The 57,671-nt window shown below is 74.2% G+C and carries 19 protein-coding genes and 1 pseudogene (2 of these 20 running past the window's edge); 13 read left to right on the top strand and 7 right to left on the bottom strand.

Annotated elements, in window-relative coordinates; genetic code table 11:
• From ACFVHO_RS06395 to ACFVHO_RS06380, 4 genes and pseudogenes are all read left to right on the top strand, one after another.
• Positions 1-14,902, top strand: partial view of an SDR family NAD(P)-dependent oxidoreductase gene (locus ACFVHO_RS06395; protein WP_385710821.1) — the 3' portion only. It extends 5,861 nt beyond the left edge of the window; the window shows 14,902 of its 20,763 coding nt (coding positions 5,862-20,763); its start codon lies beyond the left edge, outside the window; the stop codon is at positions 14,900-14,902.
• A pseudogene (locus ACFVHO_RS06390) lies at positions 14,899-25,440 on the top strand (type I polyketide synthase); the annotation flags it as partial. The gene ACFVHO_RS06395 and the pseudogene ACFVHO_RS06390, both read left to right, overlap by 4 nt.
• Positions 25,441-25,524: 84 nt before the next feature.
• Positions 25,525-26,292 (top strand): alpha/beta fold hydrolase, encoded by a 768-nt coding sequence (locus ACFVHO_RS06385; RefSeq protein WP_385710859.1) that lies wholly within the window; start codon positions 25,525-25,527, stop codon positions 26,290-26,292.
• A gap of 63 nt (positions 26,293-26,355) precedes the next feature.
• Positions 26,356-27,114 (top strand): thioesterase II family protein, encoded by a 759-nt coding sequence (locus ACFVHO_RS06380; protein WP_385710820.1) that lies wholly within the window; start codon positions 26,356-26,358, stop codon positions 27,112-27,114.
• An 81-nt stretch (positions 27,115-27,195) separates the two neighbouring features.
• Here the strand turns inward: ACFVHO_RS06380 and ACFVHO_RS06375 are convergent, their stop codons facing one another.
• Entirely contained in the window at positions 27,196-29,025 is a 1,830-nt protein-coding gene (locus tag ACFVHO_RS06375) for a coagulation factor 5/8 type domain-containing protein (RefSeq protein WP_385710818.1), read from the bottom strand.
• 497 nt (positions 29,026-29,522) lie between these two features.
• On the opposite strand from ACFVHO_RS06375, the gene ACFVHO_RS06370 reads away from it, so the two are divergent.
• Both ACFVHO_RS06370 and ACFVHO_RS06365 read left to right on the top strand, forming a co-directional pair.
• Positions 29,523-30,260: a S1 family peptidase gene (locus tag ACFVHO_RS06370; protein ID WP_385710816.1), complete on the top strand. Its 738-nt coding sequence runs from the start codon at positions 29,523-29,525 to the stop codon at positions 30,258-30,260.
• Between the two features lie 303 nt (positions 30,261-30,563).
• On the top strand, positions 30,564-32,804 hold the full coding sequence (locus ACFVHO_RS06365; RefSeq protein ID WP_385710814.1) for a trehalase family glycosidase: 2,241 nt from the start codon (positions 30,564-30,566) through the stop codon (positions 32,802-32,804).
• 31 nt (positions 32,805-32,835) lie between these two features.
• Here the strand turns inward: ACFVHO_RS06365 and ACFVHO_RS06360 are convergent, their stop codons facing one another.
• Together ACFVHO_RS06360 and ACFVHO_RS06355 are read right to left on the bottom strand one after the other, a co-directional pair.
• The gene (locus tag ACFVHO_RS06360) at positions 32,836-33,609 is read right to left on the bottom strand and encodes a nucleotidyltransferase domain-containing protein (protein ID WP_385710813.1); all 774 of its coding nucleotides are present in this window, start codon (positions 33,607-33,609) and stop codon (positions 32,836-32,838) included.
• Entirely contained in the window at positions 33,606-34,361 is a 756-nt protein-coding gene (locus ACFVHO_RS06355; protein ID WP_385710812.1) for a nucleotidyltransferase domain-containing protein, read from the bottom strand. Before ACFVHO_RS06355 ends, ACFVHO_RS06360 begins: the two co-directional genes overlap by 4 nt.
• A gap of 971 nt (positions 34,362-35,332) precedes the next feature.
• Here ACFVHO_RS06355 and ACFVHO_RS06350 point away from each other — a divergent pair.
• A complete protein-coding gene (locus ACFVHO_RS06350) occupies positions 35,333-35,974 on the top strand; it encodes a dihydrofolate reductase family protein (RefSeq protein WP_385710810.1) in 642 nt (213 codons plus the stop codon).
• Positions 35,975-36,121: 147 nt separating this feature from the next.
• On the opposite strand, the gene ACFVHO_RS06345 is transcribed toward ACFVHO_RS06350, so the two are convergent.
• Positions 36,122-37,192 (bottom strand): alkene reductase, encoded by a 1,071-nt coding sequence (locus tag ACFVHO_RS06345; protein WP_385710808.1) that lies wholly within the window; start codon positions 37,190-37,192, stop codon positions 36,122-36,124.
• Between the two features lie 179 nt (positions 37,193-37,371).
• On the opposite strand from ACFVHO_RS06345, the gene ACFVHO_RS06340 reads away from it, so the two are divergent.
• The gene (locus ACFVHO_RS06340) at positions 37,372-37,740 is read left to right on the top strand and encodes a MerR family transcriptional regulator (RefSeq protein ID WP_385710806.1); all 369 of its coding nucleotides are present in this window, start codon (positions 37,372-37,374) and stop codon (positions 37,738-37,740) included.
• A 68-nt stretch (positions 37,741-37,808) separates the two neighbouring features.
• On the opposite strand, the gene ACFVHO_RS06335 is transcribed toward ACFVHO_RS06340, so the two are convergent.
• Complete coding sequence (locus tag ACFVHO_RS06335; RefSeq protein WP_385710804.1) at positions 37,809-39,056, bottom strand: SLC13 family permease; 1,248 nt, start codon at positions 39,054-39,056, stop codon at positions 37,809-37,811.
• A gap of 68 nt (positions 39,057-39,124) precedes the next feature.
• A complete protein-coding gene (locus ACFVHO_RS06330; RefSeq protein ID WP_385710802.1) occupies positions 39,125-40,498 on the bottom strand; it encodes a cryptochrome/photolyase family protein in 1,374 nt (457 codons plus the stop codon).
• Between the two features lie 162 nt (positions 40,499-40,660).
• Between ACFVHO_RS06330 and ACFVHO_RS06325 the strand changes: the two genes are divergently transcribed.
• From ACFVHO_RS06325 to ACFVHO_RS06305, 5 genes are all read left to right on the top strand, one after another.
• Complete coding sequence (locus tag ACFVHO_RS06325) at positions 40,661-41,341, top strand: adenosylcobinamide amidohydrolase (protein ID WP_385710857.1); 681 nt, start codon at positions 40,661-40,663, stop codon at positions 41,339-41,341.
• A 156-nt stretch (positions 41,342-41,497) separates the two neighbouring features.
• On the top strand, positions 41,498-41,887 hold the full coding sequence (locus tag ACFVHO_RS06320; RefSeq protein ID WP_385710801.1) for a hypothetical protein: 390 nt from the start codon (positions 41,498-41,500) through the stop codon (positions 41,885-41,887).
• A gap of 174 nt (positions 41,888-42,061) precedes the next feature.
• The gene (locus tag ACFVHO_RS06315; RefSeq protein WP_385710855.1) at positions 42,062-43,387 is read left to right on the top strand and encodes a cytochrome P450; all 1,326 of its coding nucleotides are present in this window, start codon (positions 42,062-42,064) and stop codon (positions 43,385-43,387) included.
• A gap of 76 nt (positions 43,388-43,463) precedes the next feature.
• Positions 43,464-44,423 carry a helix-turn-helix domain-containing protein gene (locus ACFVHO_RS06310; protein WP_385710799.1) on the top strand — a complete coding sequence of 320 codons (960 nt, stop codon included), beginning with the start codon at positions 43,464-43,466 and terminating at the stop codon, positions 44,421-44,423.
• Complete coding sequence (locus tag ACFVHO_RS06305; RefSeq protein ID WP_385710797.1) at positions 44,420-45,472, top strand: methyltransferase; 1,053 nt, start codon at positions 44,420-44,422, stop codon at positions 45,470-45,472. Before ACFVHO_RS06310 ends, ACFVHO_RS06305 begins: the two co-directional genes overlap by 4 nt.
• A gap of 117 nt (positions 45,473-45,589) precedes the next feature.
• Here the strand turns inward: ACFVHO_RS06305 and ACFVHO_RS06300 are convergent, their stop codons facing one another.
• Positions 45,590-57,671, bottom strand: partial view of an SDR family NAD(P)-dependent oxidoreductase gene (locus ACFVHO_RS06300; protein ID WP_385710796.1) — the 3' portion only. The gene runs 884 nt beyond the window's last position; only the last 12,082 of its 12,966 coding nucleotides appear in the window; the start codon falls outside the window, past its right edge — the gene reads right to left on this strand; its stop codon occupies positions 45,590-45,592.

The following is a 57,671-nucleotide window of genomic DNA, read 5'->3' as shown; positions in this document are numbered from 1 at the left end:
GACGGCCCTGGTCGGCGGTGTCACCGTGATGTCGACACCCGGCGTGTTCATCGACTTCAGCCGTCAGCGCGGCCTCGCGGACGACGGCCGCTGCAAGGCGTTCTCCGACAGTGCCGACGGCACCGGCTGGGGCGAGGGTGCCGGCATGCTGCTCGTGGAGCGCCTGTCGGACGCCCAGCGCAACGGACGTCAGATCCTGGCCGTGGTGCGCGGCTCCGCCATCAACCAGGACGGCGCGTCCAACGGCCTCACCGCCCCGAACGGCCCCTCGCAGCAGCGCGTGATCCGCCAGGCGCTCGCGAGCGCCGGACTCGCCCCGTCCGACGTGGACGCCGTCGAGGCACACGGCACCGGTACGACGCTCGGCGACCCGATCGAGGCGCAGGCCCTGCTCGCCACCTACGGGCGGGACCGTGACGGTGACCCGCTGTGGCTCGGCTCGGTGAAGTCGAACATCGGTCACACCCAGGCCGCCGCCGGTGTGGCGGGCGTGATCAAGATGGTGATGGCGCTGCGGCAGGGCGTCCTGCCGCAGACCCTGCACGTCACCGACCCCTCGTCGCACGTGGACTGGTCCGCGGGCGCGGTGGAACTCCTGACCGAGTCACGGCCGTGGCCGCAGACCGGCAGGCCGTGGCGGGCAGGCGTCTCGTCGTTCGGCGTGAGCGGCACCAACGCCCACACGATCATCGAGCAGGCCCCGGCGGTCGAGCCGGAGAACACGTCCGAGGAGGCGCCGGAGCCGGTGCGCGACGGCCTCGTGCCGTGGACGCTGTCGGCCCAGAGCCCGGAGGCGCTCCGGGAACAGGCCGCCCGCCTCAGGTCCTTTGTCACCGACGACGCCGAGCTGACCGTCACGGACGTGGGCCACGCGCTGGTGTCGTCCCGGGCAGTGCTTGAGCACCGTGCGGTGGTCGTCGCCGGTGACCGGGACGAGTTCCTGACCGCGCTGGCGGCGGTGGCCGACGGCCAGGTGACCGGAGCGGCGGTCACGGGAGTTGCGGGTGAGCCTGGGCAGGTTGGTTTCCTGTTCTCGGGTCAGGGTTCGCAGCGTCTGGGGATGGGGCGTGAACTGGCCGCCCGTTTCCCGGTGTTCGCGGAGGCGCTGGAGGCCGTGCTTGCGGAGTTCGACCCGTCGGTGCGGGAGGTGCTGTTCGGTGAGGATGCCGAGGCGCTGAACGAGACCGGGGTGACGCAGCCCGCGCTGTTCGCGGTCGAGGTGGCGCTGTTCCGGCTTCTTGAGTCGTGGGGTGTGCGGGCGGATGTGCTGGCCGGGCACTCGATCGGTGAGCTAGCTGCCGCGCATGTGGCCGGTGTCTGGTCGCTGGCGGACGCCGCCAAGGTGGTGTCGGCGCGTGGTGCGTTGATGCAGGCGCTGCCGTCCGGTGGTGCGATGGTCGCGATCCAGGCGTCCGAGGCTGAGGTCACTTCTGAGGGCTTGCCGGAGACGGTGGGTATCGCGGCGGTTAACGGTCCTAACTCCGTAGTGATTTCCGGTGTGGCCGGTGACGTCGAGGCTGTTGCGGAGCGGTGGCGTGAGGCGGGCCGGAAGGCGACCCGGCTGAAGGTCAGCCACGCGTTCCACTCCCCGCTCATGGACCCGATGCTCGACGACTTCCGCCGGGTCCTGGAGGGCGTGTCGTACGAGACGCCCCAAATCCCCATCGTGTCGACGCTGACCGGCACGAAGGCGACCGCCGAGGAGCTGGCCTCCCCGGACTACTGGGTGCGCCATGTGCGCGAGTCGGTGCGGTTCGCGGACGCCGTGAGCACGCTCGTGGACACGGGTGTGGCGACGTTCGTCGAGGTCGGACCTGGCGGCGCGCTGTCGGCGCTCGGGCAGGATTCCGCCCCGGACGCGGCCTTCGTACCGGTGCTGCGCGGCGACCGCCCGGAGGACGCCGCGGCCACGACAGCCGCCGGCCACCTGCACGTGTGCGGCGTGCAGGTGGACTGGCGGCCCTTCTTCGACGGCCATGGCCCGCGCCGCGTGGACCTGCCGACGTACGCCTTCCAGCACGAGCGCTACTGGCCCCACGTGATGCCCGCCATGGGTGATGTGACGGCGGCCGGGCTCGGCGCGGCCGACCACCCGTTGCTGGGTGCGACGGTCGTCCTCGGCGGCACCGACGGCGCGCTGCTCACCGGCCGTCTTTCGGTGCGGACCCACCCGTGGCTGGCCGACCACGCCGTGCTCGGCTCGATCCTGCTGCCCGGAACGGCGTTCCTGGAGCTGGCGGTCCGCGCGGGTGATCAGGTCGGCTGCGACGTGGTCGAGGAACTGACGCTGGAGGCGCCCCTCGTGGTGCCCGAGAACGGCGTGGTGCGGGTGCAGGTGTGGGTCGGCGCCGAGGACGAGTCCGGCAGGCGCGAGCTGACCCTCCACTCCGCCGAGGGCGACATCGACGACGGCCGGCCGTGGACCCGGCACGCCATCGGTGTGCTCCGCGCGGGCGGCCGAACCCGCGGCGGCGCCTCTCTGGCCGAGTGGCCGCCGACCGGGGCCGAGACCGTCGACCTCGACGGCTTCTACGACCACATGGTCGAGGGCGGCTTCGGCTATGGGCCGGTGTTCCAGGGCCTGAAGGCCGTCTGGCGCAACGGCAGTGAGGTGTACGCCGAGGTCGCGCTGCCCGAGGGCGTGAAGGCCGACGGCTTCGGGCTGCACCCGGCGCTCCTTGACGCGGCCCTGCACGCCATCAGTCTGTCCGGGGATGCCGACGGGGTCGGCCGGTTGCCGTTCGCGTGGTCGGGTGTGCGGCTGCACGCCTCCGGCGCGGAGCTGCTGCGGGTGCGGCTGACGTCCTCCGGCCCAGACCGGGTGGCGCTGGCGATCGCGGACGGGGCGGGCGCCCCGGTGGCCACGGTCGACTCGCTGGTGATCCGGCCCGTCTCGCAGGAACAGCTGGCCGGTGACGAGCTCAGCGACGCGCTGTTCGGCGTGGACTGGGCGCCCGTGTCGCCGGTTGAGGGAGACCTCCCGACGACGGAGTGGACCGACTCGCTGCCGCCGTCGGCGGAACTGCCCGACTACGTGGTCCTGCCGTGCCCGGAACCGTCCGGGTCCGACCCGGTGGCCTCGGCGCACGAGGCGGCGCACTGGGCCCTCGACGCGGTCCAGACATGGCTGACGGACGAGAGCTTCGACGCGGCCCGCCTGGTCGTCGTGACCAAGGGCGCGCTCGCCACCACGGCCGACGAGGACGTGCAGAACCTCGCGCACGCCGCCGTGTGGGGCCTGGTGCGCGCGGCCCAGTCGGAGAACCCCGACCGGATCGTGCTCGTCGACCTCGACGACGAGGCGGCCTCTCTCGACGCGCTGCCCGCCGCGCTGGCCACCGGCGAGCCCCAACTCGCCGTGCGCGCAGGTGCGATCAGCGTGCCGCGCCTGGCCAGGGCCGAGCGGTCCGCCGTGGCCGACCCCGGCTTCGGCGAGGGCGCGGTGCTGGTCACCGGCGCCACCGGCACGCTGGGCGGTCTGGTCGCCCGGCACCTGGTCGCGGAGCGAGGCGTACGCAACCTGCTCCTCGTGAGCCGTCGTGGCATCGCGGCCGAGGGCGCCGAGGAACTGCGCGCCGAACTCACGGCGCAGGGCGCCGAGGTGACGTACGCGGCCTGCGACGTCGCCGACCGCGACGCGCTGGCCGAGCTGCTCGCCGAGCACCCGGTGACCGCCGTCGTGCACACGGCGGGTGTCCTCGACGACGCCACGATCGGTTCCCTCACCCCGGACCGCATCGACACCGTGTTCCGGCCCAAGGTCGACGCGGCCTGGCACCTGCACGAGCTGACCCGCGACCTCGACCTGACGGCGTTCGTGCTGTTCTCGTCCGCCTCCGGTGTGTTCGGTGGCCCCGGACAGGGCAACTACGCGGCCGCGAACACCTTCCTGGACGCGCTCGCCCAGCACCGCCGCTCCGCGGGCCTGCCCGCCACATCCCTCGCGTGGGGCCTGTGGGCCGAGGCCAGCGGCATGAGCGGTCAGCTCGACGAAGCCGACGTGAAGCGCATGAGCAGGGGCGGCCTGATTCCCCTGCGCACGGCCCAAGGGCTCGCCCTGTTCGACGCGGCGGGCACCACCGGCCGCGCCGTCCTCGCGCCGGTACCGCTCGACCTGCCCGGACTGCACCGGCAGGCGCGTTCCCACCCGGTGGCGGTCGTCCTGCGCGGCCTGGTGCGCGGCACCGTCCGCAGGACCGTCGAGCGCGCGGCCGTCGAGGGTTCGGCACTGGCCGCGTCGCTGGCCGGACTGACCGACGCGGAGCGCGAGAAGACACTCCTGAACCTCGTCCTCGAACACGTGGCCATGGTCCTCGGCCACAGCTCGGCGCACGCCGTCGCACCCGACCGCGCCTTCCGGGAGGTCGGCTTCGACTCGCTCAGCGCCGTCGAACTGCGCAACAACCTCAACGCGGTCACCGAACTGCGCCTGCCCGCGACCCTGGTCTTCGACCACCCGACCCCCACGGCGGTCGCCGCGTTCCTCGGCTCCGAGCTGGCGGGCGCCCCGGTCGTCGCGGCGACCACCCGCACGGTGGCCGCGATCACCGACGAGCCGATCGCCATTGTCGGCATGAGCTGCCGCTACCCCGGCGGCGTCAACTCGCCCGAGGACCTGTGGAAGCTCGTCCTCGACGGCACCGACGCCATCGGCGACTTCCCCGACAACCGCGGCTGGGACCTGGCGAGGCTGTACCACCCGGACCCGGACCACATCGGCACGTCGTACGCACGCGAAGGCGGCTTCCTCTACGACGCCGACCAGTTCGACCCGGCGTTCTTCGGCATCTCGCCGCGCGAGGCCCTCGCCATGGACCCGCAGCAGCGGCTGCTCCTCGAAGCCTCCTGGGAGGCGTTCGAACGGGCCGGGATCGCCCCGGAGTCCGTGCGGGGCAGTGCCACCGGTGTGTACGCGGGCCTGATGTACCACGACTACGCGGCGCGGCTGCGTTCCGTGCCGGAGGACGTGGAGGGCTATCTGGGCACCGGTGCGTCCGGCAGTGTCGCGTCCGGCCGCGTCGCCTACATGCTGGGCCTCGAGGGCCCCGCGGTGACGGTCGACACCGCCTGCTCGTCGTCCCTCGTCGCGCTGCACATGGCGGTGCAGGCGCTGCGGTCGGGCGAGTGCGAGCTGGCGCTCGCGGGCGGCGTCGCGGTGATGGCCACGGCGGGCACGTTCGTGGACTTCAGCCGTCAGCGGGGTCTGGCCGCCGACGGCCGGTGCAAGTCGTTCTCCGACAGCGCGGACGGCACGGGCTGGGGCGAGGGCGTCGGCATGCTGCTCGTGGAGCGCCTATCGGACGCCCGCCGCAACGGCCACAAGGTCCTCGCGGTCGTACGGGGTTCGGCGGTGAACCAGGACGGCGCGTCCAACGGCCTCACCGCCCCGAACGGTCCCTCGCAGCAGCGAGTGATCCGCCAGGCGCTCGCGAGCGCGGGTCTCGCCACGTCCGACGTGGACGCGGTCGAGGCGCACGGCACGGGTACGACGCTCGGCGACCCGATCGAGGCCCAGGCCCTGCTCGCCACCTACGGCCAGGACCGTGCCGGTGAGCCCCTGTGGCTCGGCTCGATCAAGTCGAACATCGGCCACACCCAGGCCGCCGCCGGTGTCTCCGGCATCATCAAGATGGTCATGGCGATGCGGCACGGAGTGCTGCCGCCGACCCTCCACGTCGGCGAGCCGACGTCGCAGGTGGACTGGTCCGCCGGTGACGTCGAACTGCTCACCGAGGCCCGTTCGTGGCCGGAGACCGGGCGCCCGCGCCGCGCGGGCGTGTCGTCCTTCGGCGTGAGCGGCACCAACGCGCACACCATCATCGAGCAGGTCCCGGGCGACGACCACGTTCCGGCACCGGCCGACGGCGTCGTGCCGTGGCCGCTGTCCGCCAGGAGCACGGACGCGCTGCGCGAGCAGGCACGGCGCCTGCGGGACCACGTCGCGGGCGAGCCCGGGACCGGCGTCCTCGACGTCGCCTACTCGCTGGCCGTGACCCGGTCCGCCTTCGACCACCGTGCCGTCGTCGTGGCGGAGGACCGCGCGGCGCTCCTGGACGGGCTGACGGCGCTGGCCGAGGAGCGCCCCTTCCCGGGCCTGCACACGGGGTCCGTCGCCACGGGCGGCGTGGGCTTCCTGTTCTCGGGTCAGGGGTCGCAGCGTCTGGGAATGGGCCGCGAACTGGCCGCCCGTTTCCCGGTGTTCGCCGAGGCGCTGGACGAGGTGCTCGCCGCGTTCGACCCGTCGGTGCGGGAGGTGCTGTTCGGCGAGGACGTCGAGGCGCTGAACGAGACCGGGGTCACGCAGCCCGCGCTCTTCGCGGTCGAGGTCGCGTTGTTCCGCCTCCTTGAGTCGTGGGGTGTGCGGCCCGACGTCCTCGCGGGGCACTCGATCGGTGAGCTGGCCGCCGCGCACGTCGCGGGTGTCTGGTCGCTGGCGGATGCCGTCAGGGTCGTGTCGGCGCGTGGTGCGCTGATGCAGGCGCTACCCGAGGGCGGAGCCATGGTCGCGATCCAGGCGTCCGAGGCGGAGGTCACGGCTGAGGTCTTGCCGGAGTCGGTGGGTATCGCGGCGGTTAATGGTCCTAACTCGGTCGTCGTCTCCGGTGTTGCCGCTGATGTGGAGACCGTCGCGGAGCGCTGGCGTGAGGCGGGCCGGAAGATCTCCCGGCTCAAGGTCAGCCACGCGTTCCACTCACCCCTGATGGAGCCGATGCTCGACGACTTCCGCGCGGTCCTGGCGGAGGTGTCCTACGAGGCGCCCGCGATTTCGATCGTGTCCACGCTGACCGGCAAGGCGGCCGCCACGGCGGAGCTGATCTCGCCGGAGTACTGGGTGCGGCACGTGCGGGAGTCCGTGCGGTTCGCCGACGCCGTCGACACCCTCGTGGCCCAGGGCATGGTCACGTTCGTCGAGGTCGGGCCCGGCGGCGTCCTCTCGGCGCTGGGTCAGGAGTGCGCGCCGGACACGGTCTTCGTACCCGTGTTGCGGGGCGACGGTCCGGAGGAGACCGCGCTGACCACCGCGGTTGCCCAACTGGCCACGCACGGTGTGCGAGTGGACTGGGAGGCGTTCTTTGCCGGTCGTGGCGCGCGGCGCGTCGACCTGCCGACGTACGCGTTCCAGCGGAAGCGCTACTGGCTCGACGCCGGAGTCTCCGCGGGCGACCTCGACGCGGCGGGTCTCGGCGCGGCCGACCACCCGCTGCTTAGCGCGGTCGTCGACACGGCCGACACGGACGGGCAGCTCTTCACCGGCCGGTTGTCGGTCGAGACCCACCCGTGGCTGGCCGATCACGCGATCCAGGGTTCGGTTCTGTTGCCCGGTACGGCGTTCCTGGAGCTGGCGGTGCGTGCCGGTGATCAGGTCGGGTGCGATGTGGTGGAGGAGTTGACGTTGGAGGCGCCGCTGGTGGTGCCTGAGCGTGGTGGTGTGCGGGTGCAGGTGCGGGTCGGTGTGCCGGATGTGTCCGGTCGGCGTCCGGTGACGGTGCACGCGCGTGAGGACGACGGGGATGTGTGGGTCCGGCACGCGAGCGGCGTGCTGCTGGACGGTGCGGAAGTACCGTCGGCCGATGCCGGAGTGTGGCCGCCCGCCGGGGCGGAGGCCGTGGATCTGGACGGGCTCTACGACCGGATGGCTGACGGTGGGTTCGGTTACGGGCCGGTGTTCCAGGGGCTGCGGGCCGCCTGGCGCAAGGGCGAGGAGGTCTTCGCCGAGGTCGCCCTGCCGGACGGTGTGGGCGTGGAGGGATTCGGCCTGCACCCGGCGCTGCTCGACGCGGCGCTGCACGCCATCGGCCTGATGGGCGAAGGCGACGGTCCTGGCAGGCTGCCGTTCTCGTGGTCGGGCGTGCGGCTGCACGCCTCCGGCGCGACGGCGCTGCGGGTGCGGCTGGCGCCCGCGGGCACCGACGGGGTGGCGCTCGCCGTGGCCGACGGAGCCGGTGCTCCCGTGGCCTCGATCGACTCGCTGGTCCTGCGTCCGGTCACGGCCGCGCTGTCCCGGCAGGGCTGGGAATCCCTGTTCAGCCTGGACTGGGTGCCCGCCCCGGCGTCGGCCGGGAACGCCGGCTCGCTGGCGGAGTTCGCGGACTGGGCCGCCGTGCGGTCGCAGCTGGACGCGGGGGAGTCGCTGCCGGACAACGTCGTGGTGCGGTGCGCCGGGACCGGTGACACCGATGACACCGAGGGCGTCGACGCGGTACGTGGACAGGTCCTGGCCGCACTGGAGTTGGTGCGGGGCTGGCTGGCCGACGATCGCTCCGCGGCCTCGCGCCTGGTCCTTGTCACCCGTGGCGCGGTGGCTGTCGAGTCCGGTGAGGACGTGCCGGACCTGGCCGCGGCCGCGGTGTGGGGTCTGGTGCGTACGGCACAGGCGGAGAACCCCGACCGCATCGTGCTCGTCGATGTCGACGACGCTGACAACACCGACAACGCCGACGAGAGCGGCTGGCAGCCGGTGCTCACCACCGGAGAACCCCAGATCGTCGTGCGGGACGGACGCGCGCACGTGGCCCGCCTCGCGCGGGTGCGGCCGGAGCCCGGCACGGACCCGGCGTTCGGACCGGACAGCTCGGTCCTGGTGACAGGCGCGTCGGGCGCGCTGGGCGGCCTGGTCGCCCGGCACCTCGTCGGCAGCCACGGAGTCGGCCGCCTCGTCCTGGCCAGCAGGCGAGGCATCGCGGCCGAGGGCGCCGAGGAACTGCGCGACGAACTGATCGCGCAGGGCGCCGAGGTGACGTACGCGGCCTGCGACGTCGCCGATCGGGACGCCCTGGCGACGCTCCTGGCCGAGCACCCGGTGACCGCCGTCGTGCACACCGCCGGTGTGCTGGCCGACGGCACGATCGGCTCGCTCACGCCGGAGCAGGTCGACACCGTGTTCCGGCCGAAGGTCGACGCGGCCCGGCACCTGGACGAGCTGACCCGCGACCTGGACCTGACGGCCTTCGTGCTGTTCTCGTCCGTGGCGGGCACGCTGGGCGGGCCCGGCCAGGGCAACTACTCGGCGGCCAACGCGTTCCTCGACGGTCTGGCCCGGCGCAGGCGCGCCCAGGGCCTGCCCGCGACCTCCCTGGCGTGGGGCCTGTGGGCCGACGGCATGGGCGCCCGCGTGGCCCAGTCCGCCGCGACCGGCCTGTCCGCGGACGAAGGCGTCGCGCTGTTCGACGCCGCGGTCTCCGGGACCGAGCCGGTCGTCGTACCGATGCGGCTCGACCTGCGTGCCGTACGCGAACTCCCGCAGGTGCCGCCGGTGTTCAGCGGCCTCGTGCGGACGACGAGCCGCAGGGCCGCGGGAAGCGGGGCCGACCCGGCCGCCGCGCTCCGCGACCGGCTCGCGCCGCTGGCCGAGGACGAGCGCGAGCGCGTGCTCCTGGACCTTGTCCGCACCCAGGCCGCCGTGGTGCTCGGCCACGCCGGACCCGAGGAGGTCGCGGCAGGGCAGGCGTTCACGGAGCTTGGCTTCGACTCGCTGACCGCCGTCGACCTGCGCAACCGCCTCGGTACGGCCACAGGCCTGCGACTGCCCGCCACGATGATCTTCGACTACCCGACCCCCGCGGCGATCGCCGCGTTCGTCGGCGTCGAACTCGCCGGCGCAGCCGCCCCCGCACCGGCCACCGGCGCGGTCGCGGTCGCGGCCGTGACCGACGAGCCGATCGCGATCGTCGGCATGAGCTGCCGCTACCCCGGCGGCGTGAACACCCCCGAGGACCTGTGGCGCCTGCTCGTCGACGAGGCCGAGGGCATCACCGAGTTCCCGACCGGGCGCGGCTGGGACGTGGAGTCCCTGTACGACCCGGCGGGCGAGCGGGTCGGCAGCTCCTACACCCGCGAGGGCGGCTTCCTGCACGACGCGGACCGGTTCGACCCGGGCTTCTTCGGCATCTCGCCGCGCGAGGCCCTCGCCATGGACCCGCAGCAGCGGCTCCTCCTGGAGACCTCCTGGGAGGCCTTCGAGCGGGCCGGCATCGACCCCAAGTCGGTGCGTGGCAGCGCGACCGGCGTGTTCGCGGGCGTCATGTACCACGACTACGCCTCCCAGCTGCACGGCGTGCCCGAGGGTGTCGAGAGCTTCCTCGGCACGGGCAACGCGGGCAGCGTCGCGTCCGGCCGCGTGTCCTACGTGTTCGGGATGGAAGGGCCCGCGATGACCGTGGACACGGCCTGCTCGTCGTCCCTGGTGGCCCTGCACCTGGCTGCTCAGGCGCTGCGCTCGGGTGAGTGCGAACTGGCCCTCGCCGGTGGTGTCACCGTGATGGCGACGCCCTCCGCCTTCATCGACTTCAGCCGCCAGCAGGGGCTTTCGCCGGACGGCCGGTGCCGCTCGTTCTCCACGGACGCCAACGGCACCGGCTGGGGCGAGGGCGTCGGCATGCTCGTGCTGGAACGCCTCTCGGACGCGCGGCGCAACGGGCACCAGGTGCTCGCGGTGGTCCGCGGCTCGGCCGTGAACCAGGACGGCGCGTCCAACGGCCTCACCGCCCCGAACGGTCCCTCGCAGCAGCGAGTGATCCGCCAGGCGCTCGCGAGCGCGGGTCTCGCCACGTCCGACGTGGACGCGGTCGAGGCACACGGCACGGGTACGACGCTCGGCGACCCGATCGAGGCGCAGGCACTGCTCGCCACCTACGGGCGGGACCGCGCCGGGGACCCGCTCTGGCTGGGTTCCCTCAAGTCGAACATCGGCCACACCCAGGCCGCAGCCGGCGTGGGCGGCGTCATCAAGACGGTCATGGCCATGCGCCACGGCCTGCTGCCGAAGACGCTGCACGTCGGCGAGCCCTCGCCGCACATCGACTGGTCCGCGGGCGCCGTGGAACTCCTCACCGAGGCGCGGCCCTGGCCGCGGACGGACCGGCCCCGCAGGGCCGGTGTGTCGTCCTTCGGCTTCAGCGGCACCAACGCGCACGTCATCATCGAGTCCGCGCCGGACGACGACGCGCCGCAGGCCGCCGAGGCGGCGCCGCTCGGTCCGTGGCTGGTCTCGGGACGCACCGAGAGCGCGCTGCACGACCAGGCGGTACGGCTGCGCGACCACCTGACCGCGCGGCCCGACCTCGCCCCGGCGGACGTCGCCCGCACCCTCGCGACCTCGCGGGCCGGGTTCGAACACCGGCTCGCCGTCGTCGGACGGGACTCGGCCGACCTCCTCGCCGGACTCGACGACGCCGTCGAGGGACGGCTGAACAGCGGAGTCGTACGCGGTGTCGCCTACGAGCGCCGGGTCGGCTTCCTGTTCTCGGGCCAGGGTTCGCAGCGGCTCGGGATGGGCCGTGAACTTGCCGCCCGCTTCCCGGTGTTCGGGGCGGCGCTTGACGAGGTGCTTGCGGAGTTCGAGCCGCGGGTGCGTGAGGTGCTGTTCGGTGAGGATGCCGAGGCGCTGAACGAGACGGGGGTGACGCAGCCCACGCTGTTCGCGGTCGAGGTGGCGTTGTTCCGGCTTCTTGAGTCGTGGGGTGTGCGGGCGGATGTGCTGGCCGGGCACTCGATCGGTGAGTTGGCCGCGGCCCATGTGGCCGGTGTCTGGTCGCTGGCGGACGCCGTGAAGGTGGTGGCCGCACGCGGTGCGTTGATGCAGGCGCTGCCGACTGGTGGCGCGATGGTCGCCGTCCAGGCGTCCGAGGCCGAGGTCATGGCTGAGGGCTTGCCGGAGTCGGTGGGTATTGCGGCGGTTAATGGTCCTAACTCGGTCGTCATCTCCGGTGTGGCCGCCGATGTGGAAGCGGTCGCGGAGCGGTGGCGCGAAGCGGGCCGCAAGGCGACCCGGCTCAAGGTGAGCCACGCGTTCCACTCCCCGCTCATGGAGCCGATGCTCGACGACTTCCGCGCGGTCCTGGCGGAGGTGTCCTATGAGGCGCCGGTGATCCCGATCGTGTCCACGCTGACCGGCAAGCCGGTCTCCGGGGCGGAGTTGGGCGCGCCGGAGTACTGGGTGCGGCACGTGCGCGAGTCCGTGCGGTTCGCCGACGCCGTGGTCGACATGGGCGCGGACGTCCTCGTCGAGGTCGGCCCCGGCGGCGTGCTCTCGGCGCTGGGACAGGAGTCCCTGCCGGACGCGGCCTTCGTGCCGGTGCTGCGCGGCGACCGGCCGGAGGACGGCGCCGTCATGACCGCGCTCGCCGAACTGGACGTACGCGGCGTGCGCGTCGACTGGAACGCCTACTACGCGGGCAGCGGCCACGCCGTCGACCTGCCGACGTACGCCTTCCAGTACCAGCGGTTCTGGCCCGACACGAGCCTGCGGCCCGCCACGGACGCCACCGGGCTCGGACTCGGCTCCGCCGACCACCCGCTGCTCGGCGCCGCGGTCGCGCTCGCCGACGACGACACCGTCCTGTTCACGGGGCGGCTGTCGATGGGAACCCACCCGTGGCTGGCCGATCACGCGATCCAGGGTTCGGTTCTGCTGCCCGGTACGGCGTTCCTGGAGCTGGCGGTGCGTGCCGGTGATCAGGTCGGGTGCGATGTGGTGGAGGAGTTGACGTTGGAGGCGCCGTTGGTGGTGCCTGAGCGTGGTGGTGTGCGGGTGCAGGTGCGGGTCGGCGTACCGGATGCGTCTGGTCGGCGTCCGGTGACGGTGCACGCGCGTGAGGACGACGGGGATGTGTGGGTGCGGCACGCGAGCGGCGCCCTCACGGGCGGCGCTGAGGTGCCGCTGGTCGATGCCGGTGTCTGGCCGCCCGCCGGGGCGGAGGCCGTGGATCTGGACGGGCTCTACGACCGGATGTCCGACGGTGGGTTCGGTTACGGGCCGGTGTTCCAGGGCTTGCGGGCCGCCTGGCGCAAGGGCGAGGAAGTGTTCGCCGAAGTCGCCCTGCCCGAGGGCGTCGAAGCGGGCGGATTCGGTCTGCACCCGGCGCTGCTCGACGCGGCGCTGCACGCCATCGGCCTGATGGGTGAAGGCGACGGTCCCGGCAGGCTGCCGTTCTCGTGGTCGGGTGTGCGGCTGCACGCCACCGGCGCGACGGCGCTGCGGGCGCGGCTGGCGCCCGCGGGCACCGACGGGGTGGCGCTGACCGTTGTGGACGGAGCCGGTGCTCCGGTCGTCTCGATCGACTCGCTGGTCCTGCGGCCGGTCACGGCCGCGCTGTCCCGGCGGAGCTGGGAGTCGCTGTTCCGGCTCGACTGGGCACCTGCCTCGGTGCCGTCGGGCGGGAGCGTCGGTTCGGTGGCGGAGTTCGCGGACTGGGCCGCTGTGCGGTCGGAGCTGGACGCGGGCGAGTTGCTGCCGGACAACGTCGTGGTGCGGTGCGCGGAGTCCGCTGCCACCGATGACGCGGACGCCGTACGTCCCGGGGTCCTCGCCGTCCTGGAGCTGGTGCGGGGCTGGCTCGCCGACGAACGCTGCGAGACCTCGCGCCTGGTCCTCGTGACCCGTGGCGCTGTGGCCGTCGGAGCCGGTGAGGACGTGCCGGACCTGGCCGCGGCCGCGGTGTGGGGTCTGGTGCGTACGGCACAGTCGGAGAACCCCGGCCGCGTCGTGCTCGTCGACGTCGACGACGAGAACGGCTGGAAGCCCGCCCTCACCAGCTCGGAACCCGAACTGGCCGTGCGCGGCGGCGAGTCGTTCGCGCCGAGGCTCGCACGGGTCCGTCCCGCCGAGGCGGAGGAGGAGTCGCAGGCTCCGGCCTTCGGCACCGGACCGGTCCTGGTGACCGGTGCCAGCGGCACGCTCGGCGGGTTGGTGGCGCGGCACCTGGTGGAGCGCCATGGCGTACGGCGACTCGTCCTGGCCAGCAGGCGTGGTCAAGTCGGTGAGCTGTACGAGGAGTTGGTGGGCCTCGGTGCCGACGTCGACACCGTGGCCTGTGATGTGGCGGACCGGGACGCGGTGGCGGCGCTCCTCGCCGAGCACCCCGTGACGGCCGTCGTGCACACCGCCGGTGTGCTCGCCGACGGCACGATCGGCTCGCTCACGCCGGAGCAGGTCGACACCGTGTTCCGGCCGAAGGTCGACGCTGCCTGGAACCTGCACGAGCTGACCCGCGACCTGGACCTGACGGCCTTCGTGCTGTTCTCGTCCGCCGCGGGCACCCTCGGCAACCCGGGCCAGGGCAACTACGCCGCGGCCAACGCGTTCCTCGACGCGCTCGCCCAGCACCGGCGCGCCCAGGGCCTGCCCGCGACCTCCCTGGCCTGGGGCCTGTGGTCCGGCGGGGACGGCATGGGCGCCCGGATGGCCGACACCGGGACCGCGGGCCTCACCCCCGAGGAGGGCCTGGAGCTGTTCGACGCGGTGGCCCTCGGGGCGGACCCGGTCGTCGTACCGATGCGCCTCGACCTGCGCGCCGTACGCGAACTCCCGCAGGTACCCCCGGTGTTCAGCGGCCTCGTGCGCACGACGACCCGCAGGGCCGCGGAGACCGGGCTCGACCCGGCCGCCGCGCTCCGGGACCGGCTCGCGGCGCTGCCCGCGTCCGAGCGTCCCTCCGCCCTCGTGGACCTCGTGTGCGCCCACGTCGCCGCCGTCCTCGCGCTGTCCGGCGCGGAGGAAGTGGACGAACGGCGCGCGTTCACGGAGCTCGGCTTCGACTCGCTCACGGCGGTCGAGCTGCGCAACCGGCTCGGCGCGGCCACGGGCCTGCGGCTGCCCGCCACCCTCATCTTCGACTACCCGACCCCGCTCGACCTGGTCGGACTCCTCGAAGATGGGCTCGCCGTCGAGGAACCCGGCAGCGTGGCGCCGCTGCTCGCCGAACTGAGCCGCATCGAGGCGAGCCTCGCCGCGGTCAAGCCCGGCGACGACGAGGACGACCAGGTGGGCGCCCGCCTCTCGGCGCTCCTGGCCGCGTGGCGCGACAGCCGTGCCGACGTCGACGCGGCGGCGTCCGACGACCTCGACGACGCGACGGACGACGAGGTCTTCGAACTGCTCGGCAAGGAGTTCGGCATCTCCTGACCCGCCCGGCCAACCCACTTGCTCGAACGTTTTCCTGGAGTAGAGACCGCATGAACAACGAAGAGAAGCTCCGCCACTACCTGAAGCGGGTCACCGCCGACCTGCGCGAGACCAGTCGGCGGCTGCGCGAGGTCGAGGAGGGCGAGCAGGAGCCGATCGCGATCATCGGCATGAGCTGCCGCTACCCCGGCGGCGTGCGCTCGCCCGAGGACCTGTGGGAACTGGTCGCACACGGCAGGGACGGCGTGACGGCGTTCCCCGCCGACCGGGGCTGGGGCGACGTCGAGCTGACCGACCCCGAGGACCCCGACCGGGAGTTCCGCAGGGAGGGCGGATTCCTGCACGACGCCGCCGAGTTCGACCCCGGCCTGTTCGGGATATCGCCGCGCGAGGCCCTCGCCATGGACCCGCAGCAGCGCCTCCTCCTGGAGACGTCGTGGGAGGCCTTCGAGCGGGCCGGGATCGACGCGGCGACGCTGCGCGGCAGCAGGACGGGCGTGTTCGCCGGAGTGATGTACCACGACTACGCGTCCCGGCTGCGGTCGGTGCCGGAGGAAGTGGCCGGCTTCCTCGGCACCGGCAGCTTCGGCAGCGTCGCCTCCGGGCGCGTGTCGTACACGTTCGCGCTGGAGGGGCCCGCCGTCACGGTGGACACCGCCTGCTCGTCCTCCCTGGTCACCATGCACCTGGCGGCCCAGGCGCTGCGCTCGGGCGAGTGCGGGCTCGCCCTCGCGGGCGGCGTCACCGTGATGGCGACGCCGGACACGTTCATCGGCTTCAGCCAGCAGCGCGGTCTCGCCGCCGACGGCCGGTGCAAGTCGTTCTCCGAGAGCGCCGACGGCACCGGCTGGGGCGAGGGCGCCGGCATGCTGCTCCTGGAGCGCCTCTCCGACGCCCGCCGCAACGGCCACCCCGTCCTGGGCGTCGTACGCGGTTCGGCGGTCAACCAGGACGGCGCGTCCAACGGCCTGACCGCGCCCAACGGCCCCTCGCAGCAGCGCGTGATCCGGCAGGCCCTCGACAGCGCCGGACTCACCGCGGCGCAGGTCGACGCGGTCGAGGCGCACGGCACCGGCACCACGCTCGGCGACCCCATCGAGGCACAGGCCCTGCTCGCCACGTACGGCCAGGAGCGCGCCGGTGAGCCGCTGTGGCTCGGGTCGGTGAAGTCCAACGTCGGCCACACCCAGGCCGCGGCCGGTGTCGCCGGAGTCATCAAGTCCGTCATGGCGATGCGGCACGGCGTCCTGCCGCCGACCCTGCACGTCGGCGAGCGCTCCCGGCACGTCGACTGGTCGGCGGGCGCCGTGGAACTGCTCACCGAGGGGCGGCCGTGGCCGGAGACGGGGCAGCCGCGTCGCACGGCGGTGTCGTCGTTCGGCATCAGCGGCACCAACGCCCACGTCATCCTCGAACAGGCCCCGGCCCCGGAACCCGACGACGAGGCGGCCGAGGCACCCGTCGACCCGGTCCGCGCCGACGCCCTGCCGTGGATCCTCTCCGGCAACGACCCCGCCGCGCTGCGCGAGCGCGCCGCCGCCCTCCTGTCCCACCTGGACGGCAACGACGTACCGGCGGTGGACATCGGCTACTCCCTGGCCGTGAGCCGTACCGCACTCGAGCACCGAGCCGCCGTCGTCGGCGCGGACCGCGCCGAGCTGCTGCGCGGCCTCGAGGCCCTCGCCGCCGACGGTGAGGCGCCGCACCTGGTGCGCGGCACGGTCGGCACGCGCGGCAAGCTCGCGTTCCTGTTCAGCGGACAGGGCAGCCAGCGCGTCGGCATGGGCCGCGAGCTGTACCGGGAGTTCCCCGTCTTCGCGAAGGCGCTCGACGAGGTCTGCGCGGGCCTGGACCCGCACCTGGACCGGCCGCTGTGGGACGTGCTCTTCGCCGAGCCCGGACCCGAGTCCGACACCGCCGGTGGCCTGCTCGACCAGACCACGTACACGCAGCCCGCGCTGTTCGCGATCGAGGTGGCCCTGTTCCGCCTCGTCACCCAGTGGGGCCTCGCCCCGCAGTTCCTCGCCGGGCACTCCATCGGCGAACTGGCGGCCGCCCACGTGTCCGGCGTGTTCTCCCTCGCCGACGCCTGCAAACTGGTCGCCGCCCGCGGCAGGCTGATGGGGGCGCTGCCCGAGGGCGGCGTGATGCTGTCGCTGCGCGCCGACGAGGACACCGTCCGCGGCCTGGTCGCCGCACACGGCGGCACGGTGGACATCGCGGCCGTCAACGGCCCCGAGTCCACGGTGGTCGCGGGCGACGCCGACGCCGTGGCCGCGATCGACGCGGTCTGGCGGGAGCGCGGCGGCAAGACCCGCTACCTGAAGGTCAGCCACGCGTTCCACTCCCCGCACGTGGACGCCGTCCTCGCGGACTTCCGCGCCGTCGCCCGGACCATCGACTACGGCACGCCCGGCATCCCCGTCGTGTCCACCCTCACCGGCGCCGTGCTCACCCCGGAGCAGGCGCGCGACCCCGAGCACTGGGTGCGGCACGTCCGCGAGGACGTGCGGTTCCTCGACGGCGTGCGCTGCCTGACCGGGCACGGCGTCACGCACTTCCTGGAGCTCGGCCCCGACGCGGTCCTCACCGCGGCGGGCCGCGACTGCGCCGACGAGGGCGCGCTGCTCGTGGCCGCCGCACGCGCGAACCGGCCCGAGGGAGCCACGCTGACCTCGGCGGTCGCCGCGCTGCACGTGCGGGGCGTCGCCGTCGACTGGGAGGCGGTGTTCGCGGGCCGCGACGCCCGGCGGACCGACCTGCCCACCTACCCCTTCCAGCGCGCCCGTTACTGGCTGGACGCGGGCGCGCACGCCGGGGACGTGGCCTCGGTGGGCCTGCGGCCCGCCGACCACCCGCTCCTCGGCGCCGCCGTCACCCTCGCCGACGAGGAGGGCGCCCTGCTCACCGGCAGGCTGTCCCTCGCCACCCACCCGTGGCTGGCCGACCACACCGTCGGCGGCGTCGTCCTCGTGCCGGGCGCCGCGTTCGTGGAACTGGCCATCAGGGCGGGCGACCAGGTCGGGCTCGACCACGTCGAGGAACTGACGCTGGCGGCGCCCCTGGTCCTCCCCGAGGACGGCGCGGTGCGGCTCCAGGTGTCCGTCGGCGCGCCGGACGAGTCGGGGCGCCGCGCGGTGAGCGTCCACTCCAGGGCCGACGACGCACCCGACGACGACCCGGACAGCGAGCCGTGGACGCGGCATGCCACCGGCACGCTCACGGCAGGCGAGGCCGTCCCGGCGACCGGTGCCGCGGCGGGCGGGGAGGCCTGGCCGCCCGCGGGCGCCGAACGCGTCGACCTCGAAGGGCGCTACGACGACCTCGCCGCGTCCGGGCTCGGCTACGGGCCCGCGTTCCGCGGCCTGCGCGCCGCGTGGCGCCGCGACGACGAGGTGTTCGTCGAGGTGGAACTGCCCGAGCAGGACGCCGCGGGCTCCTTCGGTCTGCACCCCGCGCTCCTCGACTCCGCGCTGCACGCCATCGGGCTCGGCACCTTCGTCACCGACACCGAGCGGCTGCACCTGCCGTACTCCTGGAACGGCGTGCGGCTGCACAGCGGCGGCGCGACCACGCTGCGCGGCCGCCTGTCCCCGGCGGGCACCGCGGGCGTCGCGATCGACCTGACCGACGCCGCGGGCACCCCCGTCGCCTCGGTCGAGGCGCTGTCCCTGCGTCCCCTGACGACGGACGGCCTCACCAGCGGCCGCCTGGACTCGCTGTTCCGCGTCGACTGGACGCGGGTGCGCCCCGCCGCATCGACTCAGGTCCGCTGGGCCGTCCTCGGACGCGGCTTCGCCCAGGCGGACATCGCCGAGCCGGTCAGGTCGTGCCCGGACCTGGACACGTTGGCCGAGGACGACGTGCCGGACCTCGTGTTCGCCCCCGTGCCCTCGGCCGCGAACGCCGGAGAGGCCGCGCACTGGGCCCTCGCCCTGGTGCAGGAGTGGCTCGCCGACGACCGGTTCGCCTCGGCGCGGCTGGTGTTCGTCACCGGCGGCGCCGTGGCGGCGGGCCCCGACGAGGAAGTCCCCGACCTGGCCAACGCGCCCGTGTGGGGCCTCGTACGCGCGGCCCAGGCCGAGCACCCCGGCCGCTTCGTCCTCGTCGACGTCGACCTCCTCGCCGCCTCCGCCCACGCGCTGCCCGCCGCCGTCGCGACCGACGAGCCCCAACTGGCCCTGCGCGCCGGTGAACTCCTTGCCCCGAGGCTCGTACGGGCCCGCCCCGAGGAGCCGACGGCCCCTGCCTTCGGCACCGGACCGGTCCTGGTGACCGGTGCGAGCGGAACGCTCGGCGGGTTGGTGGCGCGGCACCTGGTGCAGCGGCATGGCGTACGGCGGCTCGTCCTGGCGAGCAGGCGTGGTCAAGTCGGTGAGCTGTACGAGGAGTTGGTGGGCCTAGGTGCCGACATCGTCGCCGTCGCGTGTGATGTGGCGGACCGGGACGCGGTGGCGGCGCTCCTCGCCGAGCACCCCGTGACGGCCGTCGTGCACGCGGCGGGCGTCCTGGACGACGGCGTCATCGGCTCGCTGACGCCGGAGCGGATCGACACCGTGTTCCGGCCGAAGGTCGACGCTGCCTGGAACCTGCACGAGCTGACCCGCGACCTGGACCTGACGGCCTTCGTCCTCTTCTCGTCGGCGGCAGGCACGTTCGGCAACCCCGGCCAGGGCAACTACGCCGCGGCCAACGCGTTCCTCGACGCGCTCGCCCAGCACCGGCGCGCCCAGGGTCTGCCCGCGACCTCCCTGGCCTGGGGCCTGTGGGCGGACGCGAGCGGCATGACCGACGACCTCGCCGAGACCGACCGCGGCCGTCTCGCCCGCGCCGGCGCCACCGCGCTGTCCGCCGAGGAGGGCCTGCGCCTCTTCGACGCCGCCCTCGCGCTGCCCGCACCCGTGGCCGTCCCCATGCGCCTCGACCTGGCACCGCTGCGGGCCCGCCCCGACACCGTCCCGCCACTGCTGCGCGCCCTGGTGCGCACGGCCCGCCCCGAGACCGCCAAGGCCGAAGGGGGCCTCGCGGCACGCGTCGCGGACCTCCCGGAGAACGAGCGCCTCCCGGCGCTGCTCGACATCGTCCGCACCTCCGTCGCCGCCGTCCTCGGCCACGCGTCCGCCGCCGAGGTGGAACCGGAACGCTCCTTCGGCGACCTCGGATTCGACTCGCTCACCGCCGTCGAACTGCGCAACCGGCTCGACGCCGCCACCGGCCTGCGGCTGCCCGCGACCCTGGTCTTCGACTACCCGACGCCCCTGGCGCTCGCGGGCCGCCTGCGCTCCAGGCTGCTCGGCGACCAGGACACGGCGGCGGCGGTCGTCCGCGGAGCCGCCGCCGACGACGAGCCGATCGCGATCATCGGCATGAGCTGCCGCTACCCCGGCGGCGTGCGCTCGCCCGAGGACCTGTGGCGACTGGTCGCCGAAGGCCGGGACGCGATCACCGACTTCCCCGACAACCGGGGCTGGGACGTGGAGTCGCTCTACGACCCCGACCCCGAGAACACCGGCACCAGCACCGTCCGCACGGGCGGCTTCCTGCACGACGCCGCCGAGTTCGACCCGGCGTTCTTCGGCATGTCGCCGCGCGAGGCCCTCGCGGTCGACCCGCAGCAGCGCCTGCTCCTGGAGACCTCCTGGGAGGCCATCGAGCGGGCCGGCATCGAACCGAGGTCACTGCGCGGCAGCACGACCGGCGTGTTCGCGGGCGTGATGTACAACGACTACGCCGCCCGGCTCACGCGGTCCCCGGAAGGCCTCGAAGGCCAGCTCGGGTTCGGCAGCTCGGGCAGCGTCGCCTCCGGCCGCCTCTCCTACACGTTCGGCCTGGAAGGGCCCGCCGTCAGTGTGGACACGGCCTGCTCGTCGTCGCTGGTCGCCATGCACCTGGCCGCACAGGCGCTGCGCTCCGGCGAGTGCGAGCTGGCCCTCGCGGGCGGCGTGACCGTGATGGCGAGCCCGGGGGCCTTCGTGGAGTTCAGCCGCCAGCGCGGCCTGGCCCCGGACAGCCGCTGCAAGGCGTTCTCCGCCGCCGCGGACGGCACCGGCCTGGGCGAGGGCGTCGGCATGCTCGTCCTCGAACGGCTCTCCGACGCCCGCCGCAACGGCCACAAGGTCCTTGCCGTCGTACGCGGTTCGGCGGTCAACCAGGACGGCGCGTCCAACGGCCTCACCGCCCCGAACGGCCCCTCGCAGGAGCGGGTCATCCGGCAGGCACTCGCCCACGCGGGCCTGACGCCGTCCGACGTGGACGCCGTCGAGGCGCACGGCACCGGCACCTCGCTCGGCGACCCGATCGAGGCGCAGGCACTCCTCGCCACCTACGGCCAGGACCGTGCCGGTGACCCGCTGTGGCTCGGCTCGCTGAAGTCGAACATCGGCCACTCCCAGGCGGCGGCCGGTGTCGCCGGAGTGATCAAGATGGTGATGGCGCTGCGCCACGCGGAGCTGCCCCGCACCCTGCACGTCGACCAGCTCTCGCCCCACGTCGACTGGACCGCGGGCGCGGTCGAGGTCCTGACGGCGCCCCGTTCGTGGCCGGAGACCGGTCGTCCGCGCCGCGCGGGTGTGTCGTCGTTCGGCGTGAGCGGCACCAACGCGCACACCATCATCGAGCAGGCCCCGGAGGCCGAGGCGCCCGCCCCCGCCGCCTCGCCGGTCGGTCCGGTGCCGGTGGTCCTGTCCGCCCAGAACGCGCAGGCGTTGCGGGGGCAGGCGCTCCGGCTGCGGGAGCAGCTCGCGGACGAGCCGGGGGTCGGCGTGACGGACGTCGCGTACTCCCTGGTGACGACGCGGTCGGCTCTCGACCACCGGGGCGTCGTCGTGGCGGACGACCGCGCGGCGCTCCTGGAGGGGCTGACGGCGCTGGCCGAGGGACAGCCGTTCCCCGGCCTGTACACGGGGGCTGTCGCCGCGGGTGGTGTGGGCTTCCTGTTCTCGGGTCAGGGGTCGCAGCGCCTCGGCATGGGGCATGAACTTGCCGCTCGTTTCCCGGTGTTCGGGGATGCGCTGGATGCTGTGCTTGCGGAGTTCGAGCCGCGGGTGCGTGAGGTGCTGTTCGGTGAGGATGCCGAGGCGCTGAATGAGACGGGGGTGACGCAGCCTGCGTTGTTCGCGGTCGAGGTGGGGTTGTTCCGGCTTCTTGAGTCGTGGGGTGTGCGGCCGGATGTGCTGGCCGGGCACTCGATCGGTGAGTTGGCTGCCGCACATGTGGCGGGTGTCTGGTCGCTGGCGGATGCCGTCAGGGTCGTGTCGGCACGCGGTGCGCTCATGCAGGCCCTGCCCGACGGCGGCGCGATGGTGGCCATCCAGGCGACGGAGTCCGAAGTCGCTTCGGATCTGCCGGAGTCGGTGGGTATTGCCGCGGTTAATGGTCCTAACTCGGTGGTCGTCTCCGGTGTGGCCGCTGACGTCGAGGCGGTAGCGGAGCGGTGGCGTGAGGCGGGCCGCAAGGCGACCCGGCTGAAGGTCAGCCACGCGTTCCACTCGCCCCTGATGGACCCGATGCTCGACGACTTCCGCGCGGTCCTCGACGGCGTTTCGTACGGGGAGCCGACGCTTCCCATCGTGTCGACGCTGACCGGCACGAAGGCGACCGCCGAGGAGCTGACCTCCCCGGACTACTGGGTCCGGCACGTCCGCGAGTCCGTCCGGTTCGGCGCCGCCGTCGACACCCTCGTGGCCCAGGGCGTGGCCACGTTCGTCGAGGTCGGCCCCGGCGGGACGCTGTCGGCGCTGGGTCTGGAGTCCGCGCCCGACGCGGCGTTCGTACCGGTGCTGCACGGCGATCGCACGGAGGAGTCCGCGGTGGCCGCCGCGGTGGCGCAGCTGTGCACGCGCGGGGTGCGGGCGGACTGGGAGGCGTTCTTCGCCGGGCGTGGCGCGCGGCGCGTCGACCTGCCCACGTACGCGTTCCAGCACACGTCCTACTGGCTGGACGCCCCTCGCGACCTGCGCTCCGACGAGGCGGCCGGTGGGCTCGGCCTCGCGGGCGCGGACCACCCGCTGCTCGGCGCCGTCGTGGAACTCGCCGACGGGCAGGGCCTGGTGTGCACCGGAAGGCTGGGCACGGACACCCACCCGTGGCTCGCCGACCACGCCGTCGCCCGGACGACCCTGCTGCCCGGCACGGCCTTCGCGGAGGTCGCGCTCGCCGCGGGCGGCAGGCTCGGCCTGGACGAGGTGGAGGAACTGGCCCTCGCCGCACCGCTTGTGCTGCCCGAACGCGGCGGCGTACGGCTGCGGGTGACGGTCGGCGGCGACGACGGCTCAGGCCGCCGGACGCTGAGCATCGACTCCTGCCCGGACGACCCGGCCGCCGGCACCGACTGGACGCGGCACGCCACCGGCTTCCTCACGGCCGGAGCAGCCGGAGCCCCCGGAGCCACCACCGCCCCGGCCCCGGAAGCGGACTGGCTGCCCGCCGACGCCGAACCCGTCGACCTCGACGGCCTCTACGAACGCCTGGAGGAGACCGGCCTCTTCTACGGCCCGGCCTTCCAGGGCCTGAAGTCGGCGTGGCGCGGCGAGGACGCCGTGTACGCCGAGATCGAACTGGACGAGGAACAGCACGGGGACGCCGCGTCGTTCGGCCTCCACCCCGCGCTGCTCGACGCCGCGCTGCACGCCTGCATGCTCGGCGGCCTCGTCGAAGACGCCGGTCGGCCCCGGCTCCCGTTCTCCTGGAGCGGGATCCGCTGGCACACGACCGGTGCCACAGCGGCGCGCGTCCGGCTCACCCCGGCCGGAACCGACGCCGTCTGCCTGGAACTGACCGACGCCCAGGGACACCCCCTGGCGACGGTCGCATCCCTCGTCCTGCGGCCGATCGCCGCGGAACAGTGGGGTGCGCGCCACCGCGACGCGCTGTTCCGGCTGGAGTGGGTGGCCGCGCCGACCCGTGCGGCCGCCCACGCTCCCGCCCGCGCGCTCGCGGTCGTCGGCCCGGACGACCTGAAGGCCGGTGCGGGCCTCGCGGCGTCCGGCGTCACCGTCGAGGAGCACGCCGACCTGACGGCCCTCGCCGGGGCCGGGGTGCCGGAGCTGGTCGTCGTCCCGTTCGCCCAGGACGACGCGGAGCCGGTCTCCGGCGCCCGTACCGCCGCCCTGCGCGCGCTGCGGCTCGCTCAGGAGTGGCTGGCCGACGACCGGTTCCTCGATTCCCGCCTGGTCTTCGTGACCAGCGGGGCCGTCGCGACCGGACCCGACGAGAACGTGCCCGACGTCGCCGACGCGGCGGTGTGGGGCCTGATCCGGTCGGCGCAGTCCGAGATGCCCGACCGGTTCGCGCTGGTCGACGTGGACGGGACCGACGCGTCCTGGGCCGCGCTGCCCGCCGTCCTCACCGCCGCCGAGCCGCAGGCCGCGGTGCGCGCCGGTGACCCGCTGGTGCCGCGGCTCGCCCGCTCGCGGCCGTCCGACACGGAGTCACCGCTCGTGTTCGCGCCCGGCGGCACCGTCCTGGTGACCGGCGCCACCGGCATGATCGGCGGCCTCGTCACCCGGCGCCTGGTGACCGAGCACGGCGTCCGGCACCTCGTCCTCGCGAGCCGCCGCGGCGCCGCCGCACCCGGCGCCGACGAACTCCGCGCGGAACTGACCGGCCTGGGCGCGCACGTCACCCTCGCCGCCTGCGACGTCACCGACCCGGAGGCGCTCGCGGAGCTGCTCGCCGCGGTGCCCCTGGACCACCCGCTGACCGGCGTCGTGCACTCCGCGGGCGTCCTCGACGACGCCACGATCGGTTCGCTGACACCCGATCAGATCGACGGCGTGTTCCGGCCCAAGGTCGACGCGGCCTGGCACCTGCACGAGCTGACCTGCGACCTGGACCTGACGGCGTTCGTCCTGTTCTCCTCGGTGTCGGGCATCCTCGGCGGCCCCGGCCAGGGCAACTACGCGGCGGCCAACGCGTTCCTGGACGCGCTGGCCCAGCACCGCAGGGCCGCGGGGCTGCCCGCGACCTCACTGGCGTGGGGCCTGTGGGAGACGGCGAGCGAGATGACCGGACACCTCGCGGGGACCGGCGTGGCCCGGATGTCCCGGTCCGCCGTCGCGGGCCTGACCGAGGAACAGGGCCTCGCCCTGTTCGACCTCGGCTGCGCCGCCGACGAGGCGGTCCTGGTGCCGATGCGGCTGGAGGCCGGTGCCCTGCGCGGCGGACCCGACGACGTGCCGGCGCTGCTGCGCGGCCTTGTCCGCCCGCGCGTCACCAGGGCGGCCGCGGCGGACGAGGAGCCGCTGACGCGGCGCCTCGCGGGCCTCACGGAGGAGGAGCAGGAGCGGGAACTGCTGCGCCTCGTCCGCGACCAGGTGGCGGCCGTCCTCGGCTACGCGCCGGACGGTCTCGACGTCTCCGGTACCCTCACCCAGCTCGGCCTGGACTCCCTGACCGCGCTGCAACTGCGCAACCAGCTCGCGGTCGTGACCGGTCTGCGCCTGCCCACCACCGTCGTGTTCGACCAGCCGACCGGACCGGCCCTCGCCGGGTACCTGCGGCGCGAACTCGCCTCGGTCGTCGGCGACGCCCCGGCAGTCCCGGCGTCCTCGGCCCTGGAGGACTCGCTCACGGGCCTGTACCGGCAGGCGTACGACCTTGGCCTGGAGGACGAGGCCTGGGAGATGGTGAACGCCGCCGCGCGGCTGCGGCAGGTCTTCGAGGAGCCGGCGGAGCAGCCCGCGCTGACACCGGTCACCCTGGCGCGGGGCCCCGGCATCCCGCTGCTGTGCTTCCCGCCGACCATGGCACCCTCCGGGCCGCACTACTACGCCCGGTTCGCCCCCGTCTTCGCGGGCGAGCGGGACGTGACGGTGCTGCCCAACCCCGGCTTCGGCACGGGTGAGTTGCTGCCCGCGACCAGGGACGCCGTCGTCCGCCACCAGGCGGAGGCCGTCCTCAGGGCGGCCGGTGACCGGCCGTTCGTCCTCGCCGGGTACTCGTCCGGCGGCTGGATGGTCAACGCCGTCGCGGCCCTGCTCGAACGCCAGGGCCGCGCCCCGGTGGCGGCGGTCCTCGTGGACACGTACATCGCCACGACGTCGTTCGAGGAGCGGCTGTACGCGGCGCTGCAGGCGCGCGGCACCACCAGCGAGGCGTTCGCGATGATGAACGGCGCGCAACTGACCGGGCAGGGCGGCTACTTGCGCGTCTTCAGCGACTGGGAGCCCGAGCCGGTCGAGGCCCCGACGCTGTACGTGCACGCGACCTTCCCGCCGGGGGAGTCGGAGGCCATGGAGACCGAGGACCACTGGCAGCCCGACTGGCCGTTCCCGCACGAGGACACCCACGTCCCCGGCGACCACTTCACGATCATGGAGGACCGGTCCGAGTCCACCGCGCTCGCCGTGCGAGCCTGGCTGGACGAGATCCCGGGCGACAACTCCCGCTAGGCCGGGGGGCATCCCCTTCTTCCCTGTACGACGTACGACGACGACACAGAATGGACGAAGAACATGACAGTTGCCGACGGCAGCGACCTCTGGCTCCGCCGGTTCCACCCCGCAGCGGACGCCCCGGTCCGGCTTGTGTGCTTCCCGCACGCGGGCGGATCGGCCAGCTTCTACTTCCCCGTCTCCGCCGCGCTCGCCGACGGCTGTGACGTGACGGCCCTGCAGTACCCCGGCCGCCAGGACCGGCGGCACGAGCCGAACGTGGACGACATCGGGGTGCTCGCCGACCGGATCACCCCCGTCCTGGAGCCGCTGTTCGACCGTCCCGTGGTGTTCTTCGGGCACAGCATGGGCGCGATCCTCGCGTTCGAGGTCGCGCGCAGGCTCCAGGCCGGCGCGCACAAGCCCGCGCTGATTTTCGCCTCCGGCAGGCGCGCCCCGTCGACGCACCGCGAGGAGAACGTCCACCAGCGGGACGACGACGGGATCGTGGCCGAGATGAAGGCCATGAGCGGCACCGACGCCCAGGTGCTCGGTGACGAGGAACTGCTGCGCATGGTGCTGCCCGCCATCCGCAGCGACTACCGGGCCATTGAGACGTACGGTCCCGTGGACGCGACCGTCGACTGCCCGATCACCGCCCTGACGGGCGATGACGACCCGAAGACGACGGTCCCGGAGGCCGAGCGGTGGCGCGCCCACACCACGGCGGAGTTCCGCCTCCAGGTCTTCGGCGGCGGCCACTTCTTCCTCAGCCCGCGCGCGGCGGAGGTGATCGCGACGGTGCGTGAGGCGCTGCGCGGCGCCGTGGCCGTCGGCTAGGAACGATCGAGAGGGGGCTGGACGGGGAATCCGTCCAGCCCCCTCTTCCTCTTCCTTGAACACGCGCTCATGGGTACGTGCTCAGGGGTACGAGACGACCTTGGACGGGATCGTCGACGTGCCCGACGTAGGGGCTCCGGTGTCGTTGATGACGCGCTCGTACTGGCCCTTGCCGCCGAGCGACACCACCAGCAGATGGTGGAACTTCACCCCGGGCTTCGTCGGGGCGGCGAAGCCGTGGTGCTGGACGATGCTCGGATCGACGTTGTAGTAGCAGTAACTGCCGAGGCCCCACGCCTCGTGCGTCGTCACGGAGTCGTCGACGCGGTAGGCCGCGAAGCCCTTCATGTTCCCGTTCTGGATGGCGGCCTGGTCGGGGGCGTCGTACGCCTTCTCGTTCTGGTAGAAGATCGTGCGGCCGCGCTCGCCGTACCACTGCACGTCGTACTTGTTGAAGTGCTCCACGAACAGGCCCGTGGCCAGGACGTCGGAGCCGTTGACGCGGACGCCGTAGTCGGCGCGGTTGGTCTCCCAGCCGACGCCGTCGCCGTGGTCGGCGCGCCAGACCCAGGTGTGGTCGACGATGGTGTGACGGCTGTTGACGACCATGCTGGTGGTGGCCTTGCCGGGGCCCGCGCCGCCGATGCGGATGAACACGTCCTGCACGGTGATGGGGTCGGCGGAGTGGTCGGCGTCCGCTCCCTGCGGGCCGATCTCCAGGAGCGTGGGGGAGTTGACCGGACCGGCATCGATGAGGAGACCGGCCAGGCGCACGCCGTTGACGTCGGCGACCTTCAGGGCGGTCACGCCGTTGTCGGGGATGAGGGTGGCGTAGCCGAGCCCGAGGACGACGGTGCCCGCCCGCCGTACCTCGACCGTCCGGTCCAGGTGGTAGATCCCGGGTGTGAACAGCAGGTGCAGGCCCTCCTCCAGGGCCTGGTTGAGGGTGGCCGCGGACACCCCGGGCCGGGCGACGTAGAACCGCGACAGCGGCACCGACGTGCCGCGCGGTGTGCCACTGCCCCAGGACACCCCGCGGGCGTTGGTGCGCAGCTCCGGCAGGAAGACCTTGTAGTCGGCGCCGTCCAGGTAGAGGAACGGCTTCTCGCGGGAGAGCGGGGTGGTCTGGAGCGTCGTGTACGGCGGTTCGGGGAAGCTCTGCGCGGGCGCGCCCTCGACGCCGGAGAACACCATGTTCCACACGGCGTTGCGCCATCCGCCCACCGCGCTGTCGCGGGTGTACCACTGCTGCTGCGAGTACGGTCCTACCTCGCCGTCGACGCGGCTGTCCGCGATGTAGCCGCCGCTGGCCCAGCCGTACCCGGTGGGCGCGAGGTTGAGCCCGCCGCGCACGTGCATGCGGCGGAACGGCGCGGCCTGCGACACGGCCCACCGGTTCGTGCCGTTGACCGGGACCAGCGCCAGGTTCTCCGCCGACCGCCAGAAGTTCTGCGTGGCGTTGCCGTCGAACCAGCCCGCGTCCACGGTCACGTCGCCGTTGATGGTGGTGTCGTCGGGGGACAGGCCGAGGCCGGCGATGGCGGTGTAGAACCCGATCTGGGCGTTGAGGCCGTGGTAGGTGCCGGGCTTGAACAGCAGGGCGTAGCGGCCCGTGCCGAACTGCGCCGACTCCTGCCTCTTGAAGATCTCGTCGAGCCTGGCCTGGATCCCGCTTGTGGACGGCTCGAAGACGATGACGTTCGGCCCGAGGTCACCGCCGCCGGGCAGCCGCGTCCGCCTCGCCGAGGGCGCGGCCCCGGCCGGTCCTGACAGGGCGAGGAGTGCGGGTACCGACGCGGCGGCGGCCCCGAGGACGGTTCTGCGGGCCGGGGAACCGGGGGAGGCGGGGGGAGTGCGGGAGTCGGGTGAATCAGCCCCGGGGGAGGGGGAGTTCGTGGGGGAAGGGGGCATGGGGCACTCTCCTAGTTCAGGAAGTGAACACGTGGGGGTGCTGGGAGCGCTCTCTTGCCGTTGCATGCTTCATCCGCGTGCATCCTTCGTCAAGGGAAGTGACCGCGGTTCCGTGATGAGTTGAAGGCGAGGGGTCAAGTCGGGGCCGATGCTTGGGCATACGGCCTGGCGCAATCTCACGCAGCCGCGTCTGGCCTCTTCGCGCCGGTCTCCGGGTGCTTTTTGCGCCACGCCCGCCGAGCAGGTGATTGAAGGTCAAATCGCAACAGTGAACTGCGAAACAGATCCCAACTCGCCCTCAGGGCCGCTATGGCGATGGAATTTCGGCGCTCAACCTCTTGCGTCCTCCGTGACTCCTCTGCCACATTCACCCCCAGCCAACCATGGCATGCACGCGCCAGGGGAAACCCGCCTTCCGCGTGTGCGCTCCACCCGCATACCTATGCGGTCGCGTCCTTATCGCAGGACGTTTCATCCCCCACACAATGGAGACGAACGTGCGAATATCCAGACTCGTCCCCGCGCTCGCGGCCACCGCGCTCGCCGTCCTGGGGCTCGCCCCCACGGCCGCCGCCCAGACCGCGCCGTCCGCCAACGCGCCCACCGTGAAGTCCGGCACCTCCGCCGCGCCGATCATCGGCGGCGGCTACGCCAGCAACGCGCCCTGGGCGGCCCGCCTGTTCTCCAACGGCCGGCAGACCTGCAGCGCCACGATCATCGCCCCGACCTGGATCCTCACCGCGAAGCACTGCGTCAGCGGCGGCGGCCTGTCGTTCCGCATCGGCAGCCTCGACCAGACCTCGGGCGGCACCACGGCCAACGGCGTCAGCGTCCACAACAACGCCAGCTCCGACCTGTCCCTGGTCAAGCTCGACCGCTCCGTGGCGGGCACCTACGCGCGCCTCGGCAACCCGGGCTCCGTGCAGGTGAACCAGACCGTGCAGGTCTACGGCTGGGGCGCCACCTCGCAGTGCGGCCAGGAGATCAACTGCCAGTCGCAGCTCCTGAAGGTCGCCAACGTCGTCGTCACCGGCGGCTGCCGCGACGCCTACCAGGGCCAGGCCATCTGCGCCCGGCGCGGCAACGGCATCACCGCGGGCGGCGACTCGGGCGGCCCGATGATGGCCAACGGCATCCAGGTCGGCGTCGCGTCCACCAGCGACCGCCAGACCACGACCGCGTACACGAACGTGACGGCGTACCGCTCCTGGATCCAGAGCGTCGCGGGCGTCTGACCGCCCCACCGCCTCCCCGCACAGCCGAAGCAGCACCAAGCCAGTCCCGGGGGGCCCCCGCCGCGCCCCCCCCGGCGCCCCCCCCCGGGCCCCCCCCCCCCCCCCCCCCCCCCCCCCCCCCCCCCCCCATGGGGGTTCGTGGGGGGGGGGGGCAGCCCCCCCCCCCCCCCCACCACCCCACCAGAACAACCCCCCCACCCCCGCGCCGGCCGCGCGGCGCGCCCCCCCCCCCGCCCCCCCACGCCGGGACCGCCCACCCCGGCCATCCGCCCCTCCCCCCAGCACAGTTCGGAGATCCGCACGTTGCGTTCCCGCCCGCGCGCCCTGACCGCCGCAGCCCTCGCCGCCAGCCTGGCCCTCGGCCTCGCCCCCGCCGCCGACGCGGCCCGGGCGGACCACGGACCGCCATCGGCGCACACGGCCCGGCAGGACCCCGCGCGGCACGCCACCCCGGCGGCGGACCCGCACGCGACAGGCACCCTCTCCTCGTACGCGGACGTCCTCGACCTGCGAGGCGTCCCGACCGCCGCGCAGCCCGGCGAGTTCAACCCGGTCAACGTCTTCGCCGACCGCGGCGCCTGGCACGCCTACGCGCTGCCGACGGCCGACGACCCGGCCACGTACGGGGGCTTCACCGGGCCGCTGCACATCGCCCAGGAGTACCCCTGGTGGCTGAGCAAGTCCTTCAGCCGGATCCGGTTCACCGAGGCGGGCAAGACCCTCGACCTCGGCGCGGGCGGCGCACCGCGCCTGACCTCGCTGCCCGGAGCGCTGCGCCAGACCTACCGCCTCGACGGCCTGCGGCTCACCCTGGACCTGCGCTTCGCCACCGACCGAACCGCCCTGGTCCGGGCCCGGATCCACAACACCGGCCGGACGCCGCGCACCCTCGGCGCGGGGTGGACCGGCACCCTGCTGCGCCCCGACGCGCCGCCCCAGCGCGACGCGCCCGCCCTCACCGCCACCGCCCGCGGTGTCGCCGTCGGCTTCGCCCGGGTCCGCGAGAAGTGGGACTACCTCACCGACGGCACCGAGCGCTTCGAGGTCACCCACCGCGAGCCCGTCCGCACCACCGTCACGGGCGACACCTACCGCAGCGACCTCACCGCGCTCCTCACCCTCGCCCCCGGAGCGTCCCGCGGCCTGGACTGGACCGAGAGCTACACGTTCACCGCCGCCGAGCGGGCCCGCGAAGCCTCCTCCGTACGCCGGGTCCTCGCCCGTCCCGCCGCCGACGCTGCCGCCGGGGAGGCGCGTTGGCGCCGCTACGTCGCCGCCGTCACCCGGGGCGTCCCCGCCGACCGGCGCCGCCTCGCCGTGAAGTCCCTCGAGACCCTCGTCACCAACTGGCGCTCCGCCGCCGGGCGGATCCGGCACGACGCCATCAGCCCCTCGATCTCCTACAAGTGGTTCACCGGCGGCATCTGGGCCTGGGACACCTGGAAGCAGGCCGTCGGCACCGCGCGCTTCGACCCCCGGCTCGCCGAGTCCCAGATCCGCGCCGTGTTCGACCACCAGATCCGGCCGACCTCGGCGAGCAGACCGCAGGACGCTGGCATGATCCCCGACGCCGTCTTCTACAACGACCAGGCCGACGGCGGCGGCAACTGGAACGAACGCAACAGCAAACCCCCGCTGGCCGCCTGGGCCGTGTGGGAGGTCTACCGGCGCTCCGGCGACCGTGCCTTCCTGCGCGAGATGTACCCGAAACTGGCCGCGTACCAGGCCTGGTGGTACCGCAACCGTGACCACGACCGCGACGGGCTCGCCGAGTACGGGGCGACCGTCGACCCGGCCAACGACAGCGCCGAGCAGCGCAGGCTCGCCGCCGCCTGGGAGAGCGGCATGGACAACGCCCCGCGCTTCGACGCCGCCCTCGGCACCTCCGTCGTCACCAACCGCGACGCCTCCGGGACCGTCACCGGCTACTCCCTCACCCAGGAGTCCGTCGACCTCAACGCCTACCTCGCCGCCGACCAGGACCACCTCGCCGACATCGCCCGCGCGACCGGGGACCGGGCGGGGGAGCGGCGCTGGCGCGGCCGGGCCGAGGCCACGCACCGGGCGGTGCGCGAGCGGATGTACGACCCCCGGGACGGCTGGTTCCACGACATCTCCCTCGACGGCGGCGAGCGGCTCACCGCGAGGGGGCGGGGCATCGAGGGCGCCATCCCGCTGTGGACCGGCACGGCGTCGCGCGCGCAGGCCGCCGCCGTGCGCGACCGCCTCACCGACCCCCGCGAATTCGCCACCCCGGTCCCGTTCCCGACCGTCGCCCGCAGCTCGCCCCACTTCGCCCCGCAGCGCTACTGGCGCGGCCCCGTCTGGCTGGACCAGGCGTACTTCGCCCAAGCCGGCCTGCGGCGCTACGGCTACACGGCACAGGCCCGCGCCCTCACGGACCGGCTCCTGACCACGGCCCACGGGCTGTCGGCCCGGAGCCCGGTCATGGAGAACTACGACCCCCTCACCGGAGCACCCCTGAACTCGCCCAACTTCAGCTGGTCGGCGGCGGTGCTGCTGCCGATGCTGAGCCAGGGCTGACCTCGCGGGCACCGCGGGACCGGACTCCGGGTCAGGGCTTCCAGCGGTGCCCGTACCCCTCGCGCAAGGGGCCGCCCAGCAGGTCGAGCACCTGCTCCGCCGCCGCGGCGAGGGGGACGGGGTCGGCCCGTTCGGCCACGGCCCGATGGCCGTCCAGGAGTGCCTCGCCCAGGACCGGGTCCGCGTTCAGGAGCCTGCGGGGGAGCCACTTGCCGATGCCCGTCCACGCGCCGCGGTGGGCGGTGAGCAGGTGCGCCGCCTCGCGCAGGACGTGGTCGGCGACGGACAACTGCTCGTAGCGCGTGGCCGGGTCGGTGCAGATCGCGCCGCCCGGGGCGCGGAGGTCGGCCAGGTCGGCCAGGTCGTCTGTGTAGCAGGTGAGCGCGTACCGGCCGTACTCCCGCTCCTCCGGTGTGAGCGGCGCGGGCCCGGACGCAAGCACCTGCCGGGCCAGTGCGCGGGTGCGGGCCACATGGCCGTGCGGGTCGGCCAGGGGCAGGCCCTGGTCGTAGAGGAACAGCACCGTGCCGCGGCGGCGGGCCCGGTCCCACGCGAAGAACTCCGGCAGGTCAGCGACGGTGTTGAGGAACAGCTCGGCGACGCGGCCCTCGTGCCGGACCACCTCCCGGCCGCTGTGGTCCCCCTCGGGCAGGAGCACCGCCACGTCCAGATCGCTGCCCGCCGTGGCCCGCCCCTGTGCGGCCGAGCCGCCGAGCAGGGCGCCCAGAGCGTGCGGGTGACGCGCCGCGACCAACCGCGAGGCCGCCGCCCGGAACGCGTCCTGATCCTGTACGTGATCACTCATGGGAGCAGCAGCGTCTCCGCCTCGGCGACCGCGTGCGCCAGCGCGGCGGGGTCGTCCGGCCGCAGCCGCGCCACGACCGCGTCGATGCCGCGCAGGCCCGCCCGGCGCAGGAGCTGCTTCTCGTTGGTGACCCATTCGCCGCGCTCGGCGAGGACGGCGTGCGCGGACTGCAGGGCGGCCGTGGCGATGGCGCCCACGGCCTCGGTGGCCTGGCCGCGCGGCACGTAGGCGGACTTGGCGTAGTCCAGGGTCATGGCGGCCCGCTGCCGCCACACCGGCGGGGCGGCGGCGCGCAGTGCGCTCGGGTACTCGGGGCGGGGCAGCGAGCCGCGCAGGACCCGGTTGACGGCCAGTTCACCGACGACCAGGTAGCTGGGGATGCCCGCGAGGTGGAACATCAACGGCTCCCAGTGGAACCGGCCCTGCCGGGCCTCGGCGAGTTCGTGCTCGACCACGTCGAGGTCGCGGTAGTGCACGTCGACGCCCCGGCCGTCGATGGTGAACCAGCCGCCGCCGTTGAACACGCCGCCGCCCCAGCCGCCGATCTCGGAGACCTCCCCGGACCAGCCGATGCCCCGCAGGTCGTCCGGGTCGAATCGGTCCCGGTAGTACACCGCCAAGTCCCAGTCGCTTTCCGGGGTGTGCGTGCCCTGGGCCCGCGAGCCGCCGAGGGTGACGGCGCGCACGCCGGGGAGGGCGGCGAGCCGGTCGGCCACGGTGTCGAGGAAGCGGTCGTCGTTCGTGTCGGTCATCAACGCTCCGTTCATGTGCCTGCTCACTGAGCCCCACCCCGCACCAGCCGTGCCGGTCCGCCTCGGTGAGGCCGCGCCCCCAGTCCTCGAGGAGGCCGGTGAACTCGTCGAAGGTACGCACCCAGCCGAGGCCGCACCCGCTCCCACGTCCCGGCCAGGCGCCGCACGCCGTCGGGTGACCGTGCGAGCAGTACGCCGTGCGGGACGGCGGCGCCCGCGCGCGGGAGGAGGGCCGGACCTGCACGCAAGCCCGGACCGGAGCACCGGGTCGGCGTGGTCACGCACGGCCTCCCACCGCTCCCCGGCCCAGAAGTGCGCCTTGAACGAACCGAGGGTGTGCCGGAACTCGTAGAGCCCGAAGAGCGGATCGCCGCTCCCATGCGGCCACTGCCACTCACCCTCGACCGCACACGCGGCGTCCGGACCGAGGTCCCACAGGCCCGTCTCGTCGGCGTACCAGGCCTCTCGCAGCCGTGGCAGCCTCTCGCCGGGCGGCACCCCGCCGAGCCACGACCAGTCGGCGATCAGCACGTTGATGTCCAGGCCCATTGGGACGAGCGTAGTGAGGGGGGCGCTCGCGCCCGGGCACCCCCCTCCCGCCGGGCTCACTAGCTGTGGAAGGTGGTAGCCCTTCGGTGGTTCTCGGGACTGCGCACATGCCCCGGCCGAAGAGGCAACTGAGAAGCGCAAGTTGGAGTCCCGGCAGAGGCATCACGTCCCAGTCGCATGGCCGTGGGTGCGCGGGCTGAGCATCCGCGACGGGATCAAAGAAGACCGAAAGAAGACAGCAGGAAGGGAGCAGAAGGCGTGGACGTCGCGGAGCGAGGGCGCCACAGACGTTCTTCTGGGGTGGCCGACAGGGCGTTCTGTGCGAGATTGTCCGTACACATTCAGGAACGGCCGCGTTTGCCGGGTCGGGCCCGGAACGCTCACCGGGCGATGAGTTCCGGTGGTGCCAGGAGTCCTACAGGATGAACGTCACCCGTCAGAAGGGACCCACCATGCCCGCGCACACCGAACAACACCGCAAGGTCATCGCCGACGCTGTCGTCTCGATGGACGGTTACACCAGTACAGGCCCCGAGGACGACATGAGCTGGGCCATGGAACACATCACCAGCGAGCAGAGCGAAGTCATGTATGAGGGGATCTGGCGCGGAGTGAGCACAGCGGTCATGGGCCGCGTCAACTGGGAGGGCTTCACCTCCGTATGGCCCGGCCTGACCAGTGACCCGAGCAGTTCGGCCCGGACCCGCGATCTGGGCAATTGGCTTGCCACCGTCGACAAGGTGGTCATCTCTACGACCCTGCAGCAGTCCGACCTCGACAAGACGGAATGGACCAACGCCCGGGTCTCCCGCGACCTCGAAACCGAGGTGCGCTCTCTCAAGGCAGCGCCGGGCCGCGACATCCTCGTCCTGAACAGCGCCAGCGTCATCCAGGCGTTGCTCAAGGCCGACCTGATCGACGAACTCTGCATGACCGTACTCCCGACGACCCTCGGCCGAGGAGTACGCCTGCTGCCCGAAGGCCTCTCGTCGAAATGGCGGCTTTCCCACGCCATCACCATCCCCGCGACAGGCGCCGTTGCCCTGTCCTACCGCCGCCCATGAGGTTGCCGCGACTGCGCGGAGCATGAGAATAGAGAGCCACGTCGCCTCCGGGACGGCCTGCCGGTCCACCATCGCCTCGAACGCCACCTCCGGCTGGTGCGGCAGATCACGCGCCGCCTGCGCCAGGACCTGCTCGCCGGCGCCTGATCAGTGCTGGTAGCTGGTGTAGGTGGCGTAGCCCGCCGTGCCGCCCTGGTACCAGGTGTCAGGGTCGGCGGTGGCCAGGGGCAGGTCCGCGCGGAAGCGCTCGACGAGGTCGGGGTTGGCGAGGAAGGCGCGGCCGTAGCTGATGAGGTCGGCGCCCTGGGCGAGCCAGTGCTCGCCGGCGGCCCGGTCGCCCGCCCGCGGGTCGATCTGGCCGCCGGGGTTGACGATGTAGGCGCCCGGCCAGGCCTTGCGGAGCGCGACGAGGGTGTCCTCGGCGGTGCCGGTGAGGACGTGCAGATAGGCCAGACCGAGAGGGGCCAGGGCCGCGACGAGGGCGGCGTACAGCTCGGGCACGTCGTCCTCGACGATGTCCCAGACGGTGCCGCCGGGGGAGAGGCGCAGGCCGACACGGTCGGCGCCGATGGCCGCGGCGGCGGCCTCGGTGGCCTCGACGGCGAAGCGGATGCGGCCGGTGATCGATCCGCCGTAGGCGTCGGTGCGGCGGTTGGTGTTGGAGGAGAGGAACTGCTGGATGAGATAGCCGTTGGCGCCGTGGAGTTCGACGCCGTCGAACCCGGCGTCGACGGCCCGCCGTGCCGCGTCCGCGAAGACCTGCACCTCGTCCCGGACCTCAGCCGTGGTGAGGGCGCGCGGGACCGGGGCGGCCCGACGGCCGCGCGGGCCTGTGAACAGGGGTGACTCAAGGGCGATGGCGGACGGCGCGACGGGATGGCGCCCGGCGACGTCGGGGTGACCGACGCGCCCGGCGTGCATGAGCTGGGCGAAGACGCGTCCGCCGTTGGTGTGGACGGCGTCGGTCACCGGCCGCCAGGCGGCGACCTGTTCGTCGGTGTGCAGGCCCGGGGTGTGGGGGTTGGACTGGCCCGTGAGGCTCGGCTGCACGCCCTCGGTGACGATGAGCCCGGCGGTGGCGCGCTGCGCGTAGTACGTGGCCGTGAGCTCGCCGGGGATGCCGTCGGCGGTGGCGCGGGCACGGGTCATGGGGGCCATGACGAGGCGGTTGGGCAGCGTCAGGCCCCCGAGCTGGAAGCTGTCGAACAGGCTGGTCACAGTGGTGTCCTTCGCGTAGTACCGGCGAGTGCGGGGTGGTGCGTCGGCTACGCTAAAACCTGACGTTGACGTCAGAGGCAAGTGTGGGTGGCGGCGGGCCGGGACCAAGTCTGGCCGGGACCACGTACGGCGGGCGGCGGCGCGCGGCCGGTGGGGCGTGCGCGATCGGAGGAGGGCTCATGAGGATCGGTGAACTCGCGGCGGCGACCGGGGTGAGCGTGCGGGCGCTGCGGTACTACGAGGAGCAGGCCCTGCTGTCCGCGGACCGCAGCCCGAGCGGCCAGCGGCACTACCCGGCCGCCGCGGTCGAGCGCGTCCGGTGGATCCAGCAGTTGTACGCGGCCGGGCTCGCGAGCAAGACCATCGTGAAACTGTTGCCCTGCTTCGAGACCGAGGACGTGACCCCGCAGGTCCTGGAGCTGCTGTGCGCCGAACGCGCCCGTATCGACGGGCAGATCACCGGCATGCTGGAGACCCGGGACCGCCTCGACGCGGCCATCGCCATGACCGGTGAGGCGCGGGACCGCGGCCGCCCCTGCTCGCACTGAGGTCGCGCCGGGTCCTCCGGGACCGGGACCTCGGCAGGCGCTGTGTGCGGTGCCTGTCAGGTGCGGTGTCAGGTGCCGATGACCCGCAACGACGCCCACAGCGCGAGGGTGGAGACCAGCAGGGCAGCGGGGACGGTCAGGAGCCCGAGGACCGTGAACTCCTTGAGCCGGACGTCGTGCTCGTGGTGATGGGTGATACGGCGCCAGAGCAGCGTGGCCAGGGAGCCCGCATAGGTGAGGTTGGGGCCGATGTTGACCCCGAGGAGGACGGCGAGGACCGCTCCGGGGCCCGAGGTGGCGGCGAGCGGGGTGAGGGCGAGCACGGCGGGCAGGTTGTTGATCAGGTTCGCGAGGACGGCGGCCAGGGCGGCGGTGCCGAGGAGTGCGGGCAGCGACGTGCCGTCGGGCAGGGCGTGGCCGAGCGCGTCGCCGAGGCCGTTGTCGATGACGGCGCGGACGACGACGCCGAGGGCCAGGACGAACGCAAGGAACGGCAGGCTCGCGGAGCGGACGATGGCCGCCGGTGTGGTGTGCCGCCGGGCCAGGGCGCGGGCCGCCATCACGGCCGCGCCGGCCGCCGCGGCCCAGGCCGGGTCGACGTCGACCGCGGACGCCACGGCGAACCCGGCGAGCGTCGCGGCCACGGTCACCAGCGCGAACAGCGGCACCTCCGGGCGTTCCTCGGCCCCGTCGTCGTCGGTGGGCGCGTCCAGGTCGGCCGCGAAGTAGCGGCGGAACACGACGTACTCCACGGCGATCGCGGCCAGCCACGGCAGCAGCATAAGCAGCGCGAACCGGGTGAACGTCAGGCCCGTCGCGGTGAACGCCAGCAGATTCGTCAGGTTCGACACCGGCAGCAGCAACGACGCCGTGTTCGACAGATGGGCGCAGGCGTAGGCGTGCGGCCTCGCGGAGGTGCCCATGCGGGTGGCCGTGGCGAACACCACCGGGGTCAGCAGGACCACCGTGGCGTCCAGGCTGAGCGCGGCGGTCACGACCGACGCGAGCGCGAACACCGAGCCGAGCAGCCGCCGCGGCCGGTGCCGGGCCCAGCGGGCCGTCCAGGTGCCGCAGGCCCGGAACAGCCCCTCGTCGTCGCACAGCTTGGCGAGCACGAGGACGGCCGCCAGGAAGCCGATCACCGGCCCGAGCCGGGCCGCCTCGTCGCGCACGTCGTCCAGCGGGATCGCCCCCGTGACGATGACGAGGGCCGCGGCGGGCACGGCGAACACCGCCTCGGGCCGCCCGAAGGGACGGACGACGGCGCACACCAGTACGACGATCAGGGCGGCGACGGACAGGGACTCGAGGAGCATGACCTCGATCATTCACGGTGCCCCACCCAGGCCCGGACGCCACCCCCGGAACAAGCGGAGCAATTGGTTCAGCCGCGGTCCCTGGCCTCGCGGAAGCGCGCCAGGCCCTCGGCGAGATCGACGATCGGCTCGGGGTAGTCGAACCGGGCGCGCTCGAGCCCCGCCAGCCGCCACGGCTCGTGCACCGCGGCGCCGTCCAGATCCGCCAGCTCGGGAACCCAGCGGCGTACGTACGTCCCGTCCGGGTCGTGGCGCCTGCCCTGGAGCACGGGGTTGAGGACGCGGTTCGGGCGGGTGTCGTTGCCGGTGCCCGCCGTCCACTGCCAGTTGAGCTGGTTGGCGGCGACGTCGCCGTCCACCAGGAGGCGCAGGAAGTGCCGGGCGCCGACGCGCCAGTCCACGTACAGCGTCTTCGTCAGGAAGCTCGCGACGATCAGCCTGCCGCGGTTGTGCATCCACCCCTCGTGCGCGAGCTGGCGCATCGCGGCGTCCACGACCGGGAACCCGGTGCGCCCCCGCTGCCACGCCTCGATGTCGTCGGCGGCCTCGTCCTCGTCGCGCCAGCGGTCGTGCCGGTCCCGGTAGTCCGCCGACGCCGCGCGCGGGCGGGCCGCGAGCACCTGGTGGTGGAAGTCCCGCCAGCACAACTGGCGTACGAACGCGTCCGGACCCGGCCCTTCCTTCTTCGCCGCGCGGTGGACGAGCTCCACGGGCGAGAGCGTGCCGAAGTGCAGATGCGGGGAGAGCCGTGAGGTCAGGTCGCCCGCCAGATCGTCGTGACCGTCCGCGTAGCCCGCGATCCCCGAACGCAGCCACGCCGCGAGCCCGGCCCGCGCCGCGGCCTCGCCGCCGGGCGGCACACCGGGCGACACCTCCGGTACGTCGGCGCGCCTCGGCACCCGCTCGGAGTCGAGGCCGGACGGGACGCGGACAGCGCGCGGGGCGGCGACGGCGTCCCGCACGCCCTGCTGCGACCAGCGCCTGAAGTACGGCGTGAAGACGGCGAAGTGGTCATTGCCCGCCGGGGTCACCGCGCCCGGCGCGACCGCCGTCACCACGCAGTCGTGGACGTGCAGGGCGAGGCCCCGCTCCGCGAGCGCGGCCCGCAGTCGCCGCTCCCTGGCCTGCGCGAAGCCGCTCGCCCCGGCCGCCATGTGCACCGATGAGGCACCCGTCGCCGCGACCACGGCCGCCACCTGCTCCACCACGTCCCCGGACCGTACGACCAGGCGTCCGCCGCGCTCGCGCAGGGCCTCGTCCAGCGCCTTCAGGCAGTCCGCGAGGAAGGCGAGGCGGTTGGGCGCGGCGAACCCCGCGGCGTCGACGCGCTCGTCACGGACGAAGAGCGGCACGATCTCATCCGCCTCCTTGAGCGCGGCGCGCAGCGGAGGATGGTCGTGCAGCCGCAGGTCGGACGTGAACAGCACGATCGAGACGTTCATGGCGCTACTCCTGGGAGGGCGGTGCTTCGGGCGGGGCGGGGGCGCGGCAGCCGACGGCGGCGGCGTACGATCACCTGCCGCTCAGTCTCTCCGCAAAGGTCCTTGCCCGTGCCCTCCGCCATACCGAGTCCCGCGACGCGCGGTCCCGCGGCGCAACCCGGCCTGCCGTCTCCAAAGAGGGGCCTGTTGGCTCCGGAGACGCGTACGAGGGATGAGGACGGGGAACGACTGCGGGCGTTGTTGTGGCGCCCCGGGCCCGGCTGGCGCATGGTCAGCAGCGCCGTCCTCGGCGGCGGTATCGGGGAGCGCTCCTGGGTGCTCAACGCGCAGGTCTCGCACGGCTATCGGCGCACCGACCCGGAGCGGCACCTGGCGGAACTCGCCCGCGCGGCGGGAGCCGAGGGACCGGGCGTCGGCCTGATGACGGCCGCCGACGTGTCCGCGTACGCCCACGCCGACGACGGCGGCGTGGAAGCCGTCGTGACCGCGGGCATCCGGGTGCGCGGCTGGGCGGCGGCCCCGGACGAGGGGTCCCTGCTCCTGGCCCGCCCCGGCACGATCAACATCGTCGTGGCGCTGCCGACGGCCCTGACCGACGCCGCGCTCGTGAACGCCGTCGCCACCGCCACGGAGGCCAAGGTGCAGGCACTCCTGGACGCCTCCCATGACTGCTCGGGCACCCCCACGGACGCGGTGTGCGTGGCCGCGCGCGTCCCGCGTGCCGGGGAAGAGGCGCACGCCTTCGCCGGGCCGAGGTCGTTGTGGGGCGCCCGCCTCGCCCGAGCCGTCCATCGGGCCGTGCTCACCGCGAGCCGCCCACCGGGCACGCCCGCCGGGGCCTGAGGGCGAGCCCGCCGCCCGCCGACCGCGTCCACCGAGGCCCGGGGCGCCGCCACCGGCTGCCCCACCTGCCGCAACGCGCGGGCCCGGACGGCTGACCCACCCGAATCGCCGCCCCAGCACCGCGCCGATGTCAGTGGCCCCTGCGAACGTGGACGCATGACCACCACCACGCGCGCCGCACCGGGCGACCTGGTCGCGGCCCTGCGACTGCCGGTGTGGAACACCCTGTCCGCGCGCGCCGAAGGCCTGCGCCGGGACCTGCCGACCCGTCCCGACGCACCGGCCGAGCGCTTCGCGTGGCTGCGTTCCCTCACCCCCGAGCAGGCCCGGGACGCGGCCCTCCTGGACCACCTCGACGCCCTCCGCGCACACCTCGACGGCAGGCCCGCCCTCGGCTACGCCCCCGACGACCCCCTGCCGGACGCCGCCCTGGAGGCCGCCGAGGGCTTCAACCCGCAGCTGACCGCGCTCATCACCCGCTATCGGGCGGCACGCGACGCCGCCCCCGCCGACCGCCCCGAAGGACGGCGGAGCGAACGGCTCTGACGGGTTCGCGAGCGGTCCGCACGGCCGGAGCGGCCGCAGGGGCCGGAGCGGCCGGAGCAGCCGGAGGGGCCGGTATCCGTGGATCGAATGGCTCGAATGGAGTGGAACTGGCCCGCGGGGTGGGGGTTTTCTGGTGGGGCGGCTGCACGAGGAGGAAATCCGGCCATGGGCATGATGAAGATTCCGGGCCCGGCGCCCCGGCCGGACGGCGGCGTGGCCGCCGTCACGGAGGCGGGCGGGCTGCACCAGTACCAACTGCGGCTGCACGCCGAGTACGGCCCCGTCGTGCGGTTCCAACTGCCCGGCGCGGAGACGGCCGTGTCCGTCGCCGACCCCGTGCTCCTCGAAGCCACCGCGCACCTCAACGAACGCCCCGACCAGCTGTTCGAGTTCCTCGCGCCGCTGTGCGAGGCGGACAACCTCCAGGTCCTCCCGGCCGCCGAGCACACGCCGTGGCGACGGATCCTCCTCTCCGTGTTCGCCGGACGCCCCTCCCACGAACGGCACTTCGCGACCTTCACCGCGCTGACGAAGGACCTCGCCGACCGCTGGGCCGTGCGGGGCGACAGCGAGCCCGTCGAGCTCCAGAAGGACCTCACCGCGCTCACCCTGCGGATGATCTGCGAGTACGCCCTCGGAGGCACCGGCGCCGCCGACCCCGACACCGTCATCACCGCGTTCGAGGACGTCCTCACCGAGTACCTGGGGCGGCTCTACCAAGCGCCGGTCCCCGGCACGCAGGAAGAACGCGCCGAGCGCGCGGAAGCGGCCCTGGCCCGGCTGCGCGCGACGGTCGACCAGGTGGTCGAGGCGCACCGCTCCGACGGCCGCGCGGACCGCAGCGACCTCATCGGAGCGCTCGTCGAGGCCGGTGAACAGCCCGCGCGCATCCGCGACACGGTCATGGCGACACTCCTCGCCGCCCACCACACCACGGGCGTGGCCGTCTCCTGGACCCTGCACCTGCTCGCCCGGCACCCCGACGTGACCGCGCGCGTCACCGACGAACTGGACCGCGTGCTCGGCGACCGCGCCGCGCCCGACTACACCGACCTGCGCCGGCTCACGTACCTGGACATGGTCCTCAAGGAGTCGATGCGGCTCTACCCGCCCGGGCCCTACGGCGCGCGGGAGACCACCGACGCCCTCGTCGTCGGCGACTACGAGATCCCCGCCGGGGCGACGGTCTTCTATCCCTTCTGGGCCGTCCACATGAACCCCGAGCACTGGCCCGAGCCAGAGCGGTTCGACCCCGAGCGGTTCACGCCCGAGGAGATCGCGAAACGGCCGCGGCTCGCCCACATCCCCTTCGGCATCGGGCCCCGCAGCTGCGAGGGCGCGAACCTGGCCGTGGTCGAGGCCGAACTGATCCTGGCCGTCCTGCTCAAACGCTTCCGGTTCCGGCCCGAGCCGGGCCACGAGGTGACGCCCGTCGAGCGGTTCGTGCTCTGGGCCGCCGACGACATCCGCATGCTGGTGAGCCCCCGCGTCCCCGCCTAGGGCGGGCAACGGCCCCAGGGCGGGGCGGGGAACATTCGTCCAAGACGAGCAGGCCGGAACCGGCCAGGGTGGGGGCATGGACGGCGTCGACCCCGAAGACGGCTGGGACACCGTGCGGCCCGTCGGCGGAGCCGCGGTGCGCGGGGTCCACATGGCCGGGTACCGCTCGCACGCGGGCGGACGCATCGACATGCGCGTGTTCCCGCAGCCGTTCGTGACCGTCGTCCTCGGCTTCGGCGACGCTCCGCTGCACGTCGAGGGCGGCTCGGGCCGAACGGTCCTGGACAGCGTCGTCGCGGGGCCCGTGCCCGGACCGACCCGCATCCGCTCAGGGCGGTTCTCCTGCGTCGAGCTGCGTCTGTCGCCCCTGGCCGCCTACGCGCTCATGGACACCGCGCCCGCCGACCTCCAAGGGACCGTGACCGGCCTGGAGGAGCTGTGGGGAGCGCGCGGGCGGCGGCTCGGCGAACGGATCAACGATGCCGGGGGCTGGCCGGAGCGGTTCGCCGTCGTCGACCGGTTCCTCGTCGAGCGGGCGGCGCGGGCGCCCTCCGCGGACGCGGAGGTGGCCGCGAGCTGGTCGGCCATCGTCGCCCGGCGGGGCCGGGTGCGGGTCGACGGCCTGGCGGCCGCGTGCGGGTGGAGCCGCAAGCGGCTGTGGGCCAGATTCACCGCCCAGGTCGGCCTCACCCCCAAACGCGCGGCGATGCTCGTCCGCTTCCACGGCGCGGCCCGGCGCCTGCGCGCGGGCGCGGACGTGGCCGAGGCCGCGCTGGCGTGCGGATACACCGACCAGTCCCACCTCCACCGCGATGTCCTCGCGTTCACCGGGTGCACGCCGGGTGAGCTGGCGCGGTGGACGACGTCCGCGGAGGCCGACGTCGACGGGGACGGCGACGGGGACAGCGGTGAGTGCAGGGGCGCGGACGCACAGGTCGAGGTCGCGCAGCGGACCGGCTCCGGCACACACGCCGAAGCGCACACGACGTACTGGGCGAAGCAGAAGACACACTTGGCGAAAGGGAAGACACAGTGACGAACGACGAGGCCCGGGAGACCACTCCCGACGACGCGCGCCTGGTCATCGAGTACGCCTTCGGCGGCGTGGCGGCGCAGACGATGCGCGCGGCCCTGCGGCTGGGGGTGGTCGAGCTGATCGGCGACAAGGAGATGGCGGCGGACGACGTGGCCGCCGAGGCCGCCGCGGCCCCGCAGTCCATGGCGCGGCTGCTGCGCGCCCTGGCCAGCATGGGCCTGCTGGAGGAACGCGCCGCGGGCACCTTCGCCGTCACGCCCGCCGGTGCCCTCCTCGACCCCGCGCGCCCCGGCTCCCTCGCGTCCATCGCCCGGATGTTCACCGACCCGATGATGCTGCGGGGCTGGGAGCAGCTGGACGAGAGCGTCCGCACCGGCGACGTCGCCTTCGACAAGGTCTTCGGGACGGACTTCTTCGGCCACCTCAAGCAACACCCGGACCTGTCGGCCGAGTTCAACACGGCGATGAGCCAAGGGACCCGGCAGACGGCCGCGGCGTTGCCGGGCGCCGTCGACTTCGGGCGGTTCAAGACGGTCATGGACATCGGCGGCGGCGACGGCACGCTGCTCGGCGCCGTGCTGCGGGAGCACCCCGCCGTCAACGGCGTCATCTACGACACCGAGGAGGGCCTGGCCCAGGCCCCGGCCACCCTGAGCCGGGACGGCCTCACCGACCGATGTTCCCTGGTGGTCGGGGACTTCTTCCGCTCGGTGCCCGAGGGCGCCGATCTCCACATGATGAAGAGCATCGTCCACGACTGGTCGGACGACCAGGTGGTCACGATCCTGAGCCACTGCCGCGCGGCGCTTCCGCCCGGCGGCCGCGTCCTGATCGTGGAGCCCGTCCTCTCCGAGATCGTCGACCCCGCGACCGCCGGGCGCATCTACCTGAGCGACCTGAACATGCTGGTGAACGTCGGCGGCAGGGAACGCACCCGCGCGGAGTTCGAGGAGGTGTGCCGCCGCGCCGGGCTCGCGGTCACGTCCGTCACGCCGCTGCCACAGGCCCCGCCGTTCCACGCCATCGAGGCCGAGGTCAGCGCCGACTGACGACGCGGCGGATCCGGTGGGCCCGGTGGGCTCAGCGGGCCCACCAGAGTCCAGACACGCAGGAGGCCCTGGTTCCGGGGGAAGTGCCACCCGGAACCAGGGCCGCTGTGTCGCGCCCTACGCGGAGTCGCCGGAGTCGCCGGGTTCGGCGCCCAGGGCGAGCCGCACCAACTCGTCGGTGCTCATCGCGTCGACGGCGCTGTCGTCGCCGGGACCCTCGACCCCGTCGGCTCCGTCAACTCCGTCGGCCCCGTCCGAGCCCGACGGCGCGCCTTGGTCCGCCGCGTCCCGCGGCCCGCCCGTCCCCACGACCAGGTCGACCGCGAGGCGGTCGGCGAGGGCGCCGGGGCTCGGGTGGTCGAAGACCAGGGTCGGAGGCAGCCGGACGCCGGTCGCCGTGCTGAGCCGGTTGCGCAGCTCCAGGGCCGTCAGCGAGTCGAACCCGAGGTCCTGGAACCGGCTCGCCGCCGCGACCCGCTCCGGAGCCGCGTGCCCGAGGACGGCGGCCACCTCGGCCCGCACGGCCTGCAGGATGATGTGCCGCTGCTCCTTGTGCGGCGCCGTGGACAGACGGCCGCGCAGCACGGCGGCCGGAGTCTCGGCCGGCCGCGCGCCGGCCGCCCGTGCCGGGGCCGCCGCCGGGGCAAGGGCCCGCAGGACCGGCGGGACGCTGCCGGAGTCGAGTCCGCGCAGGTCGAGCCGGGCCGGGGCCAGGACCGGCGCCCCGTCCGCCACCGCCGCGTCGAAGAGGGTGAGGCCCTCGTCGGCGGACAGCGGGGCGACACCGGACCGCGACAGGCGCAGCAGGTCCGCGTCCCCGAGCCCGGCGGCCATGTCCCCCTCGCCCGCCCACAGGCCCCACGCCAGCGACACCGCGGGGAGCCCCTCGGCGTGCCGCCGCCGCGCCAGGGCGTCGAGGAAGGTGTTGGCCGCCGCGTAGTTGCCCTGGCCCGCGGTGCCGAGCATGCCCGAGAGGGAGGAGAACAGGACGAACGCCGACAGGTCCAGGTGCCGGGTCAGCTCGTGCAGATGCAGGGCTGCGTCCGCCTTGGGCCGCAGGACGGCGTCCAGACGCTGTGGGGTGAGCCCTTCCACGGGCACGTCGTCGAGGACGCCCGCCGAGTGCACCACCGCGGTCGGCGGCTGCTCGAGCCCGTCCAGGAGCGCGGCCACGGCGGCCCGGTCGGCCGTGTCGCAGGCCGCGACGGTCACCTGCGCCCCGGCGGCCTCCAGCTTCGCCATGAACTCCTCGGCGCCCGGCGTGTCCAGGCCGCGCCGCCCGGTCAGCACGAAGCGGCGTACGCCGTGCAGCTCCGTCAGATGACGGGCCACGACCCGGCCCAGGGCGCCCAGACCACCGGTGATGAGTACGTTGCTGTGCTCGCCGAACGGCACCGCCGCGGTGTCGCCCGGCTGGTGCTCGCGCAGCCGCGGGGCGAGTGACGTACCGGCGCGGACGGCGAGTTGGGGTTCGTCGGAGGCGACGGCCCGCACGAGGGCGCGGACGGATTCGGGGTGGTCGTCGGTGTCGATCAGCGTGAACCGCCCCGGGTGCTCCGCCTGGGCGGAGCGGACGAGACCCCACACCGCGGCCCGCGCCGGGTCCGGGTGCTCGCCGTCGGCCGCGGCGACCGCGCCCCGGGTGAGCAGGACGAGGCGGCTCGCGGTGAACCGGTCCTCGGTGAGCCAGCGCTGGACGAGTTCGAGTACTTCGGCGGTGGCCGCCCCGGTGGGTCCGCCATGTTCGGTGGACCCACCGGGTGCGTGGGATCCGCGGGGTGCCGCGGACCCATTGGCTCCGCCCGGGAGGCCGGGCGCGCCGGATCCGATGAGGTCGCCGTGTGCGGCGGCCCCACCGAGCGTGAGGACGACGACGTCGGGCGCCGGGGCCCCGTCGTCGTGCGTGCGGAGCAGGTCGTCGAGGGCCGCGTGCGCGCGGACGGTCACGCCGCCCGCCCGCACGGTGTCGCGCAGCCCGTCCGTGCCCTGGCCGAGCAGCGCCCAGATGCCCGCCGGAGCGGACGTGGGCAGCTTCTGCTCCGTCCAGTCCAGGGCGAACAGCGCGGCGCTGTCGTCCGGTTGGCCCGTGCCGGGCGGCAGCTCGCGCAGGGTGAGCGCGTCGGCGCTGAGCAGCGGCGCGCCGGTCGCGTCGGCGATGAGGAGGGAGTACGTGTCGCCGCCGCCGTGCCGCAGCAACACGCGCAGGGGGGAGTCCTCGGTGCCGTTCATGGAGCCGGTGGCCCCGGCGCCGTCGGTGTGCAGCCTCAGGCCGCTGCACGCGAACGGGACGAGCAGCCGGTCGTCGTCCTGGGCGGCGCCGAGCAGGGAGTGCAGGGCGGCGTCGAGCGAGGCGGGGTGCGGCAGGAACCCGGCACCGAGCGCGCCCGTCGGCGCGCCGACCTCCGCGTACAGCTCGGCCCCGGCGCGCCACAGACGGCGCAGGCCCTGGAAGGCGGGGCCGTAGGTGTAACCGCGGTCGGCGAGGCGGGTGTAGAGGTCGTCGATCGGCACCGGGGCGGCCTGCCGGGGCGGCCAGGCGGTGAGGTCGGCAGGACCTCGCGCGGCCGCCGTCGACCCACCGGCCGCGTCGGATCCGCCGAGCCCGCCGACCCCGACGGCCCCGTCCGGATCCAGCGCGCCGGTGGCGTGCCGCGTCCACGGGGAGGCCGGCGCGCTCGCGGGCCGGGAGTAGAGCGCGAGGGAGCGGCTGCCGTCGTCTGCGGGCGCGCCGACGATGACCTGGACCGCGGCGGGTTCCGCGAGCGACAGCGGCTGTTCCAGGGTGAGGTCGGCCACCTGCGCCGCGCCGGTGCGCCGCGCCGCGTACAGGGCGAACTCCGCCATGGCGGCGCCCGGCAGCCGTACGGAACCGGCGATGACGTGATCGGCGAGCCACGGCTCGGCGTACGGGTCGAGGTTCCCCGTGAACAACAGGGCCTGCCCGTCGGCGAGTTCCACGCCGTCGTCGAGCAGCGGGTGGCCCTGGCCCGTGGCCGCCGCCGGGGAAGCCGGGGCGGTCGGGGCGCTCAGCCAGTACCGCTCGCGCTGGTAGGGATAGGTGGGCAGGGGCACCGTACGGCCGCCGGGGAAGAAGTCGCTCCAGTCGACGCCGGTTCCGCCGACGTGGGCGCGGGCCAGTGCCGTGGTGACGGTGCGGACCTCGTCGTGGCCGCGGCGCAGCAGCGGCGCGACGGTGACGTCCTCGCCCTCGCTGCCCCGGACCATGGCGGTGAGCACGGCGTCCGGGCCGACTTCGAGGAAGCCGGTGACGCCGTCCGCGGTGAGGTGGCGCACGCCGTCGAAGAAGCGGACGGTGCCGCGCAGTTGACGTACCCAGTAGTCCGGATCGGCCAGCTCGGCGGCGTCCGCGACGCGGCCCGTGACGTTGGAGACGATCGGGATACGGGGCGCCGCGTACGTCAACCGGGCCGCCACGGCACGGAAGTCGGCGAGGACGCCGTCCATGTGCGGCGAGTGGAAGGCGTGGCTGACGCGCAGCCGGGACGTGCGGCGGCCCTTGTCCCGCCAGACGCGGGTGAGTTCGAGGGCCGCTTCGACGTCTCCGGTGATGACGACGGACGTGGGTCCGTTCACGGCGGCGATGTCGAGGCGCTCGGCGTAGGGCGTGAGGGTCTCGCGCACCTCGTCCTCGGTGGCCTCGATCGCCGTCATCGCGCCGCCCGTCGGGGCGGACTGCATCAGGCGGCCCCTGGTGGTGACCAGGGTGCAGGCGTCGGTGAGGTCGAGGACGCCCGCGACGTGGGCGGCGGCTATCTCGCCGACGGAGTGGCCGAGGAGGTGGTCGGGAGTGATCCCGAAGTGCTCCATCAGCCGGAACAGGGCGACCTCGACGGCGAACAGGGCGGGCTGGGTGTACTGGGTCTCGTCGAGCAGGGCCGCCTCGGGGCTGCCCTCCTCGGCGAAGATCAGCTCGCGCAGGGCGATGCCCGCGACCGACTCCATCCGGTCGCAGATCTCGTCGAGGGCGGCGGCGAACACCGGGAAACGGGCGTGGAGTTCACGGCCCATCCCCGGCCGCTGGCTGCCCTGGCCGGTGAACAGGAACGCGGTGCGCACAGGTCCCGCCACGCCGCCGGTCACCACGTTCGCCGCCGCCTCGCCGGCGCGCAGGGCGTCGAGCCCGGCGAGCAGCTCCGCGCGGTCGGCCGCGAGGATCACGGCGCGGTCCGTGAGGGTGGCGCGGGACGCGGCGAGGGAGTGGCCGACGTCGAGGTCCGCCTGGCCGAGTGCCACCGCGTCGGGAGCCCCGACGACCCCGACGACCCCGGCTGCCCCGGCGGCTTCGGTGGACGCGACGGACGCCACGGACCGGATGGTCTGAGCGGACGCGTCGGACAAGGCGATCTCGGCGGACACGTCGCGCAGGACGGCCGCAGCGGACCCGTTGGCTCCGCCTGCTTCCGCGGCCCCGGCGGACGACTTGCCCGCCCCGGCCGCGAGCGGCCGCAACTGCGCCGCCTGCGCCCGCAGCGCCCCGGCACCCCGCGCCGACACCAGCCACGGCACGAGCCCCGGCCCGGCGGACATCCCGGACTCCGGCTGCTCGCCCCCCGGCTCCCCGGACCGCCCCGCGCGCTCGGGCGACTCGGCGACCACCGGTGCCTCTTCCAGGACGACATGGGCGTTCGTGCCGCTGACGCCGAACGACGACACACCGGCCCGCCGCGGCGCCGCGCCCGCCTCCCAGGGCCTGGCGTCCGTGAGCAGCGACACCGCGCCGGAGTCCCAGTCGACGTGCGGCGTCGGCTCGTCCACGTGCAGCGTGCGCGGCAGGGTGCCGTGGCGCATCGCCTGGACCATCTTGACGATGCCGCCGACCCCGGCCGCGGCCTGCGCGTGCCCGATGTTGGACTTCAGCGTGCCCAGGTACAGGGGCCGCTCCGCGTCCCGGTCCTGGCCGTACGTGGCGAGGAGCGCCTGCGCCTCGATCGGGTCGCCGAGCCGGGTGCCGGTGCCGTGCGCCTCGACGGCGTCGACGTCGGCGGGGGAGAGCCCGGCCTGGGCCAGGGCGTCGCGGATGACCCGCTCCTGCGAGGGGCCGTTGGGGGCGGTGAGGCCGTTGCTGGCGCCGTCCTGGTTGATGGCCGAGCCGCGCACGACCGCGAGGACCTCGTGGCCGTTGCGGCGGGCGTCGGAGAGCCGCTCCAGGAGCAGCACACCGGCGCCCTCGCTCCACGCGGTGCCGTCGGCCGTGCCCGAGAAGGCCTTGCAGCGGCCGTCGGGGGCGAGGCCGCGCTGGCGGCTGAACTCGATGAACGTGGCGGGCGCCGACATGACCGTGACGCCTCCGGCGAGGGCGTACTCGCACTCGCCGTTGCGCAGCGCCTGCGCCGCCAGGTGCGTGGCGACCAGCGACGAGGAGCACGCCGTGTCCACGGTGATGGCGGGGCCCTTGAGGCCGAGGGTGTAGGAGACGCGGCCGGACACCACGCTGGGCGAGTTGCCGGTGAAGCCGTACGCCTCCACGCTCTCCGGCGTGGCGCGGAGCCGTGACGTGTAGTCGCTGTACATCACGCCGCAGAACACACCGGTACGGCTGCCGTGCAGGGCCGTCGGCGCGATGCCCGCGCTCTCCACGGCCTCCCAGCTGGTCTCCAACAGCAGCCGCTGCTGCGGGTCCATGCCCGCCGCCTCGCGCGGGCTGATGCCGAAGAACTCGGGGTCGAAGCGGTCCGCGTCGTACAGGAAGCCGCCGTGCCGGGTGTAGGACTTGCCGGGCCGCTCGGGGTCCGGGTCGTAGAGGTTCTCGACGTCCCAGCCGCGGTTCTCCGGGAACGGGCCGATCGCGTCGGTGCCGTCGGAGACGAGCCGCCACAGGTCGTCCGGGGTGCGGACGTCGCCGGGGTAGCGGCAGGCCATGCCGACGATCACGATCGGGTCGTCGTCGCGGACGGTGGCCGGGGCGGCGCCTGGTGCGCCGGGGCGGGCGGCGGGAGCCTGGTCGAGCCGGGACACGATGTGGTCGGTGAGGGCGGACGGGGTGGGGTGGTCGAAGACCACGGTGGCCGACAGCTTGAGGCCGGTGGCCGTGCCGAGGCGGCTCCGCAGCTCGAGGCCCGACAGGGAGTCGAGGCCCAGCTCCCGGAACGCCGCGTCCGGGGCGATGCCCGCGGCGCTCGGCAGCGCGAGCACGGCGGCCACCGTCGAGGCGACCAAGTCCTGTACGGCGCGGCGGCGTTCGGCCTCCGGAAGCGCGGCCGTGCGCGCGGTCCACGAGTCCGCGCCGGTCCCGGCGCCGCCGTCCGCGGCGCGGCGGCGGGAGCGGGTGCGGGGCACCAGGGTGCGCAGGAGCGCGGGCGCGGTCGTGTCGGGAGCGCGCAGCGCCGCCACGTCCAGCTCGACCGGGACGAGCAGCGGCTCACCCGAGGCCAGGGCCGCGTCGAACAGCTCCATGCCGCGCTCGGCCGACAGCGGCAGGATGCCGTTGCGGCTCCAGCGCGCCACGTCCGCGTCGGACAGCTTCGCGGCCATGCCCCCGGCCGCCGCGTCCCACATCCCCCAGGCCAGCGACGTCGCGGGCAGGCCGTGGGCGCGCCGGTGCTGGGCCAGCGCGTCCAGGTGGGCGTTGGCCGCGGCGTAGGCGCCCTGGCCGGGGTTGCCGAGGAGCCCGGCGATGGAGGAGAACACCACGAACGCGGCCAGGTCCAGTTCCGCGGTGAGTTCGTGCAGGTGCCTGGCGCCGTCGGCCTTGGCGGCGAGGACCCGGTCGACGTCGTCGGGACGCAGGTTGTCGAGCGTGGCGTCGGCGAGGACGCCCGCCGTGTGCACCACGGCCGTCAGCGGGTGCTCCGTCGGTACGGCGGCGAGGACCTCGGCCAGCCGCTCCCGGTCCGTGACGTCGCAGGCGACGACGGTCGCGGTGACGCCCGAACCGGCCAGTTCCGCGACCAGTTCGGGGGCGTGCCCGCTGCGGCTGCACAGCAGCAGGTGCCGCACCCCGTGCCGGGCGGCCAGGTGCCGGGCGACGAGTCGGCCGAGGCCCCCGGTGCCGCCGGTGACCAGGACGGTGCCGTCCGGGTCGAGCGTAACCTCCGCGTCCTCGGGGACGGAGGTGCGGGTGAGGCGGGGTGCGTGCAGTGTGCCGCCGCGCAGGGCCAGTTGGATCCCGTCGGCCACGGCGAGGGCGGCGGCGGTGTCGATCCCGGTGGAGCCGTGGCCCTCGGCGGAACCGCCGTCGCCGCTGTCGCCGCTGTCGCCGCCGTCGGTGTCCAGGAGGGCGAAGCGGCCCGGGTGTTCGCTCAGCGCGGTGCGCAGCAGCCCGTGCACGGCGGCCCCGGGCAGATCGCGGACGTCCTCGCCGGACGCGGTGGCGACGGCCTCGCGGGTCAGGAACAGGAACGTGGTCGACTGCAGCCGCTCGTCGGCGAGGCAGCGCTGCACGGTGGCGAGGGTCCGGCGGACCGCGTCCCCGGTCGCCGTCAAGTCCTCGCGCCGGTCTTCGGGGGTGCGGTACGGGAGTACGAGGACGTCGGGAGCGGGTTCGCCGGAGGCCAGGGCGGCGTCCAGGGAGTCGAGGTCCTGGTGGGCCGTGCCGGTGAGGCCGGAGGCGCCGTCGCCGAGGACGGCCCAACGGCCGCTGCGGGGTGTGTCGTTGACGGCCGGGACCGGGTGCCACTCCAGCTGCTGCAGGCCCTCGCGGACACTGCCGCCCCCTGCGGCGATCCGGTCGAGCGGCACCGGGCGCATCGTGAGCGAGTCCACGGTGAGCACGGGCTGCCCGGCGGGGTCGGTGGCCTCGAGGACGACGCCGTCGCCCTCGCCGGGGGTGAGCCGGACGCGCAGCCGGGTGGCTCCGGCCGCGTGCAGGGTGACGCCGTCGTACGAGAACGGCAGGCGCAGCGCGCCCGGTGCGTCGGGCTCACCGAGCAGCAGGGCGTGCAGGGCGGCGTCGAGGAGTGCGGGGTGCAGGCCGTACTCCGCGGCCTCGGCGTGCTGTTCGTCGGGCAGCGCCACCTCGGCGTACAGGTCGGAGCCCGACCGCCAGGCGGCCCGCAGCCCCTGGAACGCCGGGCCGTACGCGTATCCCAGGTCGGCCAGGCGGGCGTACAGACCCTCGTGGTCGAGCGGCCGGGCGCCGGGCGGCGGCCAGCTCTCCCGCCCGTCGGACGCGGGCGCGGGCGCTCCGGCCGCGGCGAGGACGCCCGAGGCGTGCAGCATCCACTCGCCCTCGCCCCACACGGACCCCTCCGCCGCCGGGTCCCGGCGCGAGTGGATGGCGACGGAGCACTCCCCGGAGTCGTCCGGGGGTCCCACGGTGAGCTGGAGGCGGATGCCGTCGTCGGGCAGGCGCAGCGGCTCTTCGAGGACGAGCTCCCGCAGGCCCCCGAGCCCGGCCCGGTCGCCCGAGGCGACGGCGAGTTCCACGAGCGCCGCGCCGGGCACCAGGACGGAGCCCGCGATGCGGTGCTGGGCGAGCCAGGGGTGCGTGTGCGCCGAGAGCCGCCCGGACAGGAGAAGGCCGTCGCCCCCGGCGAGGCTCGTCATGCCGCCGAGCAGCGGATGCCCCGCCGACTCCAGGCCGAGGCCGGTGGCGTCGCCCGTGGGCGCGGGGGTGTCGAGCCAGTAGCGGCGGCGCTGGAAGGCGTACGTGGGCAGCACGGTCCTGCGGGCGCCGGGGAACAGCGCGCCGGAGTCCACGGGGGCCCCGTGCAGCGCGAGGTGGGCGAGCGCGGTGGCGAAGGCCTGTGCCGCGGGGCGGTCGGGGCGCAGCACGGCGACCGGCTGCGGTCCCTCCTCGCCGAGGCAGGCCCGGGCCATCGCAGCGAGCACGGGCGCCGGGCCCAGCTCGACGTACGTCGTGACCTTCTCGTCCCGCAGGGTGCGGACGCCGTCGGCGAACCGGACGGTGTGCCGCAGGTGCCGCACCCAGTACTCGGGGTCGGCCAGCTCCTCGGCGGTGGCGACGCGGCCGGTGACGTTGGAGACCACGGGGATGCGGGGCGGCGCGTACGTCAGCCCGGCGGCCACCTCGCGGAACGCGTCGAGGACCCCGTCCATGTGCGGCGAGTGGAAGGCGTGACTGACCTTGAGGTCGGTGGTGCGGCGGCCCTTCTCCCGGAAGGACGCGGCGAGTTCGGCGGCGGCGTCGGTGTCTCCGGTGACGACGACGGAGCCGGGGCTGTTGACGGCGGCGATGTCGAGGCGCCCGGTGTAGGGGGCCAGGGCCTCGCGTACCTCGTCCTCGGTGGCCTCGATCGCCGTCATCGCGCCGCCCGCCGGGGCGGACTGCATCAGGCGGCCCCTGGTGGTGACCAGGGTGCAGGCGTCGGCGAGATCGAGGACGCCCGCGACGTGGGCGGCGGCGATCTCGCCGACGGAGTGGCCGAGGAGGTGGTCGGGAGCGATCCCGAAGTGCTCCATCAGCCGGAACAGCGCGACTTCCAGCGCGAACAGGGCGGGCTGCGTGAACTCCGTCCGGTGCAGGCGGGCGTCGTCCGCGGCGAACACCACGTCCTTGAGAGGCACCTCGAGATGCCGGTCCAACTGCGCGCACACCGCGTCGAAGGCGGCCGCGAACACCGGCTGGGACTCGTACAGTTCACGGCCCATGCCGTGGCGCTGGCTGCCCTGCCCCGTGAACAGGAACGCCGTCCGGCCGCTGTTCGCGGCCGCGCCCGTCGGACCGCGCACCACGTCGGCGGAGGGCGCGCCGTCCGCCAGCGCCGCCAGGCCGCCGAGGAAGCCCTCGCGGTCCTGGGCGACGACGGCGGCGGTGTGCGCGAAACGCGTGCGCGCGGTGGCGAGCGTCAGGCCGATGTCCGCGAGGGCGGCCCGCTCGGCGTGCTCGGGGTGCCCTGCCTGCTCGGCGACGAAGGCATGCAGACGGGCCGCCTGGGCGCGCAGGGCGTCCTCGGTGCGGCCGGAGAGGAGCCAGGGGGCGGCCGGGATGCTCACGCTGTCTGCGCTGTCTGCGCTCTCTGCGCCGTCCGACCCGCTCGCGTCAGCAACCGATCCGCTCTCGGCGGCCACCCCGTCGGCATCGTCCCCGACCGCCTCACCCGGCACGGCCCCCTCCACCGGCGCCTGCTCCAGGATCACGTGCGCGTTGGTGCCGCTGATGCCGAAGGAGGACACCCCGGCCCGCCGGGGACGGCCGGTCTCGGGCCAGGACAGCGCCTCCGACAGGGGGCGCACCGCGCCGGCGCTCCAGTCGACGTGCGACGAGGGCCGGTCGAGGTGGAGGCTGCGCGGCAGGGTGCCGTGGCGCATCGCCTGGACCATCTTGACGATGCCGCCGACCCCGGCCGCGGCCTGCGTGTGCCCGATGTTGGACTTCAACGAGCCGAGGTACAGCGGCTGTTCGTCCGCGCGTCCTTGTCCGTACGTGGCGAGGAGTGCGCCGGCCTCGATCGGGTCGCCGAGCCGGGTGCCGGTGCCGTGCGCCTCGACCGCGTCGACGTCGGCGGGGGAGAGCCCGGCGGCGGCGAGCGCGGCGTGGATCACGCGCTCCTGGGCCGGACCGCTCGGCGCGGCGAGGCCGTTGCTTGCGCCGTCCTGGTTGATGGCGGAGCCGCGCACGACGGCCAGGACCTCGTGGCCGTTGCGGCGCGCGTCGGAGAGCCGCTCCAGGAGCAGCACACCCACGCCCTCGGCCCAGCCCGTGCCGTCCGCGTCCTCCGCGAAGGCCTTGCAGCGGCCGTCGGGGGACAGCCCGCGCTGACGGCTGAACTCGACGAACATGCCTGGGCTCGACATCACCGTCACGCCGCCCGCGACCGCCAGTTCGCAGTCACCGGAGCGCAGCGCCTGCGCGGCCATGTGCAGGGCCACCAGGGACGAGGAGCAGGCGGTGTCCACGGTGACGGCGGGGCCGCGCAGACCGAGGGTGTAGGCGACGCGGCCGGAGAGGACGCTGGTGAAGTTGCCGGTGAGCAGGTACCCGCCGGCCTTGTCGTCGGCCTCGTGCAGACGCGGGCCGTAGTCCTGCGCGAGCGCGCCCAGGTACACGCCGGTGTCGGTGTCGTCGAGGGCGGCCGGGTCGACCCCGGCCCGCTCCAGGGCCTCCCACACGGTTTCGAGGACGAGGCGCTGCTGCGGGTCCATGCCGAGGGCCTCGCGGGGGCTGATGCCGAAGAACTCGGCGTCGAACTCGTCCGCGTCGTGCAGGAATCCGCCCTGGCGCGTGTAGGAGCGGCCCGCGCGGTCCGGGTCGCCGTCGAAGAGGGTGTCCAGGGGCCAGCCGCGGTTGACGGGGAAGCCGGAGATGACGTCACGCTCGTCCACGACGAGCTGCCACAGGTCCTCCGGCGAGGTCACGTCGCCGGGGAAGCGGCACGCCATGGAGACGATGGCGATGGGCTCGTCCGCGTCGGTGCTCCGCCGGGCCGCGGGTGCCGTGGGCCTCGTGGCATCCGCGGTGCCGGTCAGCTGCGCGGCGAGGTGCTGGGCGAGGCGCTCCGGTGTCGGGTGCGCGAAGACGATGGTCACCGGCAGGCGCATCCCGGTGGCGTCGACCAGGCGGTTGCGCAGTTCCACCGCGCGTACGGAGTCGAAGCCGAGGTCCTTGAACGCCCCGGTGTCGTCGAGTTCCGCGTCCGCGTCGAGGCCGAGGACCGCGGCGATCTCGGCACGTACGACGTCGAGGAGGCGGGCCACGGTCTCCTGCGCGGACTCGTCGGCCGAGGCGTCCGCTCCGTTCGGAGCGTCGGCGTCCGGTACCGGGTCGGCGAACGGCAGGACGGACTCGGGCAGTTCGACGGGCTTCGCGTCCGGGCCGAACGCGGGCCGCCAGTCCACCGTGGCGCCCCCGGCGTGCAGGCGGGCCACCGAGGTGAGGAACCGGCGGGTCCCGGGCTCGCGGCGCCGCAGCGACTCCACCACGACGGCGTCCGACCGGAGGTCGTCCAGGGTCTGCTGGAGCGCCATGGTGAGGACCGGGTGCGGGCTGACCTCGATGAAGGCGTCGTGGTCCGCCGCCAGGGCGCGGGTCGACTGCTCGAACAGGACCGTGCCGCGCAGATTGGCGTACCAGTACGCGGCGTCGAGCCCGGCCGTGTCGAAGTAGTCGCCGGTCGCGGTGGAGTGGAAGGGCACGTTCCCCGAGCGCGGCCGCACCGGCGCGAGCCCGGTCAGCATCTCCTCGCGGATGGCCTCGATGTGCGAGGAGTGGGCCGCGAGGTCCACGGGGATCCGCCGGGCCCGCACGTCCTCGGCGGCGAACTCCTCGAGGAGCACGTCG

This window comes from Streptomyces sp. NPDC127108 (assembly GCF_042677545.1).
Taxonomy (GTDB): domain Bacteria; phylum Actinomycetota; class Actinomycetes; order Streptomycetales; family Streptomycetaceae; genus Streptomyces.
The sequence above is the reverse complement of the archived record's forward strand: the minus strand, read 5'-3'. Positions and strand labels throughout refer to the sequence as shown.

Excerpts from the sequence above, each read along its gene's own strand:
- ACFVHO_RS06385 (WP_385710859.1), top strand. The coding sequence starts at position 25,525 with ATGGTGAACGCCGCCGCGCGGCTGCGGCAGGTCTTCGAGGAGCCGGCG.
- ACFVHO_RS06380 (WP_385710820.1), top strand. The coding sequence starts at position 26,356 with ATGACAGTTGCCGACGGCAGCGACCTCTGGCTCCGCCGGTTCCACCCC.
- ACFVHO_RS06375 (WP_385710818.1), bottom strand. The coding sequence starts at position 29,025 with ATGCCCCCTTCCCCCACGAACTCCCCCTCCCCCGGGGCTGATTCACCC.
- ACFVHO_RS06360 (WP_385710813.1), bottom strand. The coding sequence starts at position 33,609 with ATGAGTGATCACGTACAGGATCAGGACGCGTTCCGGGCGGCGGCCTCG.
- ACFVHO_RS06355 (WP_385710812.1), bottom strand. The coding sequence starts at position 34,361 with ATGACCGACACGAACGACGACCGCTTCCTCGACACCGTGGCCGACCGG.
- ACFVHO_RS06350 (WP_385710810.1), top strand. The coding sequence starts at position 35,333 with ATGAACGTCACCCGTCAGAAGGGACCCACCATGCCCGCGCACACCGAA.
- ACFVHO_RS06340 (WP_385710806.1), top strand. The coding sequence starts at position 37,372 with ATGAGGATCGGTGAACTCGCGGCGGCGACCGGGGTGAGCGTGCGGGCG.
- ACFVHO_RS06335 (WP_385710804.1), bottom strand. The coding sequence starts at position 39,056 with ATGCTCCTCGAGTCCCTGTCCGTCGCCGCCCTGATCGTCGTACTGGTG.
- ACFVHO_RS06330 (WP_385710802.1), bottom strand. The coding sequence starts at position 40,498 with ATGAACGTCTCGATCGTGCTGTTCACGTCCGACCTGCGGCTGCACGAC.
- ACFVHO_RS06320 (WP_385710801.1), top strand. The coding sequence starts at position 41,498 with ATGACCACCACCACGCGCGCCGCACCGGGCGACCTGGTCGCGGCCCTG.
- ACFVHO_RS06315 (WP_385710855.1), top strand. The coding sequence starts at position 42,062 with ATGAAGATTCCGGGCCCGGCGCCCCGGCCGGACGGCGGCGTGGCCGCC.
- ACFVHO_RS06310 (WP_385710799.1), top strand. The coding sequence starts at position 43,464 with ATGGACGGCGTCGACCCCGAAGACGGCTGGGACACCGTGCGGCCCGTC.